This is a genomic window from Burkholderia sp. BC1 (assembly GCF_052683555.1).
In genome coordinates, this window is the sequence record NZ_JBQYLP010000001.1 from 1 (window position 1) to 55,139 (window position 55,139).

The following is a 55,139-nucleotide window of genomic DNA, read 5'->3' on the forward strand; positions in this document are numbered from 1 at the left end:
CTCGCCGAGGCAAAGGTCATCATCGAGGCATGGAGACGCTACTACAACACCGAGCGACCGCACTCATCGCTCGGTTACAAACCGCCAGCACCGGAGGCCATCGTCTGGCCGGTGCCAACCCGTGGATCGGCACCACCATCTGCACAGGCAATAGCCCCAAGGCCGATCATGAACTAAGATTGAAACCGGACCACCCTATGGGGTCAGGCCACCCTCACCGTCGAAATTCACAGCGATGCGAGTCGCTTCGCTGCCGACATATCCACATCGCGAATCGCGCCTCGATGGATTACGCGGCAGCGCTCAGGGTTCGGATTCACGGGGGCTCGATTCTAGTCGCGATCCGGCATCGTCACATCAAAATCGGTGCCGCGATCGAATGGTCGCTCACGCTCACCGTTGAAACTCACAGGGATTCGAGTCGCCTCGTTGCCCACCTGTCCACATTGATAAGCAGCGTGGCGATGATTATTCATCGACGCTCGCCGTGCTGGCTCACGGCGAATCGGTCGTCCACACGCCACGCATTTTCGCAGCAATCTCATGCTTCGGCGGATGGGTCGCCTCACACTCACCATCGAAATTCACAGTGATTGGAGTCGCTCCGGGTCCCACCTATCCACATGGATAAACGGCACTTCGATGATGACTCGCCGACACTCACCGCTCTGGCTCCCGGTGATTGAATCCTCCACGCGATGCCCATCTCCACAACGAAATCTGCGCCTCGGCGAATCGGCTTTGTGGCGCTCACCATCGAAATTCACAGCGGTCCGAGTGGCTCCGAGGCCGACCTATCCACATGGATAGACGGTGCTTCGATGATGACTCGCCGACACTCACCGTTCAGGCTCACGGCGATTCAACGGTCCACACGACGCGTATCTCAGCAACAAAATCCGCGCCTCGGCGAATCGTCGGCCTTGCGCTCACCATCGAAATTCACAGCAATTGCAGTCGCTCCGGGACCTACCTATCCACATGGATAAACGGCACTTCGATGATGGGTCGCCGGCACTCACCGTTCAGGCTCACGGCAATTCGAAGGTCCACACGACCCGCATCTCGGCGACAAAATCCGCGCTTCGGCGAATCGAGCGTCTCGTGCTCACCATCGAAATTCACAGCAATTGGAGTCGCTCCGGGACTCACCTATCCACATGAATAAACGGCAGTTCGATGATGACTAGCGGGCACTCAGCGCTCGGGTTCCTTGCGGTTCGATCGTCCACGCGATTCCCGTCCCCACAACAAAAATCCGCGCTTCGGCGAATCGATCGTCTCACCCTCACCATCGAAATTCACAGCGATTCCAGTCTCTTCGCTGTCGACATATCCACATCGCTGAGCCCATATAGACGGATCGCTCGTCCGCACTCGCTATTCAGGTTCGCAACGCCTCGAGCCTTTCCGTAACGGACGTCTCCACAACCGAAAACCCTGCTTCGCCGGGTCGACCGCCTCGCACTCACCGTCGAAATTCACAGCGATCCGAGTGCCTGTGCCGCCGACCTATCCACATCCCGAACCGCGCTTCAATGGATCGTTAGCCGACGGCCGCCGATCAGCTTCGCAATAAAGTCGAGCCTTTTCGCAGCCGACATCTGCGCACCGTAAACCGTGCCTCGCGATGCGGTTGCTCTCGCTCACCGTCGCAACGCACAGCGATCCGAGTGTCCGTACAGCCGACATATCCGCGTCGGACGCACCGCAACCGAGAACCGACCTTTTGGCGCTCACCGATCGAACGCACAGCAAGCCGACTCTCCTCGCGGCAGCCATGCCGACGTCAAAGCCGTACACAAGCGGAAGGCCTCGTGCTCGCAATCGCGCGAAAAATCCGCGCCGCCCGCCAGTGTGCCCAAAGGCTCCCAATCTCCCGCGCGCCCGCGTCCCGCTTCGCTTCGACGCCGCCGCTCACCGACAAAAAGCACAGCGCTTCGAGTCCCTTCGACGCCGACCTATCCACACACGCGGCCGACGTCCTCGCCCACGCAAACACAATTCATCGTCGAAACGCCGACAGCCAGGCCAAATCGCGGGGAACGGATACTACCGCGAAACCCGCCTGGCGCTAGCGCGCATACGCTCCTTCGGCCCAATATGCCAACATAGTTCATATATAACTAGTTATTCAAACACGCCAACCCTCAAGCTCCGCCCCCGACATTTTTCCCCGCAGAATCGCCGCCCACCCGTACCGCTCGGTTACGCTTGAGCATCCGTCAATTTCGACACCCTGCACGGAGGCGCGATGAAGCTCTACTACTGGCCGAAAACCCGGGCGTTCCGGGCGTTGTGGATGCTGGAGGAAATCGGCGCCGTCTACGAGCTGGTGCCGATCGATCTGCGCTCGCACGAACAGGGCAGCGACGCGTTCGTGCAGGTGAACCCGATGGCGAAACTACCGGCGCTCGACGACGGCAGCGCGCCGTTCGCCGAATCGGGCGCGGTGCTGCTCTACCTCGCCGACCGCTGTCCCGACGCGGGCCTCGGCATCGCGCCGAACGACCCGGAGCGCGGCCGCTTCCTCCAATGGATGTTCTTCACGCCGACCTGTCTCGAGCCGGCGATGGCGGAAAAATTCACCGGCGCGTCGGGCAACCCGGTCGCGTTCGGCTGGGGCAACATCACGCGCGTGCAGCGCGCGCTCGCGCAGACGCTCGCGCATAGCCGATGGCTCGTCGGCGACCGCTTCACCGCCGCCGATCTGCTGCTCGCGAGCACGCTGAAGATCGCCTTCGACGCGCATCTGCTGCCGCACGAAGGCGTGCTCGGCGACTACGTCGCGCGCGCCGAGGACCGCGACGGATACCGTCGCGCGGTCGCGGTCGAGCAGCGCGAAGCGGCGCGGCTGCTGCACGCGTAATGCACGGCGACGCGCCCGCTGCCAGATTCGTCGTCGCACCGGCTCGCGCGCGTCGCGCATAAAAAAACCGGCGGCCTCGGCCGCCGGTTTCGTCTCGCGCGTTCGACGACGCGCCGCCGTTACTTCCGGTCGACGATCACGCGATCGAACGTGCCACCGTCCGCGAAGTGCGTCTTCTGCGCGTTCGCCCAGCTACCGAAAATCTGCTCGACGCTGAACGTCTTCAGCGGCTTGAACTCGGCCGCATGCTTCTTCAGCACGTTCGCGTCGCGCGGACGCAGATGATGCTGCGCGATGATCTCCTGCGCCTCGGGCGTGTACAGGTAGTCGAGATACGCCTGCGCGACCTTGCGCGTGCCCTTCTTGTCGACGACCTTGTCGACGACGGCGACCGGCGGCTCCGCGAGAATGCTCGCCGACGGATAGACGGCATCGAACTGCGCACCGGACGCGCCGGTATCCATCAGCGCGACTTCGTTCTCGAACGTAACGAGCACGTCGCCGATGCCGCGCTGCGTGAACGTCGTCGTCGCGCCGCGGCCGCCCGAGTCGAGCACCGGCACGTTGCGGAAGATCGCCTTCTCGAACTCGAGCGCCTGCTGATCGGTCGCGCCCTTCTGCTTCTGATAGCCCCATGCGGCGAGATAGGCGTAGCGGCCGTTGCCCGACGTCTTCGGGTTCGCGATGATCACCTGCACGCCCGGCTTCGCGAGATCGCTCCAGTCCTTGATCGCCTTCGGATTGCCCTTGCGCACGAGGAACACCATCGTCGTCGAGTACGGCGAGCTGTTGTCCGGAAAGCGGGCGCGCCAGTCTTTCGGCAGCAGCTGGCCGCGCTCGGCGAGCAGGTCGATGTCGTTCGGCTGGTTCATCGTGACGACGTCGGCCTGCAGCCCTTGCAGCACCGACAGCGCCTGCGCGCTCGACGCGCCGTGCGACTGCTTGATCGTCACGGTCTCGCCGGTCTTCTGCTTGTAGGCGGCCGCGAAGCTCGCGTTGATGTCCTTGTAGAGCTCGCGCGTCACGTCGTACGACACGTTCAGGATCGACGTGTCCGCGTGCGCGACCGTTGCCGCCGCGACGAGTGCCGCCGCCGCGCCCGTATGCAGCCAGCGGCCGATCCCCTTGATGCTTGCCATCGTGATATGCCCCGTTTCCTTGGTGGTGGATGCGCGACGGCGCTGCGCCGTCATCGAAACGTAAGCGGGCATTCTAGCGGCCGCGCCCCGCGCGCCTTCCAATCTGTCGTGCAAAGCAAATCACGAATCGTCATAAGCAAGCAGCGCCCCACGCCGGCGCGCCGCAATGCTAAGATCGCCGCTCAGCCCACGTCACGGTTCATCCATGTCCGCCATCCTCCGCTCGCCGTCGCTTTCCGCCGCCCTCGCGGCCGGCGCGCGCGCGGCCGGGCTGAAACTGAAAAAACGACTCCTCGACTGACGGGGATGTCGCGTCCCGTCAGGCGAATGCCGGACGGGATGCCCGCAGGTCGTTTCTTTTCCTTGCTCGCACGCCTCGCACCGGCATAGCGCCGGCGGAACGGTTGTCTCCCTCCCGTTCTCACCATGAGGCTTTGCATGCACACATCACCCCGTTTTGAAGGTATCTGGCTGCCGATCGTCACGCCGTTTCACCGCGGCGACGTCGATCATCGCGCGCTCGCGCGCCTGGCGCGGCACTATGCGGCCGCCGGCATCGCAGGCTTCGTCGCGGGCGCGACGACCGGCGAAGGCGTGCTGCTCGATGCACGCGAGCAGGACGCCGTGTTCGCGACGCTGCGCGACGCGGTGCCGGACCGGCCGATCGTCGTCGGGCTGACCGCGAGCGCAACGCACGCCGCGGCCGCACGCGCCCGCGAACTCGCGGCGCTACGGCCGGACGGCCTGCTCGTCACGCCGCCCGTCTACGTGCGGCCGACGCAGGACGGCATTCGGCGCCACGTCGAAGCGATCGTCGAGGCGGCCGACCTGCCGGTGCTCGTCTACAACATCCCGTACCGCACCGGCGTGAACGTCGAACTCGACACGCTGCAGGCGCTCGCGCGCGATGCGCGCGTGGCCGGCATCAAGGAATGCGGCGGCACGCTCGAGCGCATGAGCCGGCTCGTGCACGAGACGCCGCTCGCGGTGCTGTCCGGCGACGACAACCAGAACTTCGCCGCGCTCTGCGCGGGCGCGCACGGGACGATCGCGAGCAGCGCACACGTGCTGCCCGAATGGCATGTGCGGATGCACGCGCTGCTGCGCGACGGCCGTCTCGCCGACGCGCGGCGTATCGCGGTCGCGTTGCAGCCGCTCGTCGCCGCGCTGTTCGCGGAGCCGAATCCGGCGCCCGTGAAGGCCGTGCTGGCCGCGCAAGGCTGGTGCGACGACGGCCTGCGTCTGCCGTTCGTGCCGGCGAGCGACGCGCTGCGCGCGCGGCTGCGCACGCTGTGCGCGGAACTCGACGCGCATGCGCCGGCGAGCGCGATGGCGTAGCGCGGCGCGCATCGAATCGGCGAGGCGCCGTGCGCGCTCGCCGCTGCGCGCTACGCGGCGAGTGCGGCCGCCACTGGATGTGTCGCTTCGCGCACGGCCTGCGTGACGATCCGCGCGAGCCGATCGACGGTCGGCGTCGCCGACGACGTGCGCCGCAGCAGCACGAGCGGCACGCTCGGCAGCGCCGGCAGGCCGCATGCGGCGGCGTCGAGCACGCGCACCGACGCCGGCAGCCCGTAGTGCGAACGCACGGTCAGCCCGAGGCCGGCCGCGGCGGCCGCCCACAGCCCGGCGAGGCTCGGCGTCGTAAATGCGACGCGCCACGGCACGCCGGCTCGGTCGAGCGCATCGGTCGCCGCGCCGAAGAACCGGCACGGCCGGTCGAACATCACGAGCGGCAGCGGTTCGGGTGTCGCCGCGATCGCACGCGGGCCGGCTCGGTCCTGCGCGCCTGGCACCGCGCCGCCGTCGAACTCGGGTTGAGCCGCATGGGCGGCGCCGATCCACCGCATTGGGACGTGCGCGATCGTCTCGCTGTCGATTCCGGGCCGCGACGCACGCTCCGCCGACGCCGGATCGCCCCACACGAGCGCGAGATCGAGCTGGTTCGCCTCGAGCCGGTCGAACAGATCGGCATTGCGCGATACGCGCGCGTCGATCCGCACCTTGGGATGCGCGCGCGCAAAGCGGCCGAGCACGTCCGGCAGGATCGCCTCGCCAAAATCCTCCTGCAGACCCACGCGCACGCGGCCGTCGAGGTTCACGCCACGCACGGCCGCGGCCGCCTCGTCGTTCAGCTCGACGATCCGCCGCGCATAGCGCAGCATCGCCTCGCCCGCGTCGGTCAGCGCGAGCCCGCGGCCGACCTTCACGAACAGCGGCGTGCCCGCCTGCTCTTCGAGCTTGCGGATCTGCGCACTGACGGCCGACGTCGAGCGCGCGACGCGGTCGGCCGCCTTCGCGAAGCTGCCGAGATCGACGCCCGCGACCAGACTGCGCAAGGCCGCGATGTCGAAGTTCGGTTGCGCGAGCGTCGTGGCGCCGCGCGACTCGATGGCGTGTTCGTGTTCGGCCACGTCTATCATCCTGTTTTATCGAACGGTCCGTCAAAAACTTTCCGATTTTCAGGATGAATGTAGGCGACGACACTGTGACTGTCAATTTCCGTCCCGGTCTTTCGCCATGGAACGCTCGCTTGCCCTTTCCCGTTCGTCCGCCGAGCGCCGCTGCGCCGCCCGCTGGCTGGTGCTCGCTGCCGGCGTTGCCGCGAACATGAGTTTTTCGGCCGCCGCGGCCGGCATTCCGACCACCGCGGTCTGGATGCGCAGCGCGTATCGCCTCGACAACGGCTCGCTCGGGCTCGTGCTCGGCGCGCTCGGGTTCGGCGTCGCGCTGTCCGAGTTGCCGTGGGGTATCGCCGCCGACCGCTTCGGCGATCGCCGCGTGCTGTTGACCGGGCTGATCGCGACCGCCGCGATGCTCGCGCTGATGGCCGTCGCGATCGTGCCGACGCCCGACGCGGTGCCGCCGCTCGCGCACATCGTCGCGATGATGTGCGGCGTCGGGCTGCTCGGCGGCAGCGTGAACGGGTCGAGCGGGCGCGCGGTGATGCGCTGGTTCGGCGAGCGCGAACGCGGGCTCGCGATGAGCATCCGGCAGACGGCCGTGCCGATGGGCGGCGGCGTCGGCGCGGCACTGTTGCCGTGGCTCGCGTCGCATGCCGGTTTCGGCGCCGTGTACGGCACGCTGATGCTGTTGTGCGCGGGCTCGGCCGTGCTGACGTGGTGCTGGCTGCGCGAGCCGCCCGCCGCGGCAGACGCCGCGCAGCCGCACGCGCGGCAACCGGCCGCCCCGCGCGCGACGACGCCGCTCGCGAACCGCGCGGTCTGGCGGCTCGTGATCGGTATCGGCGTGCTCTGTGTGCCGCAATTCGCGGTGCTGACATTCGCGACGGTGTTCCTGCACGATTTCGGCCGGCTCGGCGTGGCCGGCATCAGCGCGGCGATGGTCGCGCTGCAGCTCGGCGCGATGGCGATGCGCGTATGGAGCGGCCGCCATACCGACCGCCATCGGAACCGGCGCGCATATCTGCGCGGATCGGTGCTCGTGGCGGGCGCCTCGTTCGCGCTGCTCGCGGCCGCGACGGCCGGCAGCCCGCACGTGCCGGTCGCGGCGATCGTCGCGATTCTCGTGTTCGCGGGGATCTGCGTATCGGCCTGGCACGGCGTCGCCTATACCGAACTCGCGACGCTGGCCGGCGCCGACCATGCCGGCACCGCGCTCGGCATGGCAAACACGATGGTCTATGTCGGGCTGTTCCTCACGCCGCTCGCGATTCCGCCGCTGCTCGCGGCGAGTACGTGGAGCGTCGTGTGGCTCGCGGCCGGCGCGTGCGCGTGCGCGACGCTGCCGCTGTTCCCGAAACGGCCCGCGTAGCGCGCGAACTCAGAACGTGTACACGGCCGACAGCATCGCCGCGCGCCCGTCGCCGAACTCGACGGCCGACGAGCGCGACGCGTTGCCCGGCTGCTGCCGCACGCGCTCCACGTACGCGCGATCGAACAGGTTGTCGACGTTCAGCTGAAACCGCAGCCGCCGGTTCACGTCGTAGCTCGCCATCAGGTTGTGCACCCAGTACGCGCCGAGCGTCCCGTCGCCTTCGGACGTCACGTTGCGCCGGCCGACGAAATGCGACCCATAGCCGATCGTCCAGCCGGCCGGCAGCCGATAGGTCGTCCACAGATTGAACGCGTGCCGCGGCGTGTTGCCGAGCGCCTTCCCGTTGCGACGCGGCGACGACGGCGAGTCGAGCGTCGCGCTCGCGAGATACGTGTAGTTCGCGAACAGATCCCACTTCGGCGTGATCTTGCCGGCCGCGCCGAGCTCGACGCCGCGCACGCGCTGCTTGCCGGCGAGCAGGTAGGTGCCGTCGGACATCCGTTCGCGCGCGTGGTGCTTGTACGTCTGGAACAGCGCGCCCTTCACCGCGAGACCGGCGAGCCCTTCCCACTTCGCGCCGAGTTCGACGCTCTCGTTCTTCTCGGGTGCGAGCCCGCCCGATGCCGCGGTCACGCCGCTGCCCGTCGTGACGAGGAATTCCGCCGACGGATTGAACGACGTGCCGTATGCCGCGTAGAGGCGGCCGTTGTCGGTCGGCTTGAACACGAGCCCCGCGCGCGTGCTCAGATGACGGTCAGAGGTTTCCCCGCGCTCGGTCGGCTTGCCGGCCGGCGTATTGCGCGCCCAGCCGTCGATCCAGTCGTGACGCAGCCCGACGTCGAGGTCCCAGTAGCGGCCGAACGAGATCGTATCGAACGCGTACAGCGCCTTCACGTCGAGCGCCGTATCGGTGCGCGCGGTGTTCTCGCGGCGCGCGGGGCCCGACCAGTAGCCGGGCGGCGCGGCGAGCGCATAGCCGTTCTTCGGGAAGTGACGCGCGAGCCCGTGCGAGTAGGTGCTGCGCGCGTACGTCTCGCGCGAGATCTCGAATCCCGCGACGAGCGTATGGCCGACGCCGAACGTGCTGAATTCGCCGGTCGCGTTCGTCTGGTTCATCCACATCGCGGTGGACGCGTCGCGCCCGTAACCCTGCGGCCCCGCCGGCTTGTAGCGCCCGGGCGGCATCCCGTCGAGGTTCGCATGCGACGCGGAAACCACCGTGTCGCGATTCAGATGCGCGTAGCGGCTCAGGTTCTGCAGCTTCAGCTGCGGCGACACGTCGTGCTCGGCCTTCACGGTGAACGTGTTGGACTCGATCCGTTCGCGGTCGAGGTTGCGCCAGCCGAAATAGGCATCGCGCGCGACGCCGCCGAGCACCTGGCCGTTGCGCGCGGGCAGCCCGTAGTCGGGCAGGTTGTGGTCGTACTGGTGGAAATAGCCGAGCGTCACGCGCGTCGGCGTGCCGAGCCCGAAGCCGACCGACGGTGCAACGCCCCAGCGCCGCTTGCGGATGTCGTTGCGGCCCGGCACGTCGTTCACGTGCGCCATCGCGTTCAGCCGGAACACCGAACTGCCGTCGCTGCCGGGCAGCGGGCGGTTCGCGTCGAGCGTCGCGCGCCGGTAGCCGGACGTGCCGAGCACCGTGCCGGCCTCGATGAACGCCTTGCGCTGCGGCGCCTTGCTGATCAGGTTGACCGAGCCGCCCGTCGTGCCCGCGCCGCCGAACACCGAATTCGGCCCCTTGATGACTTCGACGGCGTCGATGTTGAACAGATCGCTGCGATTGTTCTGCGCGCTGTCGCGCAACCCGTCGAGCTGCAGGTTCGCGTGCGCGCTGAAGCCGCGGATGAGCAGCATGTCGCCCGACCCGCCGCCGCCCTCGCCCGCGTTGAACGTGATGCCCGCGACGTTGGACAGCGCTTCGCGCAGGCTCGTGACCTGCTGCTCGTCGAGCACCTCGCGCGGCACGACGGTGATCGTCTGCGGCACGTCGAGCAGCGGCGTCGCGTATTTCGCGGAGCCCGAACGATCGACGCGCGAGCCGGTGTCGCGCTCGCCCTGCACGACGATCGGGCTCAGGTGCGGCGCGCGCCGCGGATCGGTGTCGTCCGCGGCGGCCGGCGCGGCCGCGCAGGTCATCATCGCGAATGCGACGGAGGCAGCCGGGCGACGCGGCGGCGTCGCGCTCGACTGGATCGGGCTCGTCATGGTCACTTCCCCTTCATCAATGAGAATGGTTCTCATTCCAAATAAAAGGGCGCGACATGGCAATCGGACGGAGACGAAATTTCCGTCGGAAGCGGCCCTGCCGCTTCGGCGCGCCGAGCTGCGTCGGGCCGTCAGGCCGCCTCGCGTGCGAGCGCGCGCCGCGCGGCCGGCCGTTCGGCTTCGCGCTGCGCATGCGCGGTCCAGGCGCGATGCCGCGTCATGTCGAAGCCGATCGCGCCGCCCCACCGGTACAGCACGAGCAGGAACGGATCGACGATCGAATGGCCGCCCGGCTCCGCGCAGGTGCGTCCGTCCGCGAGCGCGGCCTCGATCGTCGCGTTCGCCGCGTCGATCACGCTGCGTCCGTGCTCGCTGATCGCACCGTGCAGCGCCGGATCGCCGACGAAGCGGCCCGGCCGCCACAGCGCGCCGTAGCCGACGCCATGCACCCAGCCGACGAGCCAGGCGAGCCACTCGTGGCACCGCGCTTCGCGCAGCGCATCATCGAGCGGCAGCAACTGTGCATCCGGATGGCGGCGCGCGAGATACGTGAGGATGGCCGGCGTCTCGGTCAGCACGCGCGACTCGCCGGGAATCGCCAGCACGGGCACGCGCGCTTTCGGATTGATCGCGAGATAGCCGTCGGTGAGGTTCTCCTGCTGGCGGACCTGCACGATCTCGACGTCGAACGGTGCGCCCGTTTCTTCGAGCGCGATGTGGGCGGCGAGCGAACACGCGCCCGGCGAAAGATAGAGACGATAGGCGTTCATGGTGGCATTGCCCGGCGGGCCTGTGAAAGACGAGCACGAGTGTAGGAATGCCGCGCCCGCTGCCGCAAACGATGAATTGTCGTGCTCGGACATTAGTGTTACTAATGCGAAATGCGACGCATCCATCTCCCTCCGCTGCAGACGTTGCGTGCGTTCGAGGCCGCCGTCCGGCTGCAAAGCTTCACGCGCGCGGCCGACGAACTCGCGCTCACGCAAGGCGCCGTGAGCCAGCACATCCGCGCGCTCGAGGCGCAGCTCGGCTACCCGCTGTTCACGCGCGAACGCGGCGGCGCGACGCCCTCTCACGCCGCGCATGCGCTCGCGCTGCAGGTGCGCCAGGGGCTCAGCGTGCTCGAGCGCGCGTTCGAGCCGACGCATGCGGTGCGTGCCCGGCCACGCGCCTGCGACGTCACGCTCAACGTCAGCGTGCTGCCAAGCGTGGCCGAGCGCTGGCTCGCGCCGCGGCTGCCGCGCTTCGCGGCCGCGCATCCGCAGATCTCGATCGTGCTGCATCCGGACACCGCGCTCGCGCCGCTTCGCAAGCGCGACCGCATCGACGTCGCGCTGCGCTACGGGCTCGGCACGTGGCCGGGCGTCGTCGCCGAGAAGCTGATGAACGAGACGGTGTTTCCGGTCGCGAGCCCCGCGTACCGCAACCGCGACGGCATCGCGCCGCGCGCGCCGCGCGGACCTCGTGCGCGCGACGCTGCTGCGCCATCCCGCGCAGCCGTGGGAACCGTGGTTTCAGGCCGCGCGGCTCGATCTGACCGAATCGCCGCGCGCGCCGCGCTTCGCAGACGCGAACGCGCTGATCGATGCGGTGTTGAAAGGACGCGGCGTCGCGCTCGCGCGCCGCTCGCTGATCGAACGCGAACTCGCGAGCGGCGCACTCGTGCGCATATCGACGGTGCGCATCACCGACGTCTATGCGCACTACGTCGTGTGGCGCCCCGGCCATCCGCGCGAAGCGGCGATCCGCACGTGGCTCGACTGGCTGCGCAGCGAAGTGCGGCGCCGCACGCCGCGACGCTGACGCGCGCCTCAAGCGGACGCCATCACCTTGTCGAGCGTGATCGGCAGATCGCGCACACGCACGCCGGTCGCGTGATAAACCGCATTCGCGATCGCGGCCGGCACGCCCGTGATGCCGATCTCGCCGATCCCGCGAATGCCGAGCGGATTGAAATGCGGATCGCGCTCGTCGACGAACGTGACGTCCAGCTCGCCGATATCGGCATTCACCGGCACGTGATACTCGGCGAGATTCGCGTTCGTGAAGCGGCCGGCGCGCAGGTCGAGATGCGAGCCTTCCTCGAGCGCGGTGCCGAGCCCCCACACCATGCCGCCGAGCAGCTGGCTGCGCGCCGTCTTCGCGTTCAGCAGCGCGCCGACGCTGTACACGCCGACGATGCGCGGCACGCGTATCGTGCCGAGCTCCGCGTCGACGTGCACTTCCGCAAACACCGCGCCGAACGAATGGAACGCGTAGCGCTGCTTCTCGTCGCCCTGCTTCGTCGTCGCGAGCGCCTCGATCGGTTGCCCGCCCGCACGCGCGATCACCGCGGCCGCCGGGTCGCGTCGCGATCGGTCCGCGCGATGCACGAGCCAGCCGTCGTCGACCGTCACGTCGTCCGCCGCGGCGCCGTGCAGCGGTGAACCCGCATCGGCGATCGCCATCGCGATCAGCTTCGCACGCGCCTGCAGTGCCGCCTCGCGCACGGCCGGCGCGACGCTCGCGGCCGACTGCGAGCCGCCCGACACGGGCGCACCGGGCAGCCCCGAATCGCCGAGCGAGAAACGCACGTTCTGCGGCGCAAAGCCGAGCGCGTCGGCCGCAACCTGCGTCATCACCGTGTAGGTGCCGGTGCCGATGTCCTGCGTGCCCGACGCGACTTCGGCCGTGCCGTCCGGCAGGATCCGCGCGCGCGCCGATGCCTCGCTGCGGTTTCCCGGATACGTCGCGGCCGCCATCCCGAGGCCGATCAGCGTATCGCCGTCGCGCAGCGTGCGCGGCGCCTGCGTGCGGCGCGACCAGCCGAAGCGCTGCGCGCCGACGCGATAGCACTCGCGCAGCGCATTGCTCGACCACGGCTTGCCGTCCTCCGGATCGACCTGCGCATAGTTCGCGAGCCGCAGCGCGACCGGATCCATGCCGAGCCGCCACGCGAGCTCGTCCATCGCCGATTCGAGCGCGAACGAGCCGGACGCTTCGCCGGGCGCACGCATGAACGTCGGCGTGCCGACGTTCAGCGACACGATCCGGTGCGTGGTCGCCTGGTTCGGCACCGCATACATGATCCGCGACGGCATCCCGCACATCTCGGTCCAGTCCTCGAAGGTCGACGTCGTGACGACCGAATCGTGGCGCATCGCGGTCAGCGTGCCGTCGCGCCGCGCGGCCAGCACGATGCGCTGCTCGGTCAGCGGCCGTCCGCCGACCGGGCCGAACATCTGCGGCCGCGTCAGCACGAGCCGCACCGGCCGCCCGGTCTGCTTCGCGGCCATCGCGCACAGCGACACGTGCGACCACGACGAACCCTTGCAGCCGAATCCGCCGCCGAGCAACGGCGAGATCACGCGCACGTGCTCCGGCGCGATTCCGAACACGGCGGCCACGGCGTTGCGCGTGCCGGTCACGCCCTGCGTCGCGTCGTGCAGCGTGAGCGTCGGTCCGTCCCAGCGCGCCATCGTCGCGTGCGGCTCGATCGGATTGTGATGCTGCATCGGCGTCGTGTACGTCGCGTCGACGTGCACGTCGCCCGCGCGCAACCCTGCGTCGACGTCGCCGCGCTGCGTGTCCATCTCGCGCCCCTGCTGCTTCGGCGGCACACGCGCGCGACCCTTCTCGCGCGCGAAATCGAGCGCCGCCTCGCTCGCGCGGTAATGCACGCGCACCGCCTGCGCGGCGTCGGTCGCGTGTTCGAGCGTATCGGCGACGACCACCGCGACCGGCTCGTTGCTGTAGCGCACCGCGTCGTCCTGCAGCAGCGTGAGCCGGCGGCCGGCCGGCGGCGACAGCGGCGGCCGGCCCGCGTTCGGCAGGCGCAGCGCGTTTTCGTGCGTCATCACGAGCAGCACGCCGGGCATCGCGCGGGCGCGCGCCGTGTCGATCGACTCGATGCGGCCGCTCGCGATCGTGCTCGTCACGAGCACCGCGTGCGCGAGCCGCGCATCGTCGAATTCGGCTGCGTAGCGTGCGCCGCCCGTCACCTTCAGTACGCCGTCGACGCGGTCGAGCGGCTGTCCGGTCAGCGTGTTCATGCGTGTCCTCCTGTCGATCGCGCGGCCGTCTTCACCGCGCGCACGATCGCGCGCTGCGCGAGCGCGACCTTGAATGCATTGCCGTCGAGCGGCTGCGCATCGCGCAGCGCGAGCGCGGCCGCTTCGCGCAACGTCGCATCGGTCGGCTCGCGACCGGCGAGATGCTGCTCCGCGGCCGTCGCGCGCAGCGGCTTGTGCGCGACGCCGCCCAGCGCGATGCGCGCGTGTTCGATCCGCGCGCCGTCCATCCGCAGCGCGGCGGCGACCGACACCAGCGCGAACGCATAGCTCGCGCGGTCGCGCACCTTCACGTAGTGCGCATGGTCGGCGAACTGCGGCGGCGGCAGGTCGACCGCGGTGATCAGTTCGCCCGGTTCGAGCGTCGTGTCGAGATCGGGGCGGTCGCCGGGCAGCCGATGAAACGACGCGAACGGAATCTGCCGCTCGCCGCGCGGGCCGCTCGTGCGCACGACCGCGTCGAGCGCCGCGAGCGCGACGCTCATGTCCGACGGATTGACGGCCACGCAATGCGGACTCGCGCCGAGAATCGCGTGCATCCGGTTGTCGCCGCCGATCGCCGCGCAGCCGCTGCCCGGATCGCGCTTGTTGCATTGCGCGAACGCCGGATCGTAGAAGTACGGGCAGCGCGTGCGTTGCATCAGGTTGCCGCCGACGGTCGCCATGTTGCGCAGCTGCGCGGACGCGCCGGCCAGCAGCGCTTGCGACAGCAGCGGATAAGCGCTGCGCACGCGCGGATGATCGGCCGCGTCGCTGTTGCGCACGAGCGCGCCGATCCTCAGCCCGCCGTCCGGCAACGCGTCGACCGTGTCGAGGCCCGCGATATGCGTGACGTCGATCAGCGTGACGGGCCGCGCGACGCCGCCCTTCATCAGATCGAGCAGGTTGGTGCCGCCGCCGATGAACGCGGCGCCCGGCTGCTGCGCGGCGCGCACGGCGCCCGCGACGTCGGTCGCGCGTTCGTACGAAATCGCTTCCATGACGCGGCCCTCCGCTTACGCGTTGCGCCCGTGCGCGGCACGCACGGCGGCGACGATGTTCGAATAGGCGCCGCAGCGGCACAGGTTGCCGCTCATGCGTTCGCGGATCTCGTCGTCCGACAGCTTCGGCGGACGCTGCCGCACGTCGGCGGTGGCGGCGCTCGCCGCGCCCGATGCGAATTCGTCGAGCAACGCCGTCGCCGAACACAGCTGGCCCGGCGTGCAGTAGCCGCACTGGAACGCATCGTGTTCGACGAACGCGCGCTGCACCGGGCTCAGCACGCCGTCGCGCGCGAGCCCTTCGACGGTCGTGATGCGCTGCCCTTCGTGCATCACCGCGAGCGTCAGACACGCGTTGATGCGCCGTCCGTCGACGAGCACCGTGCACGCGCCGCACTGGCCGCGGTCGCAACCCTTCTTCGTGCCGGTGAGCCCTGCGTATTCGCGCAGCGCGTCGAGCAGCGTGACGCGCGGTTCGAGCTGCAGCGTATAGGCATGCCCGTTGATGTCGAGATGAACGGGGCGTGCCGGCACCGCTGCACGCGACGGCAGGGCCGACGCCGCGCTCGCATGCGGCGGCTGCGCATGCATGGCCGGCGCCGCGCCGACCGTTGCGGCAGCCGCCGCCGATTGCAGGAAGCGCCGCCGCGCGGCGCTCGACGGCGTATCGTGAACGGGCGGCGTCGCGCCGTGCTGACAAGGCGCCGCGGGCGAACATGGGCCGCGCGGCGCGGATGAGGGGGAAAGAGGTCGATCGGTGGACATGACTTCTGCTCGCTCCATGAATTGAGGGACGCAGATGTGGACGTCCGCGCGCGCAATGGCGACGCGGACGAAGCACGCGTATCGGCTGCTGTAGCAATCGCGATGCCGCGCACGGCGCGCGTGCGCCGCTCATCGTGCGGTTCGTGCATCGCAAGCGCTTGCGCGAGGCGCGCGCGGCTCGCGTCGCCGTTCCTGACGCGAACATGACGCGGCGCTGGCGCGCGACGGTCGCCGCGCGGTCGATGCGGCAAAAAATGCACATACGGCCGCTGCTTGCAGACATCTCGACCGATTGCCGCGCGCGTCGCGCGATCGCGCAACAGGCAGCGACACGTGCATGCGTTGCGCCGAACGTCGCTGCCGATGCATGCGCGATTTACCGCGCGTTGGAAATCCGGCGCGGCGAAAGCGTCCGGTCAGCCGCACGAAAGCGTTTTGCGATCACGCGGCCGTCGCAAACGATTCACCGAAACGTCGCATCGCGCCGGCATACTCGAAAACGTTCCCGATCGGCCCGCCAGGAGAGTCCTCATGCATCGCGTCGCGTTCGTCGTCGTTCTTTGTGTCGCCGCGCTGGCCGCCTGCAGCGACGACGCGCCGCACGACACGCAGGCCGCCGACGCATCGCAACAGGCCGGCGCGTCCGCCGGCAGCGCGAACGCGTTCAACGGCGGCGCCTCCGCGAACGTCGCCGCGTCGGCGGCCGCGCCGCTCGCGCCGCCGGTCGTGCACTACCCGCCCGACGACGACGATGCGCAAGCCGCGACGGATGCGCGCGCATCGGATGCCGCCGCCGCGCCGTCGCACTGATTTCCGCCGTCCCCTTCCCCGCATCGCAGAACCGAGGTGAATAACATGACGTCATCCAGCCGCCGCCGTTTCCTGCATACCGTCGCGCAATCCGCGGGCGCCGCCGTCGCGCTCAACGCGTTTCCCGAATCGATCCGTCGCGCGCTCGCGATTCCGGCCGCGCGCGGAACCGGCACGATCCGCGACGTCGAACACATCGTCGTGTTCATGCAGGAAAACCGCTCGTTCGATCATTATTTCGGACACCTGCGCGGCGTGCGCGGCTACAACGACCGCTTCCCGATCCCGCTGCCGAACGGCAAGCCGGTCTGGTATCAGCCGTCGAAGGCCGATCCGTCGCGCGCGGTGCTGCCGTTCCGGCTGAACACGCTGACGACGAGCGCACAGTGCGTCGGCGATCTCGATCACTCGTGGTACAAGACGCACGCGGCGATCGACGGCGGCCGCTACGACCAGTGGCCGGCGAACAAGACCGACATGACGATGGGCTACCACGTGCGCGAGGACATTCCGTTCCACTATGCGCTCGCCGACGCGTTCACCGTCTGCGATCACTACTTCTGCTCGCTGCCGGGACCGACGCACCCGAACCGCGCGTATCTGATGACGGGTACGGTCGATCCGACCGGCAAGTTCGGCGGCCCGCTGCTCGACAACAACGACTACGTCGACGGCGACGGTCCGCCCACCTATCAGCTGCTGTCCTGGACGACGTTCCCCGAGCGGCTCGAGGCGCGCGGCGTGTCGTGGCAGATCTACCAGCAGGGGACCACCGGCAGCGATCCGTACAACGGCAACTACGGGACGAACATCCTGCAGAACTTCGCGAACTTCATCAATGCACAGCCGGGTTCGTCGCTGTACCAGCGCGCGCAGACGGTGCGCACGCTCGACGACCTGAAGGCGGACGTGCTCGCGGGCCGGCTGCCGCAGGTATCGTGGCTGCTGCCGCCCGCCGCGTTCTCCGAGCATCCGAAGTACACGCCCGCGTACGGCGCGAACTACACGTCGCAGATCCTCGATGCGCTGACGGCAAACCCGGACGTCTGGCGCAAGACCGTGCTGTTCATCATGTACGACGAGAACGACGGCTTCTTCGATCACATCGTGCCGCCGCAGCCGCCGACGTCCGACGCGCAGGGCGCGTCGACGGTGACGACCGACGGCGAGCTGCACACGGTCGTGAACCCGGGCCGCGGCGGCAGCTACACGGCCGACGGCCTGCCGTACGGCCTCGGCCCGCGCGTGCCGATGACGATCGTGTCGCCGTGGACCAAGGGCGGCTTCGTCTGTTCGCAGGTGTTCGATCACACGTCGGTGATCCGCTTCATCGGCGCGCGCTTCGGCGTCGACGAGCCCAACATCACGCCGTGGCGCCGCACGGTGTGCGGCGATCTGACGTCGGCGTTCGACTTCCGCTCGTCCGACGCAACGTTCCCGCCGTTGCCGGACACGAGCCAGTACCGCTCCCTCGCCGATCAGCAATGCACGTCGCAGCCGGCGCCGACGGTGCCCGCGACGCCGTCGCCGATCGATCCGCAGGAGCCCGGCGTGCGTCCCGCACGCGCGCTGCCGTATGAGCTTCACGTGAACGCGACGCTGCGCGGCGCACACGCGCTGCGCATCGAGTTCGCGAATCGCGGCGATCAGGGTGCGCACTTCTACGTGTACGGGACGAACCGGACCGACGGCCCGTGGCGCTATACGGTCGGCGCGCGCCGCGTGCTGCATGCGGAATTCGACCTGACCGTGACGAACGGCGCGTATGCGTTCTCGGTGTACGGGCCGAACGGCTTCGTGCGGATCTTCGCGGGCGACGTGTCGGCGGCGGCCGCGCGGCGGCGCAACGACGCGCAGCCCGAAGTGAAGGCCGGCTACGACGTCGCCAACGGCAATCTGTATCTGAAGCTGCACAACCACGGCACGGCGCGCGTGACGCTCACGCTGACCGACAACGCATACGGCGCACCGTCACGCGAGGTCACGCTGCACGGCGGCGACGAGCGCGTCGAGCAGTGGCTGCTGGCCTCGAGCCACCAGTGGTACGACGTGACGGTCAGCGACGGCGCGAACGGCACGTTCTCGCGCCGCTACGCGGGACACGTCGAGAACGGCCGGCCGAGCTATTCGGATCCGGCGGCCGTGCGGCCGGTGGCGGCATAGCAAGCGGCGCCGCGCGCGGCATCAGAACGCGTGCGCGAGCGCGCGTTCGACGCGCGCGGCCGCCACCTCCGGCTCCGCGTCGCGAAAACGCAGCGGCGCCGCGCAGTGCACGAGCGTATCGACGAAGTATTTCGCGCGCGGCCACGGCCCGAAGCCGGCCGCCGTGTTGATGTGGCCGGCATCGCCGAGATTGACGAACGCGCTGCCGAGCTGTTGCGCGAGCGTGCGCGCATCGGCGAGCGGCATCCACGGATCGGTTTCGCTACCGATCACGATCGACGGCACCGGCAGCCGGCGTGCGTCGAACGGCCCGGCGAACGTGAATTTGCGCGGGCTCGCGGGCGCGACGAGCAGCACGCCCGCGACGTCGGCCGCGAGCGGCCACTGCGCGAGCGCATGCGCGGCCGCGAGGCAGCCGAAGCTATGCGCGGCGAGCACGAACGGCCCGCGCTCGCGTTCGAGCAAGGCGCGCACGGCCTGCGCCCAGCGCGCGAGGTCGGGCGCATCCCAGTCGTCCTGCTCGACGCGCAGCGCGCGCGGAAACTGCCGTTCGAGCCAGGTCTGCCAATGAGCGCCTTCGCTGCCGTGCAGGCCCGGAACCGTCACGAGCCGCGGCGGCCACGCCGATTTGCTGCATCCGCGCATGATTGCCCTCGCTTGCTTGTACAGGTAGGCCGATTGTCGCGTGCGGCGCGCGACAGCCGAACCAATATTTTGTGCTTTGCTTTTGCGCACGCGGCCGCGCGATAGGCGCCGACACCGTAGAATGTGGGCTTCCCGTCAGCTATGCATGGAGCCGGATCGTGCGCCGCCGCGCGCGCGTCCGATCGTCAGGAGACGCCCGATGTCCGCTACGCCTTCCCGCGCGCTGCGCCCCTTCCATCTCGCCTTTCCCGTATCGAGCCTCGCCGACGCGCGCGCGTTCTACGGCGGCCTGCTCGGCTGCCCGGAAGGCCGCAGCGCCGACCACTGGGTCGATTTCGATTTCTTCGGCCATCAGCTCGTCGCGCACCTCGCGCCCGACGAAACCGGCGCGAGCGCGGTGAACGCGGTCGACGGCGACGACGTGCCGGTGCGCCACTTCGGCGTCGTGCTGTCGATGGACGAATGGCACGCGCTCGCCGACCGGCTGCGCGCCGCGCAGATCCGCTTCGTGATCGAGCCACACGTGCGCTTCAAGGGCGAAGTCGGCGAGCAGGCGACGATGTTCTTCCTCGATCCGTGCGGCAATGCGCTCGAATTCAAGGCATTCGCCGACATCGGCCAGCTGTTCGCGAAGTGAGCGCATGAAGATCCTGTTCCATTCGCCGCACCAGGACGCCGCCGCATGGCGCGACGCGTTCGCGCGCGTGCTGCCCGAGGCGCAACTGCGCGCGTGGCAGCCGGGCGATACGGCCGCGGCCGACTACGCGCTCGTATGGCGCGCACCGCCCGCGTTCTTCGCGCCGCGCGACGGACTGCGCGCGATCTTCAATCTCGGCGCGGGCGTCGACGCGCTGCTCGCGCTCGAACGCGCCCACCCCGGCACGCTGCCGCGGCACGTGCCGCTCGTGCGGCTCGAAGATTCGGGCATGGCGCAGCAGATGATCGAATACGTGACGCACGCGGTGCTGCGCTACCTGCGCCGTTTCGACGAATACGACGCCTTGCAGCGCGAGCGTCGCTGGCAGGTGCTCGACGCGCATCCGCGCGCGAGCTTCGTCGTCGCGGTGCTCGGCCTCGGCGTGCTCGGCACGCAGGTCGCACGCGCGCTCGCGGCGCTCGGCCTGCCGGTGCGCGGCTACAGCCGCAGCCCGAAACGCATCGACGGCATCGAGACATTCGCCGGCGACGACGCGCTCGACGCCTGCCTCGACGGCGCGAAGGTGCTCGTGAACCTGCTGCCGAGCACGCCGGCCACCGACGGCCTGCTGTGCGCGCGCACGTTTGCGCGCCTCGCGCCGGGCGCGTACCTGATCAACGTCGCGCGCGGCGCGCATCTCGTCGAAGCCGATCTGCTCGACGCGCTCGCGAGCGGCCGGATCGCCGCGGCGACGCTCGACGTGTTCCAGCACGAGCCGCTGCCCGCAGATCATCCGTTCTGGCAGACGCCGCGCATCACGATCACGCCGCACAGCTCGGCCGAGACGCTGCGCGACGAAGCCGTCGACCAGATCGCCGCGAAGATCCGCGCCTTCGAGCGCGGCGAGCCGGTCGGCGGCATCGTCGACTACGCGCGCGGCTACTGACGCCCGCCATACCAAGCAACCAGGAGACAACCATGACGTTCCCCACCGCCGTCAAGATCGTCGAAGTCGGCCCGCGCGACGGGCTGCAGAACGAAAAGACCTTCGTGCCGACCGACGTGAAGATCGCGCTCGTCGACAAGCTGTCGCGCGCGGGCTTTCGCAACATCGAAGCCGCATCGTTCGTGTCGCCGAAATGGGTGCCGCAGATGGCCGACGGCGCCGACGTGATGGCCGGCATCGAGCGCCGCGCGGGCACCGTCTACTCGGTGCTCACGCCGAACCTGAAAGGCTTCGAGAACGCGCTCGCCGCGCGTGCCGACGAAGTCGTGATCTTCGGTGCGGCGAGCGAGGCGTTCTCGCAGCGGAACATCAACTGCAGCATCGCCGAGAGCATCGCGCGCTTCGAGCCCGTCGCGAAGGCCGCGAAGGACGCGGGCCTGCGGCTGCGCGGCAGCGTGTCGTGCGCGCTCGGCTGCCCGTACCAGGGCGAGGTGCCGGTCGCGTCCGTCGTCGACGTCGTCGAGCGCTTCGCGGCGCTCGGCTGCGACGAGATCGACATCGCCGATACGATCGGCGTCGGCACGCCGAAGCGCACGCGCGAAGTGCTCGACGCGGTCGCCCGCGTGTTCCCGCGCGAGCGGCTGTCGGGCCACTTCCACGATACGTACGGCCAGGCGCTCGCAAACATCTATGCGGCGCTGTTCGAAGGCATCGAGATCTTCCACGCGTCGGTCGCGGGGCTCGGCGGCTGCCCGTACGCGAAGGGCGCGACCGGCAACGTCGCGACCGAGGACGTGCTGTACCTGATGCAGGGCCTCGGCATCGACACCGGCATCGACCTCGCCCAGGTGGTCGCCGCCGGCGACTTCATCTCGAACGCGATCGGCCGCGCGAACGTGTCGCGCGCCGGGCGTGCGCTGCTCGCGAAAGCGCAGAGCGCGGCCGATGCGCCGAGCTGCGCCTGACCCCGACATTCGACGACTGGATGGATTCCTGAACATGACGACACCCGCCTCACTCGACACGCTCCCCGATTCCGCGCGCCGCGTCGCGCTGCTGCTGCGCGAGCGCGGCCACACGAAAGACATCGTGATGCTCGCCGAAACCGGCAAGACCTCCGCCGAGGCCGCGGCCGGCCTCGGCTGCTCGGTCGCGCAGATCGCGAAATCGATTCTGTTTCGCCGGCAGGCGGACGGCGCGCCGGTGCTCGTCGTCGCGAGCGGTGCGAACCGCGTCGACGAACGAAAGGTCGCCGCGCAGGTCGGCGCCGTCGGCCGCGCCGATGCGAAGTTCGTGCGCGACAACACCGGCTATGCGATCGGCGGCGTATGCCCGATCGGTCATCTGGTCGAACCGGTCACGCTGATCGATGCCGATCTGCTCGCGCTCGACAGCCTGTGGGCCGCCGCCGGCCATCCGCATGCGGTGTTCAACCTGTCGCCGCAGGAGCTCCTCGCGCTGACGGGCGCGCCGGTCGCGGACGTCGCGCTGCGGGATCCGGCATGAGCGACGTGCCGGTGCCGGTCGGCGTAGTCGGTTCGCCCTGCACGGACGTATGCCGCATCGATCCGCGCACCGACTGGTGCGCGGGCTGCCTGCGCACGCGCGACGAGATCCGCGCATGGCGCAGCGCCGACGACGACGCGCGACGCGTGGTGCTCGCGCGGCTCGATGCGCGGCGGCGCATGCTCGCGCGAAGCGGCGAATAAAAAAAAGCCGTTCAGCCTGCGGGCGAACGGCGTCGAGATCGGAATCCTGTGAACGTGATCAACGTCACAGCCGCGATGATACGAGCGACGCGCCGGCATCGCATCGGGTGTTTCCCTACAACTTCTTACAGCGCTGCCGAGCACGCGTGCGGGCAGCGCGAACGGCCGTTCGCGCGCGCTCGCGGCGCACGAAAAGCGTACGACCGTTTCAGTTGCCGACCGGCGCGCGACGGCGCGTCGGCACGATGCGCCAGCCGAGATTGACGCCGGCCGCCGCGAGCAGGATCAGCAGCGCGCCGAACACTTGCGCCCATGCGAGCGTCTGGCCGAACGCGATTCGATCGACGACGATCGCGACGATCGGATAGACGAACGACAGCGCGCCCGTCATCGCGGTCGGCAGCTTCTGGATCGCGCCGTACAACAGCACGTACATCACGCCGGTGTTGACGATCCCGAGCACGACGAGATCGGCCCACTGCGCGGGCGTCGCGGGCAGCGTGTCGAAGTGCGCGAACGGCGCGAGCAGCACGATCCCGAGCGCGACCTGCAATAGCGCGAGCAGATGCGGCGGCGTGCCCTTCAGGTGCTTCGTGATGATCGACGACACCGCGTACAGGAACGCCGCGCCGAGCGCGAGCGCGACGCCTTCGAGATATTCGCCCGGCACCGCGAGCACGGCCGGCTCGACACGCACGACGCACACGAGCCCGACGAAGGCGAGCACGAGCCAGACGAGCGTCGACGCCGTGATCCGCTCGCGGAACACGATCGCGCCGAGCGCGACGAGCATGAACGGCTGCGTGTTGTAGACGGCCGTCGCCATCGAGATCGACGCGCGCGAGTACGCGGCGAACAGCAGCAGCCAGTTGGCGACGATCGCGATGCTGCCGAGCGCCGTGAGGATGAGCATGCGCGGCGAAAACAGCGCACGGCGCAGCAGGCCGAGCGCCGCGCAGACGATCGCGAGCGTCGCCGCGCCGAACACGCAGCGAAAGAACACGACGTTGGCGAGCGGCTGCTGCGACGACATCACGAGCCAGCCAATCGAGCCGGACATCACCATCGCGACGACCATCTCGGCGGCGCCGCGGCGGATTTCATTCGAGACCATCGGGATACTCCGTTAATCGGAATCGGATGACTTCGATTCTAGGAACTTGCAATCGCGCCGGCCACGGCTAAACTGAAGCGAATCCATCGATTCACCTTAGAAAGCAAAGCGATCATGCCGAAACGCCTTTCCCCTCCGGCGGTGGCGTCGCTCGACGCGATCGACCGCGCGATCGTGGCGGCGCTCGCCGACGACGCGCGCATCGCGACGAGCGAGCTCGCGCGGCAGATCGGCCTATCGGCCCCGGCCACGGCCGACCGCGTGCGGCGCCTCGAGGCACAGGGCGTGATCGCCGGCTTCACCGTCGAGCTCGATCCGCGCGCGCTCGGCTACACGCTGCAGGCGATCGTCCGCGTGAAGCCGCTGCCCGGCCAGCTGCATCTCGTCGAGGAACTGCTGCGGCGCATTCCCGAATTCGTCGAATGCGACAAGGTGACGGGCGACGACTGCTTCATCTGCCGCCTTTATCTGCGCACGATCGAGCACCTCGACGGCATTCTGTCGAAGGTCACCGAGCGTGCGGAAACGAGCACCGCGATCGTGAAGTCGACGCCCGTGCCGCGTCGGCTGCCGCCGCTCGTCGAAGAAGAGGAGTCGCGCCGCTGACGCGCGGCGCGTGGCGCGCGGAACCGAGCCAAATTGCCGCCTTAGACGGCCGGTTCGCGCGCCTCGAAGAACGCGAGCATCTCGTCGATCAGCGCGACGGGCGCTTCTTCCGGGATGTAGTGCCCGCAGTCGAGCGCGCGGCCGCTGACGTCGCGCGCGACGCGCCGCCATTCGTCGAGCGGCTCGAAGCAGCGCGCGACGACGCCGTTCGCGCCCCACAGCACGCGCAGCGGGCACGCGATCTTGTTGCCGCGTTCGAGATCGGCACGGTCGTGCTCGAGATCGATCGTCGCCGAGGCGCGATAGTCCTCGCACATCGCATGCACGGCGCCCGGCTGTGCGAGCGCCGTGCGATACGCGTCGAGCGCATGCGGCGCGAACGGCGCGAGCCCGGCCGACCGGTTGCCCATCACACGCTCGATGTAGGCATCGGTATGGCCTTCGATCAGCGTTTCGGGCAGCGGCTCGGGCTGGATCAGGAAAAACCAGTGGAAATAGGCGGTCGCGAACGCGCGGTCGGTCTGCTCGTACATCGCGAGCGTCGGCGCAATGTCGAGCAGCATCATGCGCTCGACGGCCGACGGGTGATCGAGCGCGAGCCGATGCGCGACACGCGCGCCGCGGTCGTGCGCGCAGACGTGAAATTGCGCGAAGCCGAAATGGCGCATCACGGCCACCTGATCGGCGGCCATCGCGCGTTTCGAATACGGCGCATGCTGCGCGTCGCTCGGCGGCTTGCCGGACGCGCCGTAACCGCGCAGATCGGTGGCGATCACCGTGAAGTGATTCGCGAGCGTCGCGGCGACGCGATGCCAGATCACGTGAGTCTGCGGGTGACCGTGCAGCAGCAGAAGCGGCGGCCCCGCGCCTCCTTTGACACCGAAGATCTCGGTGTCCTGCACCGTCACGCGAAACGGTGCGAACGCGTCGAACGACATGGTCTGTTTCTCGTAGGTTCGTTATGGCGGCTATTGTAGGAGCGCCGGCCACCGCGAAGAGCGGCGCAGCAGCCAAAACACATAGAGACAGAGCACTCGTTCGAGCGCACGCGCGTCGCACGTTTCGCCAAGCTGGCGTAAAATCGCACGACCGTTCGTATTAATCGCTGCGTACGGTGCCGTTCGCGATTACACTCGGAGCGCCGGCCACCACGCCTGACGCGCACGCCGACGCGCCGCCGGGTCGATATTGGAGACTTCCTATGGCATTGCCTGCCGTCCTGCAGAACCTGACGCTGCCCGTCATTGCGTCGCCGATGTTCATCGTCAGCTATCCCGAACTCGTGCTCGCGCAATGCAAGGCGGGCATCGTCGGTTCGTTTCCCGCCCTGAACGCGCGCCCCGCCGAACTGCTCGACGAGTGGCTCACGCAGATCCAGTCGGAGCTCGCCGCGTACAAGTCGAGCCACCCCGACGCCGTCATCGGGCCGATCGCGGTCAACCAGATCGTGCATCAGTCGAACGTGCGGCTCGAGCACGACGTGCGCGTGTGCGTCGACCACAAGGTGCCGATCTTCATCACGAGCCTGCGCGCGCCGGCACGCGAGATCGTCGACGCCGTGCACAGCTACGGCGGCATCGTGCTGCACGACGTGATCAATCTGCGCCATGCGCAAAAGGCGCTCGAGGCGGGCGTCGACGGGCTGATCCTCGTCGCGGCCGGTGCGGGCGGCCACGCGGGCACGACCTCGCCGTTCGCGCTGGTCGGCGAAGTACGCAGGATCTTCGACGGCCCGATCGTGCTGTCGGGCGCGATCGCGAACGGCGGCTCGATTCTCGCCGCGCAGGCGATGGGCGCCGATCTCGCCTACATGGGCACGCGCTTCATCGCGACGCAGGAAGCGCACGCGGTCGAAGACTACAAGCGCGCGATCCTGAACGCGAAATCGTCGGACATCATCTACACGAACCTGTTTACCGGCGTGCACGGCAACTACATTCGCGAAAGCATCGAGAAGGCCGGACTCGATCCGGAGGCGCTGCCCGAATCGGACAAGTCGAAGATGAATTTCGGCGGCGACAAGGCGAAGGCGTGGAAGGACATCTGGGGCGCCGGTCAAGGCGTCGGGCTGATGGACGACCTGCCGAGCGTCGGCGCGCTCGTCGAGCGGCTCAAGAGCGAATACGACGCCGCGAAGGCGCGGCTCGGCGTGACGCGCTGACGTCGTTATCGCTGCTGAAGCAGCATCCGGCGTTGCCGACCCGCGAATCGGTCGAACAAAAAAATCGCGGACCGTCTGTTGCACGGTCCGCGATTTTTTATGTCGATGCGCAGCGGCGCGTTCAGCCCGTGCGCTTCATCCGCGACATCGGCAGCACATGCGAGCGCGATTCGATCGACGGACACAGCGACTGCCCTTCGAAGCGCGCAGCGAGAAAATCGACGAACGAGCGCACCTTCGCCGACACGTGGCGACGGCTCGCATACACCGCATAGATCGGCAGCTCGCGCGGCGGCACCGCATCGACGAGCACGGGCACGAGGCGCCCCGCCTCGATGTCGTCGCCGACCACTTCGGTGCCGAGCAGCGCAATGCCGGCGCCGGCCAGCACGGCCGCACGCAGGCCTTCGAGATGGTTGACGATCAGATTGCCGTTCAGCGCCACGCGCGACGCGGCGGCCGCGTCGTTCAGCATCGCGTCGAGCGTCGACGCGTTCGAGTCGCGCCGCAGATAGTTGTGCTGCGCGAGATCCGCGAGCGTCTCGGGCGTCCCGTGCTTTTTCAGATATTCGGGCGACGCGACGAGCAGAATGTGCGCGGTCGCGATCTGGCGCGCCACGAGCGACGACGACTTCAGTCCACTCGGCGCCGCGCGCACCGCGACGTCGTAGCCCTCGTCGATCAGTTCGACGACACGATCGGACAACGTGATCTCGACCGTCACGTCCGGAAAGCGCTCCGCATAATCGGTGACGGCCTGCATCACGTGACGCAGGCCGAATGCGGACAGCGACGTCACGCGCAGCCGCCCTTGCGGCACCACGCTCGCGGCGCCGACGGCCTGTCCCGCTTCGTCGAGTTCGGACAGCGCCTGCACGAGGCGCTCGTAATATTCGCGTCCCGCCTCGGTGGGCGCGACGCGTCGCGTCGTACGATGCAGCAGCCGTGCGCCGAGCTGCTGCTCCAGGTGCATCACGTGCTTGCTCGCCATCGCCGCCGACATTTGCATGCGCTCCGCCGCGCCGACGAAGCTGCCCACTTCGACGACGTAGCGAAACACATTCATGCTGACGAGGGTATCCATCTAACTAGCTCGCAATTCCGGGTGATGATGCTATTGCGAGATAGGGTAACAAAGGCACGCGAAGCGAAAGGTCAAGAATGGCAAAACGGCGCCGCGATATCGCGACGCCGTTTCGTTTCGGGCGCAAAGCGTGCGCGGCACGAGCGCCGCGCGCAGAGGGTCAGAACTTCGCGCGGATGCCGGCGCCGAACGTGTTGCCCGTCGACAAGCCGCTGATGTGATCGTTCATGTAGGCCGCGTAGATATCGGTGCGCTTCGACAGCGGATAGTCGTAGCCGACCGCCCAGGTCTGGCGCGTCTGGTCGAGGCCGCCGCCGTCGCGCGAATAAGCGTAGGACGCCATCGCATTGCCGACGCCGATCGGCACCGACACGCCGCCTTGCGCGGTATTCACGTGCCAGCTGCCCGCGACCTGGTCATTCTTCGTATACATGTACTGGCCGAACAGCTTGACGTACTTCAGATCGTAGGTCGCGCCGACGAGCGCGATGCCCTGGCTCTTCATGCCGGCGACGAGCGCGCCGAGATCGCGCGGGCCGTTGTTGAAGTTCACGTACTGATAGACGGCCGTCGCCGCGAACGGGCCGTTCGCGTAGTTGAACTGCGCGCTCCACTTCTTCGAGCCGTTGTCGCCGGCCTGATTGCCGAGCGCGTACATCGCGCCGAAATTCAGTCCACCGAACGACGGCGACGTGTACGACACCGCGTTGTTCCAGCCCGAATCCCCGACCGCACCCTGATCGCTCGGGTAGGTCGGGAACGTGCCGAGGCCGAGGAACACGTGGTACACCATCGGCGAGAACGTGTACGAGTCGTAGAACGGGTTGAACAGGATCGTCGACAGGAACAGGTGCGTGGTCAGGCGACCGGCCGTCACCGTGCCGTACGGCGAGCTGATGCCGACGTACGCGTTACGCGCGAAGAACGTGTCGCCCGTGAAGCGGCCGTACTGGCCGTTCTGCGCGCGGAAGAAGCTTTCGAGCGTGAAGATCGCCTTGTAGCCGCCGCCGAGATCCTCGGCGCCGTGCATCCCCCAGTACGACGTCGACATCCCGCCGCCGCTCACGTTCCATGCACGGTCGCCGCCGGGAAACTTGGTCGCGCCGATCCATTCGTCGACCTGACCGTAGAGCGACACGCTCGATTGCGCATGGACGGGCGCGGCAGCGGCCACACAGGCGGCCGCTGCAATCAGCTTGACGGACGTGCGCGACGCACGGCGGGCGAATGCTTTCATGGGATCTCCAGGTTTTGTCGATGTATCGATAAGTGGCGCGAGCGTTGTTATCGGAGCCGAGGCTTGCGTCGTGTGGGGCGCAGCCATCTTTACGGATCATTTGTCCGGTCAAAATTGCGCGCACTTATTGCGGGTATAGCGGCGTGATTAACTTCGCAAAGGCGATACGTGGCCGGCGCTCGCCGCGCGGCCCCGCGCGGGGCGCGCACACGACGGGACGGCGGCGCTTCGCGCGCGTGCCGGGCGCGAAAGATAGCGCAATGCGGCGGGAAAATCAGCGGAAATGTGTGCGCGACTGTGGCGAATTCGCATCAGCCGGCTTCGGAGGGCCGAACGCGGGCGCGTTCAGTTGCGGTAGAACGGCGAGAAAAACGGCGAGTGTGCGGGTTCTTCCTGCGACCGCGGCGGCGGCATCGGGCGGCCGCCGCGCTCCTCGTTGTAGCGCGCGACGTCGGCGCGGATCGAGCCCGCGCGCAGCGGCATGTTGCCGGCGCCCGACGGACGCGTCATCTGGCGCACCTCGGCGCTGATCGGCCGATACGGGCTTTGCGCCGCGTAATGGCCGTACGACGGCGTCGGACGCAAGCCCCAGCGCGAGCCGCCCGCCTTGACGCCGGGGCCCGGCGCACGCGCGAGCGGCGCCGCACGACGCCACACCGGCGCGCCGCCGGCCGGCTGGCCGTACGCGTGCATGTCGCCGCCGCCGAAGCCGTGGCTGCCATGCGGCGGCTGCGCGAGCGCGAGCGGCATCAGCAGCGCGCCCAGCGCGCCGGCCACCCATCGTGCGATGTTGCGTTTCACCCGTTCCGTCATCGTTCAGTGCCTGTTCACGCTCGCCGCCGTTGGTTGCGCGGCCGACGCGAGCCTTTCAGCAGTAATTTATGAGCGGGCGAAAAACGTGTCGAGCCAAAAAGTGTTAGGCCCCGGGCATCGGTGTAACACCATGTTACTGCTAGGTTTTTTCGCGCCGGAGCACATCGCCGACGATGCTTTCGGACGCCATTTCGAGGCGTCGCCGAGCGTGCTTCGTCAATGCCTTCGATTCATCAATCGATTCGCACAATGAATTTGTGTATTGAATCGACAATCGCGAGAATATCGCCAATCGCGCGCAGCGCGCGGCCGCCTTGCGCTGCCCGTTCGCCGCGCGTCCGCCGTTTCAGATCGAGATTCCGATGGCCCGTCCCCGTTTTCTTCCCGACAACTTCACGCTCGCGCTCGTCGGCACCGTCGTGCTCGCGAGCCTGCTGCCGTGCCGCGGCCCGGCCGCCCATGCGTTCAACTGGGCGACCAATATCGCAGTCGGCCTGCTGTTCTTCCTGCACGGCGCGAAACTGTCGCGCGAAGCGGTGATCGCCGGTGCGACGCACTGGCGGCTGCATGCGGTCGTGCTGCTCAGCACGTTCGCGCTGTTTCCGCTGCTCGGCCTCGCGCTGAAGCCCGTGCTGCAGCCGCTCGTCACGCCGACGCTGTATGCGGGCGTGCTGTTTCTCTGCACGCTGCCGTCGACGGTGCAATCGTCGATCGCGTTCACGTCGATCGCGAAGGGCAACGTGCCGGCGGCCGTGTGCGCGGCGTCCGCGTCGAGCCTGCTCGGCATTTTCGTGACGCCGGCGCTGGTCGGGCTGATGATCACGTCGCAGTCGGCGGCGGCCGCTTCGCCGTGGAGCACGGTCGGCAGCATCGTGATGCAGCTGCTCGTCCCCTTCATCGCCGGCCAGCTGCTGCGGCCCGTGATCGGCGGCTGGGTCGATCGCAACCGCGGCGTGCTGCGCTTCGTCGACCAGGGCTCGATCCTGCTCGTCGTCTACGTCGCGTTCAGCGAGGCCGTGAATCAGGGGCTCTGGCACCAGATTCCGGCGCACGCGCTCGCCGGCCTCGTCGCGGTGAACCTCGTGTTGCTCGCGATCGCGCTGCTGCTGACCGCGTTCGTCAGCAAGCGGCTCGGGTTCAATCGCGCCGACCAGATCACGATCATCTTCTGCGGATCGAAGAAGAGCCTCGCGGCCGGCGTGCCGATGGCAAAGGTGATCTTCTCGGCGCAGGCGGTCGGTGCGATCGTGCTGCCGCTGATGCTGTTCCATCAGATTCAGCTGATGGCGTGCGCGGCGCTCGCCCAGCGCTGGGGCGCGCGCGACATGAGCGGCGAGCGCGACGAGGGCGACGCGAGTGACGCGCCGCGGACGCTGAGCGCGGGCAAGCGCTGACGCGACTGGTGCCGCTCATGGCGTGAGCGACGCTCGCGTAGCGCCGTGAGCGCGCGACCTGAGCGGCGAGCGCGACGAGGGTGACGCGAGCGCAGTGCGCCGCATGCTGAGCGCGGGCAAGCGCTGATGCGCCTGTACGCCTTCGGGCCTTCGCGCCGGCTCGCGCGCACACCGCCCGGTTTCAACGGCCAATCCGCGCCCGCCCCTTCACCCTGGGCCCGCCGTGCTGCGTCCTGCGTCCTGCGCCCTGCGTCCTGTCGTCCCGCCGCCCGCCCTACGACCAGCGCACGGCACGATGCACCAACATCGCGCATCGCGTCACACAATCTTCATTCAACTCTGCGCGCGCGCTGCCGTTAAGTCGTGGGTCCCGTCGCTTCGGCCGCCACGCTCATGCCCGCGCCCCCTCCCGCTTCCGCTGCCGCCGGCAGCACCTCGCGCCTGATCGCGGATCGCGCGCTCGCCGCCGTGTTCCAGCCGATCGTCGACCTCGGCTCGGGCACCGTCATCGGCTACGAGGGGCTGATCCGCGGGCCGCACGGCACCGAGCTCGAGCCGCCTGCCGCGTTGTTCGCGCAGGCCGCGCGCGAGGGCGAGACCATCGCGCTCGAACAGGCGGCCGCGCTCACCTGCCTCGACGCGTTCGCGGCGCTCGGCTGCGACGGCAAGCTGTTCCTCAATTTCAGCGCGGGCACGATCCTGCAGCTCGCGCGCGAACGCGAGCGCGCCCGCATGCTGCTCGGCCGCGCGCGGGTCGGCGCCGAGCGCATCGTGATCGAGCTGACCGAGCAGAACGCGACGACCGACGTCGCGCACATCGTGCCGGCGATCGCATCGCTGCGCGATGCGGGCATCCAGTTCGCGCTCGACGACTACGGCACCGCGAACGCGAGCATGAACCTCTGGCTGCGCCTGCACCCGGACGTCGTGAAGATCGACCGCTTCTTCATCCACGACATCGCACGCGACCCGCTCAAGTTCGAAGCCGTGAAGGCGATGCAGCATTTCGCGCATGCGAGCGGCGCGAAACTGATCGCCGAAGGCATCGAGAACGAATGCGACCTGATCGTCGTACGCGACATGGGCATCTGCTGCGTGCAGGGCTTCCTGCTCGGCCGCCCGAACGCGCGGCCTTCGCGCGTCGTCGCGCCGGCCGCGCGCGACGCGATCCGCACGCCGCACATCGCCGTGTTCCCCGGCGCGACGCGCATCGCGCGGCCGGCCGGCACGATCGCCTCGAAGATGCTCGTGCCGGCGCCGGCGCTGCCGCGCGACGCGACCAGCAACGACGTGCTGGACCTGTTCAACCGGATGCCCGACCTGCACGCGGTCGCGCTCGTCGAGCGCGGGCGGCCCGTCGCACTGGTCAACCGCCGCGGCTTCATCGATCGCTTCGCGCTGCCGTACCACCGCGAGGTGTTCGGCAAGAAGCCGTGCCTGCAGTTCGCGAACGACGCGCCGCTGATGATCGAGAACTCGACCACCTTCGAGCAGCTCGCGATGCTGCTCGCGAGCCATGATCAGCGCTATCTGGCGGACGGCTTCGTGATCACCGAGCATGGCCGCTACGTCGGGCTCGGCACCGGCGAAAGCCTCGTGCGGGCGGTAACCGAGATGCGCATCGAGGCCGCACGCTACGCGAACCCGCTGACGTTCCTGCCCGGCAACATCCCGATCAGCGCGCACATCGACCGCCTGCTTGCGCGCGACGCCGGCTTTCACGCGTGCTACGTCGACCTGAACCAGTTCAAGCCCTTCAACGACCAGTACGGCTACTGGCAAGGCGACGAAGTGCTGAAGTTCGCCGCGACGGTGCTGGCCGGCGTCTGCGATCCGCAGCGCGACTTTCTTGGGCACGTCGGCGGCGACGATTTCCTCGTGCTGTTCCAGCGCGACGACTGGCGGTCGCGCGCGCTCGCCGCGATCGAGCGCTTCAATCAGGGCGCGCAGCTGTTCTATACGCAGGCCGACCGGCAGACAGGCGGCCTGCGCGGCGAGGATCGTCACGGCAACCCTGCGTTCTTCGGTTTCGTGACGATGGCGATCGGCGCGGTCAGCGTACCGGCCGGCGCACACGGCGCGAAGCGCTATGGCAGCGACGAGATCGCGTCGGTCGCCGCGCTCGCGAAACGGCGCGCGAAACAACAGCCGGGCGGGCTGGCGGTCGTCGATCTCGATGCGGGCCGCGCGGCGCTGCGGGAGCGCGGCGAGCCGCCCGGCGCGAGCGCGGGCTGAATCGCGCGGGGCGAGGGCTCGGGTACGTGTCGGCCTGGCGCCTGCTGCGTTGCCGGCTTGTCAGGCCGCTCTCCGGATTGCGCTACGCAGGCGACCTCCCGGCGGTTACATCTTCCCGTGCGCAGGCCGGGCCGCTCTGACGCGCACTGGAGCCCTTTGGCCCGAAGCGGCCCAATTTGGCCCGCTTTGGCACGCTCCGTCCGCTCCGTCCGCTCCGTCCGCTCCGTCCGCTCCGTCCGCTCCGTCCGCTTCGTCCGCTCCGTCCGCTTCGTCCGCTCCGTCCGCTTCGTCCGCTTCGTCCGCTTCGTCCGCTTCGCCCGCCTCCCCCCGCTCTGACTCGCTCCGACTCGCTCCGGCCCACTTCGCTTCGCGCACACTTGGGCCGCTTCCGACTCGCTGGCCCGCCTCCGGCGCGCCAGCTCGCCCGCGTCCTACCCTGCGTGCCCTGATGCATCCACCTTGCCTTTTTCGCGTTTTGTTTAGTATTTTTAGTAACGTCGTTTTCGCTGATTAGCACGCTAAAAGCGGCTATTTGCGGGTATTCCCCGGTTATCCGACCCGTTTTCCCGAACAAGTTTTACTATACAATCGCCGTCAACCTAAACATTCCGGAACCCGAACGATGGGCACCACCATTCGCGACGTGGCGCGGGCGGCAGAGGTCTCGATCGGCACCGTGTCGCGCGCGCTGAAAAACCAGCCGGGCCTGTCCGAAACGACGCGCGCGCGGATCGTCGAGATTGCGCAGCGGCTCGGCTACGACCACGCGCAACTGCGGCCGCGCATCCGCCGGCTCACGTTCCTGCTGCATCGGCAGCACAACCGCTTTCCGGCGAGCCCGTTCTTCTCGCACGTGCTGCACGGCGTCGAGGACGCCTGCCGCGAACGCGGCATCGTGCCGACGCTGCTGACAGTCGGCCCGAACGACGACGTGCTGCGCCAGATGCGTCCGCACGCGCCCGACGCGATTGCGGTGGCCGGCTTCATCGAACCGGAAACGATCGAGGCGCTCGCCGCGACCGGCCGCCCGCTCGTGCTGATCGACCTGTGGGCGCCCGGCCTGCGCTCGGTCAACATCGACAACGCGACGGGCGCCGCGCTCGCGATGCGCCATCTGCTGGCAACGGGCCGTTCGCGGATCGCCTTCATCGGCGGCTCGCCCGCGCACTACAGCATCGCGCAGCGCGCGATCGGCTATCGCCGCGCATTCTTCGAGGCCGGCCGGCTGTTCGATCCCGCGTACGAAGTGACGATCGACGCAGGGCTCGATCCCGACACCGGCGCCACGCGCGCGATGCAGCAGCTGCTCGACGCGCCGGGCCCGCGGCCCGACGCGGTGTTCGCGTACAACGACGCGGCCGCGCTGGCCGCGCAGCGCGTATGCCTCGCCCGCGGCCTGCGGATTCCGGACGACATCGCGATCGTCGGCTTCGACGACATTCCCGCCGCCGCGCACGCGAACCCGCCGCTGACGACGCTCGCGGTCGACAAGGAAGCGCTCGGCCGCCGCGGCGTCGAGCTGCTGCTCGCCGAGTCCCCCGAACACACCGAGATCTCGCTGCCCGTCGAGCTGATCGTGCGGGCCAGCAGCCAGTCCGCCGGCTCGCCGGCCCTCGATACCGCCACGGTCACCGAATCATGAACATGCCTCCGGTCCAGTCCTGCCCCGCCACGCCGGCCGCCCATGCGCAGCCGGCGCCGTTCGTCGCGAACTTCCGCGATCCGTCGTTCCTGCTGTCGCACGTCGAGGACACGCTGCGCTTCTACGCGCCGAACGTGCTCGATCCGACCGGCGGCTTCTACCACTACTTCCGCGACGACGGCAGCGTCTACAACCGCACGTCGCGCCACCTCGTGAGCAGCTGCCGGTTCGTGTTCAACTACGCGATGGCGTACCGGCATTTCGGCGATCCGCGCCATCTCGACTACGCGCGCCACGGGCTGCGCTTCCTGCGCGACGCGCACTGGGACGAACAGCTGCAGGGCTACGACTGGGAGCTCGAGTGGCGCGACGGCGCGAAGCGCGCGACGCTCGACGGCACGCGCCACTGCTACGGGCTCGCGTTCGTGCTGCTCGCGGCCGCGCATGCGACGATGGCCGGCATCGAAGAAGCGCGCCCGCTGATCGCCGCGACCTACGAGCTCGCCGAGCACCGCTTCTGGGATCCCGCCGCGGGCCTCTATGCCGACGACGCGACGCCGAACTGGATCGTGTCGACGTATCGCGGCCAGAACGCGAACATGCACATGACCGAAGCGCTGCTCGCCGCGTACGAAGCGACCGGCCACCTGACGTATCTCGATCGCGCGGAAAAGGTCGCGACGAACATCACGCAACGCCAGGCCGCGCTCGCCGGCGGGCTCGTGTGGGAGCACTACCATGCGGACTGGTCGGTCGACTGGGACTACAACAAGGAAGACAGCTCGAACATCTTCCGTCCGTGGGGCTTCCAGCCTGGCCACCAGACCGAATGGGCGAAGCTGCTGCTGATCCTCGAACGGCACCGTCCGCTCGACTGGCTCGTGCCGCGCGCGGCCGAACTGTTCGACGCCGCGCTCACGCACGCGTGGGACACCGACCACGGCGGCCTCTGCTACGGCTTCGGCCCCGACTTCACGATCTGCGACCACAACAAGTATTTCTGGGTGCAGGCCGAAACCTTCGCGGCCGCCGCGATGCTCGGCGCACGCACCGGCGCCGAACGCTTCTGGGACTGGTACGACGAGATCTGGCGCTACAGCTGGGCGCATTTCGTCGATCACCGCTACGGCGCGTGGTACCGGATCCTCACCTGCGACAACCGCAAGTACAGCGACGAGAAGAGCCCGGCCGGGAAAACGGACTATCACACGATGGGCGCGTGCTACGACGTGCTCGCCACCCTCGCGCGCACGGCGCGCAGCGAGCAAGCGCAATGAGCGGCGGCACCTTTCCGGCTTTCGTGTCGGCCGGCGACATCCTGACCGACATGGTGCGCGCAGGCGACGCGCAATGGACCTCGGTGCCGGGCGGCGCCGGCTGGAACGTCGCGCGCGCGGTCGCGCGGCTCGGCGTGCCGAGCGCGCTCGCGGGTGCGATCGGCGAAGACTGCTTCTCGGACGTGCTGTGGCACACGAGCGAAGCGGCCGGCCTCGACCTGCGCTTCCTGCAGCGCGTCGCGCGGCCGCCGCTGCTCGCGATCGTCCACGAGACGCGACCGCCCGCGTACTTCTTCATCGGCGAAGCGAGCGCGGATCTCGCGTTCGACCCGGCGCGGCTGCCGGCCGGCTGGGCCGAGCACGTGCAATGGGCCCATTTCGGCTGCATCAGCCTCGTGCGCGAACCGCTCGCGGGCACGCTCGTCGCACTCGCAGCCGATCTCCATGCGCGCGGCGTGAAAATCAGCTTCGATCCGAACGTGCGCAACCTGATGACGGCCGCGTACCGGCCGACGCTCGAGAAAATGGCCGGCCTCGCCGATCTGATCAAGGTGTCCGACGAGGATCTGCGGCATCTGTTCGGCAGCGATGGCGACGACGCGATCGACGCGGTGCGCGCGCTGAATCCGCGCGCGGCCGTGCTGGTCACGCGCGGCGCGCAGCCCGCGACGCTCTATGCGGAGGGCGAACGCTACGAGGCGCGGCCGCCGCGCGTCGAGGTCGCGGACACCGTCGGCGCCGGCGACGCGTCGATCGGCGGGATGCTGTTCAGCCTGATGGCGGCGCCGCAGCGCTCGTGGCGCGAACATCTGGCCTTCGCGCTCGCAGCCGGTGCGGCCGCGTGTCGGCACACGGGCGCGCACGCGCCGACGCTCGACGAAGTCGTCGCCCTGCTCGAACGCTGAGCGCGCGACGATCGATCGGTCGCCGATACGCCGCGCTGGACATGCTGCGCCGCAGTGCTACGATGAAACGTCCTTTTGCGGGAGAGGCATCATGGACACGAACACGTTCACGAAGGGCATCTACACGGCGAAAGCGCATACGCGCAAGGCGGACGGCGGCCAGTTCGAGGGCTACGTGATCCTCACGCGCGACGAAGGCGATACGCCGGACAACACGGTCTACGAGGTCGGCGCGACGAGCTCGAGCGAGGAAGAGGCGTTCGAGGAAGCGAAGGCGCTCGCCCACCGGATACTCGGCGAGATCGAGCTGTAAGGGCAAGGGCCGACCGTCGCGGCCCGTCTGACGCGGCGTGCGGCAGCACGCGCGTCCGCCATCGCGTCAGAGCAGACGCGCGAGCGTCGACACGAGCATCGTCACGACCAGCGTCGACATGAACGGAAACGGATAGCGCCGGCCGCCGAGCGTCAGCGTGACGTCGCCGGGCAGCCGGCCGATGCCGAGCTTGCCGAGCCACGGCCAGCAGCGCGTCAGGATCATCACCGCGACGAACGACGCCATCAGCCAGCGCAGCATGCGGCCTCCGTCACAGCGCGTGCGAGCGGTCGCCGCGCACGAATGCGTCGAGCGTGCCGTCGATGCCGCGCGAGAACGCGATCACCTTGAACAGCTCGCCCATCTCCGCCTCCGAAATCAGCTTCTGCACCGCGTTCGCGGCCGGCAGAAACTGCGTGACGTCGGACGGATCGATCGCGGCGAGCGCGTCGGTGATGCCGGCATTCAGCAGAAAGCGCGCCTGCGACGTGTAGCCGAGCAAGTCCGCGCCGGCGGCGATGCCGGCCTCGTAGATGCCGGTGAATTCGACGTGCGCCGTGATGTCCTGCAGCCCCGGATACAGGAACGGATCGTCGTGCGCATGGTGCCGGTAGTGGCACATCAGCGTGCCGCGGTCGCGCTGCGGATGGTAGTACTCGTGCGCCGGGAACCCGTAGTCGATCAGCAGCACCGCGCCGCGCGCGAGCATCGTGCAGACCGTGCGCGTGAACGCGAGCGCGGCCTCGTGCGTCTCGGTCACGTAGCCGTCGTCGACGTCGAGGCCCGCGAGCGCCGGCGGCACGTCGGCCGGCGCGACCGCGCGATCGTCGAACACGAAGGCCTGCTGCGCGTCGAGCGCGACGCCGCGCTCGCGCCAGGCATCGCCGGCCTTCGCGAACAGCCGCACCGGCATCGCGTCGAGCACTTCGTTGCCGATCACGACGCCCTCGAACCGCTCGGGCAGCGCATCGAGCCAGCGGACCTTCGCGGCCAGCGCCGGCGCGGCGGCCGCGATCGTGTCGCGCTGGCGCGCGCGCAGCTCGCCGGACAGGTCGACGATCAGGTATTCGTCGAGTGTCGCGCCGAGCGCATCGAGCGCCGCGAGCAGGCCGGCCGCGAGCTTGCCGGTGCCGGCGCCGAATTCCATCACGCGCCGCGTGCCGCTCGCGGCGAGCGCGTCGGCGACCGGCTGCGCGAGCGTCTGCGCGAACAGCGGCGACAGTTCGGGCGCGGTGACGAAATCGCTGCCGTCGTCGGCGCGGCGGCCGAACTTGCGCGCGCCGCCGCTGTAATAGCCGAGGCCCGGCGCGTACAGCGCGCGCTCCATGAAGCGGGAGAACGGCAGCCAGCCGCCGGCCGCCGCGATCTCGGCGCGCAGTTGCGCGGCGAGCGTTTCGGACTGCGCGAGCGCATCGGGGCCGGGAGCAGGTAAACTAGCGGGTTCGTGAGCTTTCGGGTTCATCCCGGCATTGTAAATGACCGTTTCAGCCGATACGCCGGCCGCGCGCGTGGCGCTCGTCGCCGGTGCGTTCGACCGTCGCGCCGATCCCGCGCCGCTCGGGCGCGCGCTCGCTGCGGCGTTCGCGCGGCGCGGCTGGGACGTCGCGCTGCAGTGCGGCCCCGGCGCCGCGCGCGCAGACGCCGAAGCGGCCGCCGCCGACGTCGCGGCGCTCGGCCGTCGCGCCGCCGTGCTCGACGCCGATCTGGCCCTGGAGGCCGATGCCGCGACGCTGATCGCCGCATGCGGCGCCGCGCTCGGCCAGCCCGCATGCGCGGTGTTCGTCAGCGCGTGCGCGGGTGCGGACGATGCGCAGACGATCGACGGCGCGACGCTCGCCGCCGCGCTCGCGCGCAACGTGACGGCGCCGCTCGCGCTGGCACGCGCGCTCGCCGACGCGACGCCCGACGCCGCGCGCGACGACGAAGCGCTGCGCGCATGCGCGATCCACGTGCTGGATCAGGCACTGTTTCACCCGGCGCCCGCACAGCTGTCGCATGCGCTGATGCAGGCCGCGCTGAGCCGCGCGACATCGGCACTCGCGCTCGCGCTCGCGCCGAAGGTGCGCGTCGCGGCGCTGGTGCGCGGCCGCGCGCCGCATGCGGACGACATCGCGGCGGCCGCCTGCTATCTCGCGAACGCGCCCGGCGTGACGGGCGCGACGCTGACCGTCGACGGCGGCGAGCACCTCGTGCCGCCGGCGGACGGCCCGAATGAATGAACCGCGCGGGCGTGCGGCATCGCGCCGCCGCCCGCGCCGCTTTGCGTGCGCGCACGCCAATTTGACTGGGACGACCATGTTTTCCGCTCTCCTGCACCCCCGCCTCGCGGATTGCCGCAGGCTCTACCTGCGCGACTACGAGGTGCACATCAACATCGGGGCCTTCGAACACGAGAAGCGCGGCGAGCAGCGCGTCGTCATCAACGTCGACCTGTTCGTGCCGCTCGCGCGTTCGACGCCGGTGGACGACCGGCTGCACGAAGTCGTCGACTACGACCTGATGAAGCAGAGCGTCGCGCAGTGCGTGGCGCGCGGCCACATCCATCTGCAGGAAACGCTGTGCGACGCGATCGCCGCGCACCTGCTGGCGCACGACGCCGTGCGCGCGGTACGCGTCTGTACCGAGAAACCGGACGCCTATCCGGACTGCGACGCCGTCGGCGTCGAAGTCTTTCGCATCAAGGACGAGGAGCGAGCATGAACGCCCCCCAAACGAACGACACGGCGGCCGACGTCGCCACCATCGAAGCAAGCGCCGCCGAAGTCGGCCGCCGCGCACTGACGCGCCGCGAGCAGAAGGAAGCGTACGAGAACAACAAGCTGTTCAAGCGGATCGTGCGCCAGGTCGGCCAGGCGATCGGCGACTACAACATGATCGAGGACGGCGACAAGGTGATGGTGTGCCTGTCGGGCGGCAAGGACAGCTATGCGATGCTCGACATCCTGCTGCGCCTGCGCGAGCGCGCGCCGATCGACTTCGACATCGTCGCGGTGAACCTCGACCAGAAGCAGCCGGGCTTTCCCGAGCACGTGCTGCCCGAGTACCTGACGCAGATCGGCGTGCCGTTCCATATCGAGAACCAGGATACCTACAGCATCGTCAAGCGGCTCGTGCCGGAAGGCAAGACGACCTGCTCGCTGTGCTCGCGGCTGCGCCGCGGGATCCTGTACCGCGTCGCCGGCGAGCTCGGCGCGACCAAGATCGCGCTCGGCCATCACCGCGACGACATCGTGCAGACGCTGCTGCTGAACATGTTCTACGGCGGCAAGCTGAAGGGGATGCCGCCGAAGCTGCAGTCGGACGACGGCAAGAACGTCGTGATCCGGCCGCTCGCGTACGTGAAGGAAACCGATCTCGAGAAATACGCGGAGCTGCGCGAATTCCCGATCATTCCGTGCAATCTGTGCGGCAGCCAGCCGAACCTGAAGCGCGCGGAAATGAAGGCGCTGATCCGCGAGTGGGACAAGCGCTTCCCGGGCCGCGTCGACAACATGTTCAACGCGCTCGCGAACGTCGTGCCGTCGCATCTGATGGATACGACGCTGTTCCCGTTCGCGTCGCTGCGCGCGACCGGCCAGGCCGACCCGCAAGGCGACATCGCGTTCGACGAGGAACCGTGCGCGAGCGGCGACGAGACCGCCGCGCCGGGCGGCGCGAAACCGATCTCGATCGTCCAGTTCGACGACCTGTAAGACAGGGCCGGAACGCCCGCCGGAGCAGGGTTCCGCCGCCCTGTTCCGGCCCCGTTCGAAGGTGGGGCAACGCCCGGAGCGACGGGGGCCGCATGCTAAAATGGTCGGCTTCAAACTCCTCTGACAAGCTGGCGCCATGAATATCGTGATTTTGGCGGCAGGCACCGGCAAGCGCATGCGTTCCGCGCTGCCGAAGGTGCTCCATCCCGTGGCCGGCAGGCCGCTCCTCTCCCACGTCATCGCGACCGCGCGCACGTTGCAGCCGTCCCGGCTCGTCGTCGTCGTCGGGCACGGCGCCGAGCAGGTCCGTGCGGCCGTCGCGGCGCCCGATATCCAGTTCGCGGTGCAGGCCGAGCAGCTCGGCACCGGTCACGCGGTGCGCCAGGCGCTGCCGCTGCTCGATCCCGCGCAGCCGACGCTCGTGCTCTACGGCGACGTGCCGCTCACGCGCGCATCGACGCTGCAGCGGCTCGTCGACGCCGCGCGCGACGGCCGCTACGGGATTCTGACCGTCACGCTCGACGATCCGACCGGCTACGGCCGCATCGTGCGCGATGCCTCGGGCTTCGTCACGCGCATCGTCGAGCAGAAGGACGCGACGCCCGACGAACTGAAGATCGCCGAGATCAACACCGGCATCATCGTCACGCCCACCGCGCAGCTCGCGATGTGGCTCGGCGCGCTGAAGAACGAGAACGCGCAGGGCGAGTACTACCTGACCGACGTCGTCGAACTCGCGATCGAGGCCGGTTTCGAGATCGTCACCGCGCAGCCCGACGAGGAATGGGAAACGCTCGGCGTGAACAGCAAGGCGCAGCTCGCCGAGCTCGAGCGCATCCATCAGCGCAACGTCGCCGACGCGCTGCTCGCCGACGGCGTCACGCTCGCCGATCCCGCACGCATCGACGTGCGCGGCACGCTGCGCTGCGGCCGCGACGTATCGATCGACGTGAACTGCGTGTTCGAAGGCGACGTGACGCTCGCCGACAACGTGACGATCGGCGCGAACTGCGTGATCCGCAATGCGTCGGTCGGCGCCGGCACGCGCATCGACGCGTTCACGCATATCGACGGCGCCGAGCTCGGCGCGCACACGGTCATCGGCCCGTACGCGCGGCTGCGTCCCGGCGCGCAGCTGGCGGACGAAGCGCACGTCGGCAACTTCGTCGAGGTGAAGAACGCGGTGATCGGCCACGGCTCGAAGGCGAATCACCTCACCTATATCGGCGACGCCGACATCGGCGCGCGCGTGAACATCGGCGCGGGCACGATCACCTGCAACTACGACGGCGCGAACAAGTTCCGCACCGTGATCGAGGACGACGTGTTCGTCGGCTCCGACACGCAGCTCGTCGCACCGGTGCACGTCGGCCGCGGCGTGACGATCGCGGCCGGCACGACGGTGTGGAAGGACGTCGCCGACGGCGTGCTCGCGCTGAACGAGAAGACGCAGACCGCGAAGAGCGGCTACGTGCGCCCCGTCAAGAAGAAGAGCTGAACCTTTTGCGGGCGCCGCGCGGCGCCCGCGTCGACTTACAGGATTGACCATTCATGTGCGGCATTGTCGGCGCAGTTGCGCAGCGTAATATCGTTCCGGTGCTGATCGAAGGATTGCGGCGCCTCGAATACCGTGGCTACGATTCATGCGGCGTCGCCGTGCTCGAAGCGGATGCGCCCAAGCGCGCGCGCAGCGTCGCGCGCGTCGCCGATCTCGACGCGCAGGTTCGCGACTCGCACCTCGAAGGCACGACCGGCATCGCGCATACGCGCTGGGCGACGCACGGCGCGCCCGTCACGCACAACGCGCATCCGATCTTCTCGTCCGGCGCGCTCGCGCTCGTGCACAACGGCATCATCGAAAACTTCGAGCCGCTGCGCGACGCGCTGCGCGCGAAGGGCTACGAGTTCGTGTCGCAAACGGACACCGAAGTGATCGCGCACCTCGTGCACAGCCTCTATCGCGGCAATCTGTTCGAGGCCGTGCGCGAAGCGGTGCAGCAGCTGCACGGCGCTTATGCGATCGCGGTGATCCACAAGGATCAGCCGCATACGGTCGTCGGCGCGCGTCAGGGCTCGCCGCTCGTGGTCGGCCACGGCGACGGCGAGAACTTCGTCGCGTCGGACGCGCTCGCGCTCGCCGGCAGCACCGACCGCTTCACGTTCCTCGAGGAAGGCGACGTCTGCGAGCTGTCGCTCGACGGCGTGAAGATCGTCGATCGCCACGGCGCGCTCGCGCAGCGCGAGATCCGCGTGGTCAGCGCCTACGGCGGCGCGGTCGAACTCGGCCCGTATCGCCACTTCATGCAGAAGGAAATCTTCGAGCAGCCGCGCGCGATCGGCGACACGGTGCCGCAGACGGACGCGTTCGACGCGACGCTGTTCGGCGACGCCGCGCCCGCCGCGTTCGCGCAGATCGACAGCCTGCTGATCCTCGCATGCGGCACGAGCTACTACTCGGGGCTGACGGCGAAATACTGGCTCGAGTCGATCGCGAAGATCCCGACGCAGGTCGAGATCGCGAGCGAATACCGCTATCGCGACTCGGTGCCGAACCCGCGTCAGCTCGTGCTGGTGATCTCGCAGTCGGGCGAAACGGCCGACACGCTGGCCGCGCTCAAGCACGCGCAGGCGCTCGGCCACACGCACACGCTCGCGATCTGCAACGTCGCGACGAGCGCGATGGTGCGCCTGACCGGCATGCAGTTCCTCACGCACGCGGGCACCGAGATCGGCGTCGCGTCGACGAAGGCCTTCACGACGCAGCTCGTCGCGCTGTTCGTGCTTGCCGCGACGCTCGGCAAGCTGCGCGGGCACGTCGACGCCGCGCAGGAAACGGAATATCTGAAGCAGCTGCGCCATCTGCCGGCCGCGCTGAACAGCGTGCTCGCGCTCGAGCCGCAGATCATCGCGTGGGCCGACGAATTCGCGCGCAAGGAAAACGCGCTGTTCCTCGGCCGCGGGCTGCACTACCCGATCGCGCTCGAAGGCGCGCTGAAGCTGAAGGAAATCTCGTACATCCACGCGGAGGCGTACCCGGCCGGCGAGCTGAAGCACGGCCCGCTCGCGCTCGTCACCGAAGCGATGCCGGTGATTACCGTTGCGCCGAACGACACGCTGCTCGAGAAGCTGAAGTCGAACATGCAGGAAGTGCGCGCGCGCGGCGGCGAGCTGTATGTATTCGCCGATGCGGACACGCAGATCGTCAACGGCGACGGCCTGCACGTAATCCGGATGCCCGAGCACTACGGGCAACTGTCGCCGATCCTGCATGTGGTACCGCTGCAGCTGCTCGCGTATCACACCGCGTGCGCGCGCGGCACCGACGTCGACAAGCCGCGGAACCTCGCGAAGTCGGTGACGGTGGAATAAGGCAGTACCGCGGTCGGGAACGCCCCACGGGGCCATCCCGGTCGCGCGCCGGTGCCGGGCCGGCTGCTGTCGGCCGTTCGGCCAGCTCGAGATTTATACCACTAAGTGGTATATAATCCTGTGCTAACTCGATCGGCCCGTCATGCCTGCTTCCGTACGACGCGTTTTCAGGACCAGGTGGTTTCACAAGGCCGCCCGAAAAGCGGGAATCGTCGACGCCGAGCTATGCCGCGCAGTGCGCGAGCTGGCGCGCGGTCAGGGCGTCGATCTCGGCGGCAACGTCTGGGAGAAGCGCCTCGACGGCAACCGTCGGCGCGCAATCGTGCTGGGCAGGATCGAGCAGGCGTGGGTGTTCGTGTTCCTGTTCGCGAAATGCGACCGGGACGACATCGACGAACGCGAACTGCGCGCCTTCAGACAGCTTGCGGTCGATTTCGGGCATCGCACCGACGGCGACCTCGCAACGCTGATCGCACTGGATGAGCTTGTGGAGATTTGCAATGGCCAAGAGTCGGTTCAAGAGCGACGCAACGGAGGCGATCCACAGCGCCGCGTCCGGTCTTTATCGCGCCAACCTGATCGACAAGAAGACGATGCGCGAATACGACGCGCTCTGCATCGAGGCCGCGCCGCAGTTCGCGCCGGAGGCGATTGCGCGCATCCGCAAATCGGTCAACGTCAGCCAGAGCGTGTTCGCGCTCTATCTGAACACGACGACGTCGACGATCCGCCAATGGGAACAGGGCGACAAGCGGCCGAGCGGCATCGCAGCGCGCATGCTGCAGATCGTCGAGAAGCACGGGCTCGAGGTGTTCTCCTGAGCACGCCTTTACGCCTCGCAGGCCGCCCTCGCGCGCCGAAAAGAACTTGACGGAGAGACCATGGTAAGACTGTTTGGATGCGGATTGCTGGCACTGACGTTCGCGTCGACGGGCTGGGCGGCCGAGCACTACGTCGAGGTCTGGAACCCGCCCGAGGCACGCTTGCCCGCGGCTCGTACGCCTTCGCGCACGCCGGGTGCACGCACGGGCGCCGACGCGCATGCGGCCAAAGGCGCGGAGAAGCACGCAAGCGCGCAATCGAAAGCCATCGCGAAGCCGCCACACAAGCGCCGTGTCGCGCAAGCGCTGAAAGCCGAGCCGCATCGCGCGCCCGCCGCGGTCGACACGCCGGTCGCGCCGCGTCCCGTCGAGCAGCCCGCGCCGGGCCGCCTCACCGTGATGCAGCCGGCCGCGCCCGATGCACCGCACGCGCTCGACTTCTCCGACATTCCGCGACAGTACACGCCCGACGGCAACGTGCTGCGCGTCGGCACGCGCCACGGCGCGGCCGAGGTGACGCGATGATGGAAGCGGAAAACTATTGCGGCTACCAGATCTGGGGGCACGCGATCCTGCAGCAGGACGAGATCCTGCAGCCGGAGCGCTTCGCGGCGAGCGGCACGATCACGCAGAACAACAAGCTCGTCGAAGCGTCGGGCGTGCTGGGCGTGTTCGATACCGAAGACGAAGCGCGCGAAGCAGGGCTCGAATGGGCGCGCGCGTGGATCGACAACCACCGCTGACCGATTCGCCGGATCGCGCCGGTCGCCGCAGCGGTACGTGCGGTTGTCGCCGTGCCAAACGAACGAAGGGGCGTCCACGACGCCCCTTCTTTCATCTGCGATCCGCAAACGCGCGCTACGCCGCCGAACGCGGCGGCTGCACCGTGCGCTGCTGACGCCCGACGACGCGCGACAGCACGACGATCGCCGCGAGCGTCGCGACGTACGCGGCGATCTGGATGCCGGCCGGGCGCGCCGTATAGCCGATCAGCGTATGCAGCGCCTTGCCGACGAGGCTCGATTCCTTCAGCAGCCAGGACGTATCCCAGATCGTGTCGCCCCACGACGGCACGAGGCCGGCCGCGAGCAGGAAGCCGACGCACTGGCTCGCCATGCCGGCCGCGAGCAGCACGATCAGCCGGTTGGTGACCGAGAACAGACGCTTCAGCGGAATCTGCAGCAGCCCCGCATACATCGCATAGCCGAGCCCCGCACCGCCGAGCACGCCGAGCAGCCCGCCCGCGATCATCTGCGGCGTCTGGCCGGGGTCGCCCGCGGCGATCCCGTACAGGAACAGCACGGCCTCCGAGCCTTCGCGCAGCACCGCGACGCCGACGACGATCGCGAGCCCCGTCAGCGGCTTGCTGCCCGCGGCGACCGCACGGCCCACCGCGTTCATCTGCATCGCCATTTCGCGGCCGTGGCGGCTCATCCAGATGCTGTGCCACGCGAGCATCAGCGTCGCGACGAACATCACACCGGCGTTGAAGACTTCCTGCCCCATCCCCGACGCCCACTGCGAAATCACGTCGGCGAATGCCGCGATCAGCCCCGCGCCGATCACGCCGCCGACCAGCCCGCCGCCGACCCACCAGCCGCGCCGCGGCACGCCGCGCGTGGCGGCCATCACGATCGAAACCACGAGCGCGGCTTCGAGCACTTCCCGGAAGACGATCAGCGCAGTGGACAGCATGGCGGCTTACTTGACGGTCAGATGCGTCTTCGACTGCGCTTCGTGGTACTCGTCGTGAAACTCGTACGTGCCGGCCTTCAGCGGCCCGACGAGAATCTCGACCGACTTGCCGGCCGGAACGACCTTCTCGGCCTTGAAGTCGTCGCTTTCGAATTCGGCCGGCGTCGCGTCGAGGTTCTTCACGACGAATTTCACCTTCTTGCCGGCCGGGATCGTCACGCCGTCCGGCGAGAACTTGTGATCCTTCAGCGTCAGGTTGACGACGTCGTCCGCCGCGAACGCGGGCGTGAAGCAGGCGCCGATCAGCGCCAGCGCGAAACCGAAAGCGATACGATTCATGATCGAAGACCGAACAGAGCTTGAGGGGCCTCGATACTAAGAGCGATTCGCATTTTCAATCCGAATGCCCTTGCGTGCGCAATGGGGATGCCGCTCCATAGCGCGGGCGGCGCGCGCGGCCCGACAAGGCTCATACGCAAATGCGCCGCCGCGCGTGCGCGGTCAATTCGGCCAAACACCGAGCGGCGCGCGTGCCGCGTCGCGCGCATTCGTCGGACGACCGCCTTACGCACGGCCAACAGCGCGCGACGCCGTGCGCACCGATGACGACGCTTGACCTTCCTACCGTGGCAAGCTTCATCATCGGATCGTTCGTCGATCGTCAATCAGCCAAGGAGAGAGCACGATGGAATTCGAAGTTCAGGACATGACCTGCGGCGGCTGCGCCAACGCGATCACGCGCGCGGTGACGGCCGCCGATCCGGCCGCGAAGCTCGATATCGACGTCGCCGCGAAGACCGTCAAGGTCGAATCCGCGCAGGGCGCCGAGCGCGTGCAGGCCGTCATCGAGGCAGCCGGGTTCCATCCGGCGCTGCGCAGCGCGTAACGCGCGCATGTGCGTCAGCGCAGCCGCACGAGCGTCGACTTCAGCTCCGTGTACTTCTCGAGCGCGTGCAGCGACTTGTCGCGGCCGTTGCCCGACTGCTTGTAGCCGCCGAACGGGAAGTTCATGTCGCCGCCTTCGTCGTAGCAGTTCACCCACACGGTGCCCGCGCGCAGCCGGCGCGACACTTCATGCGCGGTCGTCAGGTTCGACGTCCACACGGCGGCCGCGAGCCCGTATTCGGTGTCGTTCGCGATCCGCACGGCCTCGTCGACATCGTCGAACACGATCAGCGACAGCACCGGCCCGAAGATTTCCTCGCGCGCGATCTTCGCGTCGGGCTTCACCTCGAACACGGTCGGCTCGACGTAGAAGCCGCCCGTCTCTTCCTTCACGCGCGCGCCGCCCGTGACGAGCGTGCCCTCCTTGCGGCCCGCGTCGATATAGCCGAGCACGCGCTCGAGCTGGACGCGATCGACGATCGCCCCCATCGACACCGACGGATCGAGCGGATTGCCCGGCACGTACGCACGCGCGGCCGCGACAAGCTTCTCGACGAACGCGTCCTTGATGTCGCGATGCACGAGCAGGCGCGAGCCGGCCGTACACATCTCGCCCATGTTGTAGAAGATCGCACCGGCCGCCGCCTGCGCCGCGCGATCGAGATCGGGGCAATCGGGCAGCACGATGTTCGGCGACTTGCCGCCGAGTTCGAGCCACACGCGCTTCAGGTTCGACTGCGCCGCGTACTGCATGATCAGCTTGCCGACCGCCGTCGAGCCCGTGAACGCGATGCAGTCGACGTCCGGATGCAGCGCGAGCAGCTTGCCCGGTTCGCCCGCGCCCGGCACGACGTTGAACACGCCGGGCGGGATGCCGGCCTCGAACGCGAGCTGCGCGACGCGGATCGCGGTGAGCGGCGACTTCTCCGACGGTTTCAGCACGACGCTGTTGCCGGCCGCGAGCGCGGGGCCGAACTTCCATGCGGCCATCAGGATCGGGAAATTCCACGGCACGACCGCCGCGACGACGCCGACCGGCTCGCGCGTGACGAGCCCGACCAGATGATGATCGGCCGGCGCCACTTCGCCGCCGACCTTGTCGATCGCTTCCGCGAACCACTCGACGCAGTACGCGGCGCCCGGCACGTCGACCGTCGTCGTGTCGCCGATCGGCTTGCCGGCATCGAGCGTCTCGAGCAGCGCGAGCTCGTCGAGATGGGCGCGCATCAGCGCGGCCCAGCGCAGCAGCACGGCCTTGCGCGCACGCGGATTCAGGCCGGCCCAGACGCCCGCGTCGAAGGCGCGCCGCGCGGCGGCGACGGCCGCGTTCACGTCGGCTTCGCCGCAATCGGCGACCTTCGTCAGCACGCGGCCGTCGATCGGGCTCACGCAGTCGAACGTGCGGCCGCCATGCGCATCGCGCAGCGTGCCGTCGATGAATGCGCGCCCTTCGATCGCGAGCGACGCCGCCTTGTCCTGCCAGTCAGCCAAAGTCAACTTGTTCATCAGGATGCCTCAATGTGATGGCATTCGCGGCGCGACGTGCGGTGCGCGCGATGCGCGGCCGCCGCGAATGCGGTGACGCGCGGTCAGAAGGTCGCCGGCGAATTGGCCGACACGACCTCGCAGATCTGGTCCGCGCTGGGATTGCGAAAACGGTGCGGCAAACGGCTCTCGAAGTAGTAGCCGTCTCCGGGGTCGAGCAGCCAGGTCGCGCCGTCGACGGTGAGCTCGAGCCGGCCCGACACGACGACGCCGCCCTCGTGCCCCGCATGCGCGAGCATCTCGGGGCCCGTATCGGCGTGCGGCTGATAGACCTCGCGCATGATGCACATGTTGCGATCCTTCACGCCGGCGCCGACGAGATGAAACGCGAGCGACTCGTTGCCGAGGTTCGGCATCTCGTCGCGACGCGACACGACCGAACGCGACTCGACGAGCTCGAACGTGAAGAATTCCGCGAGGCTCATCGGAATGCATTCGAGCAGCTTCTTCAGCGAGCCGACGGAAGGACTGACGCGCCCCTGCTCGATCAGCGAGATCGTGCCGTTGGTGACGCCCGCGCGCTTCGCGAGTTCGCGCTGCGACAGGCCATGCTTGTTGCGCACGAAACGCAGGCGCTCGGCGACTTCGGTGGACATCGATTCGGTTTCGGACACGATAGGCGCGGTGAAAAAGTGAAAACGACGCTGGAGCAGCCGTTGAATATTCTAATCACTTTATGCCGCGCATCAGCGGGGAAAACCCTGAAAGCCGATCGAAATAATGAACACGTCCGCGCTTATTCGAATGTCGAATATTTTGTTCGGAGTGCATCGGGAAAGCCCTGATACGGCACCTTCAAAAAACATTTGACGCCGTTTTTGGCTCGTATATGCTGGCTCTCAGGTTAGCGTCATTGGCTCGCATCAACGCCAAAACGGGTTATCGCAGTGCAAAAATCGATACCCGTCGATGTAAATGACGCGAAACCGGCGCCTCGATTATTTTAAACGCCCCGCGCGTCGAAACGATCAGGTGTTCAATACTTTCAACGAACCAGTCGAGTGTAATCGTGAGAGTCCGTGGCCCTCTGGTGAGGTGGGATCGAGGCGATGTGCGAAGTCTGCGCAGCGCCGCTCCCGCTTCCGACGGCAGTTGCGGCTGGCATAGTCCTCGCCTGCTGCATCTGTCCATCTACACCATCCTGTCTCGTCGTTCCGTTCGGCGTCACAACGCCGTGTCCGCACGCGCATTCGTCGCCGTCGATACCGACGAAGTGGCATCGCTGCTGCCGTAGCGCCTCTCCTTTCTGCACGTCGTTCGTTTCGTTAGCCGATTCGTCAGCCGCCGCTTGCGCGCGGCGACGGAATGCGTTCGCACGCTCATTGCCGCGGCGCATGCCGCAATGAAACGAACGACGGCCTGACCGTCATGCGCAGCGCGGATCGCGCTGTCGTCCCGCTGCGCGCCCTTAGCGGCGGCCTCGCGCGTTTCGCGAGGCTGCGGGGCCGTTGCACGCCTGCGTTTTGCCCGATGCGGCGATGCGCGCACAACGATCCTATGGACCACTGATCGACGTCATGGAAAGGAAACCTCTCGTCGGCATCACCGCCGACTACACGCAGATCGGCGCACACGCGTCGCATACGGTCGGCGACAAGTACGTCGCCGCCATCGTCGACGGCGCGCAGGCGCTCGCGATGCTGCTGCCCGCGCTCGGCGAACGCCAATCGATCGACGACGTCCTCGACGCCGTCGACGGCCTGTTGTTTACCGGCAGCTATTCGAACATCGAGCCGCATCGATACGGCGGCGAACCGAGCGCACCGGGCACGAAGCACGACCCGGCCCGCGATGCGACGACGCTGCCGCTGATGCGCGCCGCGATCGCGGCCGGCGTGCCCGTGCTCGCGGTATGCCGCGGCTTTCAGGAGCTGAACGTCGTCTGCGGCGGCACGCTGCATCAGCGCGTGCACGAAGTGCCGGGCCTCGCCGATCACCGCGAGGACGACGACGCGCCGCTGAACGTGCAGTACGGCCCCGCGCATACGGTGCGGGTGACGCCCGGCGGCATCCTGCACAAGCTCGCCGGCGGCCGCGACGAAGTGCACGTCAATTCGCTGCACAAGCAGGGCATCGCGCAGCTCGGTTCGAGCCTCGCGATCGAGGCCGTCGCGCCGGACGGGCTGATCGAAGCCGTCAGCGTCGTCGACGCGCGCGCCTTCGCGCTCGCCGTGCAATGGCATCCGGAATGGCGGCACGCGCACGACGCGCTGTCGAGCGCGATCTTCCGCGCGTTCGGCGATGCGTGCCGCGCGCGCCGCGACGCGCGTTCGCATGCCCGGCCCGCCGCTGCGCTCGCCTGAGCGCGCCGACCCACTTACGAGAACGAACATGCAAGACATCGAAGACTTTCTGAAGAAGCACCGGATTACCGAGATCGAAGCCATCATTCCCGACATGGCCGGCATCGCGCGCGGCAAGATCACGCCGCGCAACAAGTTCACGTCCGGCGAATCGATGCGGCTGCCGCAGGCCGTGATGGTGCAGACCGTCACCGGCGACTATCCGGAAGACGGGTCGCTCTCCGGCGTCACCGATCCCGACATGGTCTGCGTACCCGACACGTCGACGATCCGGCTGATCCCGTGGGCCGTCGATCCGACCGCGCAGGTGATCCACGACTGCGTGCACTTCGACGGCTCGCCGGTCGAGATCTCGCCGCGCTACGTGCTGCGCCGCGTGCTCGACCTGTACAAGAAGAAAGGCTGGAAGCCGGTCGTCGCGCCCGAGCTCGAGTTCTATCTGGTCGACATGAACAAGGATCCCGACCTGCCGCTGCGTCCGCCGGTCGGGCGCACGGGCCGCCCGGAAACGGGCCGACAGTCGTATTCGATCGAGGCCGTCAACGAGTTCGATCCGCTGTTCGAAGACATCTACGAATACTGCGAGACGCAGGACCTCGACATCGACACGCTGATCCACGAAGTCGGCGCCGCGCAGATGGAGATCAACTTCATGCACGGCGATGCGCTGTCGCTCGCCGATCAGGTGTTCCTGTTCAAGCGCACGGTGCGCGAAGCGGCGTTGCGTCACAACATGTACGCGACCTTCATGGCGAAGCCGATGGAAGGCGAGCCGGGCTCGGCGATGCATGTGCACCAGAGCATCGTCGACGAGGAAAGCGGCCAGAACCTGTTCACGTCGCCGGAAACGGGCGGCGCGACGTCGATGTTCTACAACTTCCTCGCCGGGCTGCAGAAGTACACGCCCGCGCTGATGCCGATCTTCGCGCCGTACATCAACTCGTATCGCCGGCTGTCGCGCTTCATGGCCGCGCCGATCAACGTGCAGTGGGGCTACGACAACCGCACGGTCGGCTTTCGCATTCCGCATTCGAGCCCGGCCGCGCGGCGCATCGAGAACCGGATTCCGGGCGTCGACTGCAATCCGTATCTCGCGCTCGCGGCGACGCTCGCGGCCGGCTATCTCGGCATCACGCAGCGGCTCGAGCCGACCGAGCCGCTCGTCAGCGACGGCTATTCGCTGCCGTATCAGTTGCCGCGCAATCTCGAGGACGGGCTCACGCTGATGTCGGCATGCGAGCCGCTCGGCGAGATCCTCGGCCACAAGTTCCTGAAAGCGTATTTCGCGCTGAAGGAGACCGAATACGAAGCGTTCTTCCGCGTGATCAGCTCGTGGGAACGCCGTCATCTGCTGCTGCACGTGTAAGCGCGCACAACCGCAATCCGGAGGAAACATGACCTATCGCAACGAATCCGCGTGGATCCAGCCCGCCGCACCGGCGGCCCGCGCGACGCAGGCGCGCTCGACCGCCGAATACCGCGCGCTCGACGCCGCGCACCACATCCATCCGTTCTCCGACATGGGCGCGCTGAACCGCGCGGGCAGCCGCGTGATCGTGAAGGCCGACGGCGTCTATCTGTGGGACTCCGACGGCAACAAGATCATCGACGGCATGGCCGGGCTCTGGTGCGTGAACGTCGGCTACGGCCGCAAGGAGCTGGCCGACGCCGCCTATCGGCAACTGCAGGAGCTGCCGTTCTACAACACGTTCTTCAAGACCACGCATCCGCCGGTGATCGAACTCTCGGCAATGCTGGCCGAAGTCACGCCGCCCGGCTTCAACCACTTCTTCTATTGCAACAGCGGCTCGGAAGGCAACGACACCGTGCTGCGCGTCGTGCATCAGTACTGGCGCGTGCAGGGCAAGCCGCAGAAGAAGTACGTGATCTCGCGCAAGAACGGCTATCACGGCTCGACGATCGCGGGCGGCACGCTCGGTGGCATGGGCTACATGCACGAGCAGATGCCGTCGAAGGTCGAGCACATCGTCCATATCGATCAGCCGTATTTCTTCGGCGAAGCGCAGCCGGGCGAGACGCCCGAAGCGTTCGGCCTCGCGCGTGCGCAGCAACTGGAAGCGAAGATTCTCGAGCTCGGCGCGGAGAACGTCGCGGCATTCATCGGCGAGCCGTTCCAGGGCGCGGGCGGCGTGATCTTTCCGCCGTCGACGTACTGGCCGGAAATCCAGCGGATCTGCCGCAAGTACGACATTCTGCTCGTCGCCGACGAAGTGATCGGCGGCTTCGGCCGCACCGGCGAATGGTTCGCGCATCAGCACTTTGGCTTCGAACCCGATTTGATCACGATGGCCAAGGGGCTCACGTCGGGCTACGTGCCGATGGGCGCGGTCGGCATTCACGAACGCGTCGCGCGGCCGATCATCGACAACGGCGAATTCAATCACGGGCTCACGTATTCGGGGCATCCCGTGGCCGCGGCGGTGGCGGTCGCGAACCTCAAGCTACTGCGTGACGAGGGCATCGTGGAGCGCGTGAAGCGCGACACGGGCCCGTACTTCCAGGCACTGATGCGCGAGACGTTCGGACGTCATCCGATCGTCGGCGAAGTGCACGGCCACGGGCTCGTCGCGAGCCTGCAGCTCGCCGAGGCGCCGGCCGAACGCCGCCGCTTCGCGAACGGCGGCGACGTCGGCACGATCTGCCGCGACTTCTGCTTCAACGGCAACCTGATCATGCGCGCGACCGGCGACCGGATGCTGCTGTCGCCGCCGCTCGTGATCTCGCGGCAGGAAATCGATGAACTCGTGTCGAAGGCGAAGCGGGCCGTCGATGCGACCGCCCAGCAGCTGGGCCTTTCGTAACGGCTTTGCCTACAGGTGTGCGGCGGGCGCCGCACGCCGCCACAACCAGGGGAACTCCACCATGCGTGCTCGCTTTCTTCGTCAAGCCTGCTCCGCCGCTGCCCTTGCCGCAGCAGCCGCGTTCACGTCCGTCGCCAGCCCATCGGCGCATGCCGACGAGCTGAACGTCTACAACTGGTCCGACTACATCGCGCCGGACACGATTCCGAACTTCCAGAAGCAGACCGGCATCCACGTGAAGTACGACAACTACGACAGCGACGACACGCTGCAGGCCAAGCTGCTCGCGGGCAGCTCGGGCTACGACATCGTCGTGCCGACGTCGAACTACATGGCCAAGCAGATTCAGGCCGGCGTGTACCAGAAGCTCGACAAATCGAAGCTGCCCAATCTCGCGAACCTCGATCCGGTGCTGATGAAGATGATCGCGGACGCCGATCCGGGCAACCAGTACGGCGTGCCGTGGGCATACGGCACCGACGGGATCGGCTACAACGTGCAGGCGGTGAAGAAGGCGCTCGGCGACAAG

The 55,139-nt window shown here is 68.3% G+C and carries 54 protein-coding genes and 2 pseudogenes (1 of these 56 running past the window's edge); 37 read left to right on the forward strand and 19 right to left on the reverse strand.

The features are described 5' to 3' along the window. On the forward strand, nt 1-177 hold a 177-nt coding region (locus ACSHSS_RS00005), incomplete at its 5' end, for an integrase core domain-containing protein (RefSeq protein WP_445544475.1). A gap of 2,077 nt (nt 178-2,254) precedes the next feature. Then, the gene (locus tag ACSHSS_RS00010) at nt 2,255-2,869 is read left to right on the forward strand and encodes a glutathione S-transferase family protein (protein ID WP_006414323.1); all 615 of its coding nucleotides are present in this window, start codon (nt 2,255-2,257) and stop codon (nt 2,867-2,869) included. 119 nt (nt 2,870-2,988) lie between these two features. On the opposite strand, the gene ACSHSS_RS00015 is transcribed toward ACSHSS_RS00010, so the two are convergent. Continuing rightward, nucleotides 2,989-4,008, reverse strand: coding sequence for a sulfate ABC transporter substrate-binding protein (locus tag ACSHSS_RS00015; RefSeq protein ID WP_012467442.1), 1,020 nt, complete (start codon nt 4,006-4,008; stop codon nt 2,989-2,991). Between the two features lie 205 nt (nt 4,009-4,213). Between ACSHSS_RS00015 and ACSHSS_RS00020 the strand changes: the two genes are divergently transcribed. Together ACSHSS_RS00020 and dapA are read left to right on the forward strand one after the other, a co-directional pair. Continuing rightward, on the forward strand, nt 4,214-4,309 hold the full coding sequence (locus tag ACSHSS_RS00020) for a histidine kinase (protein WP_369717755.1): 96 nt from the start codon (nt 4,214-4,216) through the stop codon (nt 4,307-4,309). A gap of 137 nt (nt 4,310-4,446) precedes the next feature. After that, entirely contained in the window at nt 4,447-5,346 is a 900-nt protein-coding gene (gene dapA / locus ACSHSS_RS00025; RefSeq protein ID WP_060042262.1) for a 4-hydroxy-tetrahydrodipicolinate synthase, read from the forward strand. Nucleotides 5,347-5,396: 50 nt separating this feature from the next. Here dapA and ACSHSS_RS00030 read toward each other — a convergent pair whose 3' ends face one another. Further along, a complete protein-coding gene (locus ACSHSS_RS00030) occupies nt 5,397-6,431 on the reverse strand; it encodes a LysR substrate-binding domain-containing protein (RefSeq protein WP_212160180.1) in 1,035 nt (344 codons plus the stop codon). A gap of 97 nt (nt 6,432-6,528) precedes the next feature. On the opposite strand from ACSHSS_RS00030, the gene ACSHSS_RS00035 reads away from it, so the two are divergent. Then, nucleotides 6,529-7,782 (forward strand): MFS transporter, encoded by a 1,254-nt coding sequence (locus ACSHSS_RS00035; protein ID WP_212160181.1) that lies wholly within the window; start codon nt 6,529-6,531, stop codon nt 7,780-7,782. A 9-nt stretch (nt 7,783-7,791) separates the two neighbouring features. On the opposite strand, the gene ACSHSS_RS00040 is transcribed toward ACSHSS_RS00035, so the two are convergent. Continuing rightward, nucleotides 7,792-9,993, reverse strand: a complete 2,202-nt coding sequence (locus ACSHSS_RS00040; protein ID WP_212160183.1) for a TonB-dependent receptor — start codon at nt 9,991-9,993, stop codon at nt 7,792-7,794. 131 nt (nt 9,994-10,124) lie between these two features. After that, nucleotides 10,125-10,763, reverse strand: coding sequence for a glutathione S-transferase family protein (locus ACSHSS_RS00045; RefSeq protein WP_212160188.1), 639 nt, complete (start codon nt 10,761-10,763; stop codon nt 10,125-10,127). 111 nt (nt 10,764-10,874) lie between these two features. Here ACSHSS_RS00045 and ACSHSS_RS00050 point away from each other — a divergent pair. Further along, nucleotides 10,875-11,796: pseudogene (locus ACSHSS_RS00050) on the forward strand (LysR substrate-binding domain-containing protein). A gap of 8 nt (nt 11,797-11,804) precedes the next feature. Here the strand turns inward: ACSHSS_RS00050 and ACSHSS_RS00055 are convergent. From ACSHSS_RS00055 to ACSHSS_RS00065, 3 genes are read right to left on the reverse strand one after another with little or no spacing between them, the layout of a single operon-like run. Next, nucleotides 11,805-14,024, reverse strand: coding sequence for a xanthine dehydrogenase family protein molybdopterin-binding subunit (locus tag ACSHSS_RS00055; protein WP_445544473.1), 2,220 nt, complete (start codon nt 14,022-14,024; stop codon nt 11,805-11,807). After that, nucleotides 14,021-15,022, reverse strand: a complete 1,002-nt coding sequence (locus ACSHSS_RS00060) for an FAD binding domain-containing protein (RefSeq protein WP_006398082.1) — start codon at nt 15,020-15,022, stop codon at nt 14,021-14,023. Before ACSHSS_RS00060 ends, ACSHSS_RS00055 begins: the two co-directional genes overlap by 4 nt. A gap of 15 nt (nt 15,023-15,037) precedes the next feature. Then, nucleotides 15,038-15,787, reverse strand: coding sequence for a (2Fe-2S)-binding protein (locus tag ACSHSS_RS00065; protein WP_035948547.1), 750 nt, complete (start codon nt 15,785-15,787; stop codon nt 15,038-15,040). Between the two features lie 531 nt (nt 15,788-16,318). Between ACSHSS_RS00065 and ACSHSS_RS00070 the strand changes: the two genes are divergently transcribed. Both ACSHSS_RS00070 and ACSHSS_RS00075 read left to right on the forward strand, forming a co-directional pair. Continuing rightward, the gene (locus tag ACSHSS_RS00070) at nt 16,319-16,597 is read left to right on the forward strand and encodes a hypothetical protein (RefSeq protein ID WP_006398079.1); all 279 of its coding nucleotides are present in this window, start codon (nt 16,319-16,321) and stop codon (nt 16,595-16,597) included. Nucleotides 16,598-16,642: 45 nt separating this feature from the next. After that, nucleotides 16,643-18,760: a phosphocholine-specific phospholipase C gene (locus ACSHSS_RS00075; RefSeq protein ID WP_212160216.1), complete on the forward strand. Its 2,118-nt coding sequence runs from the start codon at nt 16,643-16,645 to the stop codon at nt 18,758-18,760. Between the two features lie 21 nt (nt 18,761-18,781). On the opposite strand, the gene ACSHSS_RS00080 is transcribed toward ACSHSS_RS00075, so the two are convergent. Then, on the reverse strand, nt 18,782-19,405 hold the full coding sequence (locus ACSHSS_RS00080) for an RBBP9/YdeN family alpha/beta hydrolase (RefSeq protein ID WP_059782346.1): 624 nt from the start codon (nt 19,403-19,405) through the stop codon (nt 18,782-18,784). Between the two features lie 199 nt (nt 19,406-19,604). On the opposite strand from ACSHSS_RS00080, the gene ACSHSS_RS00085 reads away from it, so the two are divergent. From ACSHSS_RS00085 to ACSHSS_RS00105, 5 genes are read left to right on the forward strand one after another with little or no spacing between them, the layout of a single operon-like run. Beyond that, nucleotides 19,605-20,042, forward strand: coding sequence for a VOC family protein (locus ACSHSS_RS00085; RefSeq protein ID WP_006407139.1), 438 nt, complete (start codon nt 19,605-19,607; stop codon nt 20,040-20,042). Nucleotides 20,043-20,046: 4 nt separating this feature from the next. Beyond that, a complete protein-coding gene (locus tag ACSHSS_RS00090; protein ID WP_212160217.1) occupies nt 20,047-20,988 on the forward strand; it encodes a 2-hydroxyacid dehydrogenase in 942 nt (313 codons plus the stop codon). Nucleotides 20,989-21,020: 32 nt separating this feature from the next. Further along, entirely contained in the window at nt 21,021-21,953 is a 933-nt protein-coding gene (locus tag ACSHSS_RS00095) for a hydroxymethylglutaryl-CoA lyase (protein ID WP_006410433.1), read from the forward strand. A 34-nt stretch (nt 21,954-21,987) separates the two neighbouring features. Beyond that, nucleotides 21,988-22,494 carry a YbaK/EbsC family protein gene (locus ACSHSS_RS00100; protein ID WP_212160219.1) on the forward strand — a complete coding sequence of 169 codons (507 nt, stop codon included), beginning with the start codon at nt 21,988-21,990 and terminating at the stop codon, nt 22,492-22,494. Beyond that, complete coding sequence (locus tag ACSHSS_RS00105; RefSeq protein ID WP_212160223.1) at nt 22,491-22,697, forward strand: DUF1289 domain-containing protein; 207 nt, start codon at nt 22,491-22,493, stop codon at nt 22,695-22,697. Before ACSHSS_RS00100 ends, ACSHSS_RS00105 begins: the two co-directional genes overlap by 4 nt. A gap of 208 nt (nt 22,698-22,905) precedes the next feature. Here the strand turns inward: ACSHSS_RS00105 and ACSHSS_RS00110 are convergent, their stop codons facing one another. After that, nucleotides 22,906-23,811, reverse strand: coding sequence for a DMT family transporter (locus tag ACSHSS_RS00110; RefSeq protein ID WP_212160227.1), 906 nt, complete (start codon nt 23,809-23,811; stop codon nt 22,906-22,908). Between the two features lie 114 nt (nt 23,812-23,925). On the opposite strand from ACSHSS_RS00110, the gene ACSHSS_RS00115 reads away from it, so the two are divergent. Continuing rightward, nucleotides 23,926-24,417, forward strand: a complete 492-nt coding sequence (locus ACSHSS_RS00115) for an Lrp/AsnC family transcriptional regulator (protein ID WP_039220343.1) — start codon at nt 23,926-23,928, stop codon at nt 24,415-24,417. A gap of 41 nt (nt 24,418-24,458) precedes the next feature. Here ACSHSS_RS00115 and ACSHSS_RS00120 read toward each other — a convergent pair whose 3' ends face one another. Continuing rightward, a complete protein-coding gene (locus ACSHSS_RS00120) occupies nt 24,459-25,355 on the reverse strand; it encodes an alpha/beta fold hydrolase (protein ID WP_006398065.1) in 897 nt (298 codons plus the stop codon). 263 nt (nt 25,356-25,618) lie between these two features. Between ACSHSS_RS00120 and ACSHSS_RS00125 the strand changes: the two genes are divergently transcribed. After that, nucleotides 25,619-26,578: an NAD(P)H-dependent flavin oxidoreductase gene (locus ACSHSS_RS00125; RefSeq protein WP_006412831.1), complete on the forward strand. Its 960-nt coding sequence runs from the start codon at nt 25,619-25,621 to the stop codon at nt 26,576-26,578. Nucleotides 26,579-26,699: 121 nt separating this feature from the next. Here ACSHSS_RS00125 and ACSHSS_RS00130 read toward each other — a convergent pair whose 3' ends face one another. The 3 genes from ACSHSS_RS00130 to ACSHSS_RS00140 form a co-directional block, all read right to left on the reverse strand. Then, on the reverse strand, nt 26,700-27,662 hold the full coding sequence (locus ACSHSS_RS00130; protein WP_006412842.1) for a LysR family transcriptional regulator: 963 nt from the start codon (nt 27,660-27,662) through the stop codon (nt 26,700-26,702). A gap of 160 nt (nt 27,663-27,822) precedes the next feature. Beyond that, the gene (locus ACSHSS_RS00135) at nt 27,823-28,899 is read right to left on the reverse strand and encodes a porin (RefSeq protein ID WP_105840253.1); all 1,077 of its coding nucleotides are present in this window, start codon (nt 28,897-28,899) and stop codon (nt 27,823-27,825) included. 345 nt (nt 28,900-29,244) lie between these two features. After that, complete coding sequence (locus ACSHSS_RS00140; RefSeq protein WP_039220353.1) at nt 29,245-29,712, reverse strand: hypothetical protein; 468 nt, start codon at nt 29,710-29,712, stop codon at nt 29,245-29,247. Between ACSHSS_RS00140 and ACSHSS_RS00145 the strand changes: the two genes are divergently transcribed. The 7 genes from ACSHSS_RS00145 (at nt 29,687) to ACSHSS_RS00175 (ending at nt 37,478) form a co-directional block, all read left to right on the forward strand. After that, complete coding sequence (locus ACSHSS_RS00145; protein ID WP_140402263.1) at nt 29,687-29,965, forward strand: hypothetical protein; 279 nt, start codon at nt 29,687-29,689, stop codon at nt 29,963-29,965. The two genes, ACSHSS_RS00140 and ACSHSS_RS00145, sit on opposite strands and share 26 nt — an antisense overlap. Before the next feature lie 109 nt (nt 29,966-30,074). Next, a complete protein-coding gene (locus ACSHSS_RS00150) occupies nt 30,075-31,106 on the forward strand; it encodes a bile acid:sodium symporter family protein (protein ID WP_212160230.1) in 1,032 nt (343 codons plus the stop codon). Nucleotides 31,107-31,499: 393 nt separating this feature from the next. Next, complete coding sequence (locus ACSHSS_RS00155) at nt 31,500-33,341, forward strand: EAL domain-containing protein (protein WP_212160234.1); 1,842 nt, start codon at nt 31,500-31,502, stop codon at nt 33,339-33,341. A gap of 622 nt (nt 33,342-33,963) precedes the next feature. Continuing rightward, the gene (locus tag ACSHSS_RS00160) at nt 33,964-34,983 is read left to right on the forward strand and encodes a LacI family DNA-binding transcriptional regulator (protein WP_006398052.1); all 1,020 of its coding nucleotides are present in this window, start codon (nt 33,964-33,966) and stop codon (nt 34,981-34,983) included. After that, a complete protein-coding gene (locus tag ACSHSS_RS00165) occupies nt 34,980-36,260 on the forward strand; it encodes an AGE family epimerase/isomerase (RefSeq protein ID WP_012214275.1) in 1,281 nt (426 codons plus the stop codon). Before ACSHSS_RS00160 ends, ACSHSS_RS00165 begins: the two co-directional genes overlap by 4 nt. Further along, complete coding sequence (locus tag ACSHSS_RS00170) at nt 36,257-37,165, forward strand: carbohydrate kinase family protein (RefSeq protein WP_212160240.1); 909 nt, start codon at nt 36,257-36,259, stop codon at nt 37,163-37,165. The genes ACSHSS_RS00165 and ACSHSS_RS00170 overlap by 4 nt, the downstream gene beginning before the upstream one ends. Before the next feature lie 91 nt (nt 37,166-37,256). Then, entirely contained in the window at nt 37,257-37,478 is a 222-nt protein-coding gene (locus tag ACSHSS_RS00175; protein ID WP_006398049.1) for a hypothetical protein, read from the forward strand. 66 nt (nt 37,479-37,544) lie between these two features. Here the strand turns inward: ACSHSS_RS00175 and ACSHSS_RS00180 are convergent, their stop codons facing one another. Continuing rightward, nucleotides 37,545-37,739, reverse strand: coding sequence for a DUF2905 domain-containing protein (locus ACSHSS_RS00180; protein ID WP_006398048.1), 195 nt, complete (start codon nt 37,737-37,739; stop codon nt 37,545-37,547). Between the two features lie 10 nt (nt 37,740-37,749). Next, on the reverse strand, nt 37,750-38,940 hold the full coding sequence (locus ACSHSS_RS00185) for a class I SAM-dependent methyltransferase (RefSeq protein ID WP_105809739.1): 1,191 nt from the start codon (nt 38,938-38,940) through the stop codon (nt 37,750-37,752). A gap of 13 nt (nt 38,941-38,953) precedes the next feature. Between ACSHSS_RS00185 and ACSHSS_RS00190 the strand changes: the two genes are divergently transcribed. The 9 genes and pseudogenes from ACSHSS_RS00190 to ACSHSS_RS00230 all read left to right on the forward strand — a co-directional run bounded on the left by ACSHSS_RS00190 (nt 38,954) and on the right by ACSHSS_RS00230 (nt 46,103). Further along, nucleotides 38,954-39,697, forward strand: coding sequence for a Rossmann fold domain-containing protein (locus tag ACSHSS_RS00190; RefSeq protein WP_212160244.1), 744 nt, complete (start codon nt 38,954-38,956; stop codon nt 39,695-39,697). A 76-nt stretch (nt 39,698-39,773) separates the two neighbouring features. Next, entirely contained in the window at nt 39,774-40,178 is a 405-nt protein-coding gene (locus tag ACSHSS_RS00195) for a dihydroneopterin aldolase (RefSeq protein WP_006407992.1), read from the forward strand. Beyond that, nucleotides 40,175-41,170 carry a tRNA 2-thiocytidine(32) synthetase TtcA gene (ttcA, locus tag ACSHSS_RS00200; protein WP_006407993.1) on the forward strand — a complete coding sequence of 332 codons (996 nt, stop codon included), beginning with the start codon at nt 40,175-40,177 and terminating at the stop codon, nt 41,168-41,170. Before ACSHSS_RS00195 ends, ttcA begins: the two co-directional genes overlap by 4 nt. Nucleotides 41,171-41,306: 136 nt before the next feature. After that, on the forward strand, nt 41,307-42,668 hold the full coding sequence (gene glmU / locus ACSHSS_RS00205; protein WP_006416255.1) for a bifunctional UDP-N-acetylglucosamine diphosphorylase/glucosamine-1-phosphate N-acetyltransferase GlmU: 1,362 nt from the start codon (nt 41,307-41,309) through the stop codon (nt 42,666-42,668). 53 nt (nt 42,669-42,721) lie between these two features. Next, nucleotides 42,722-44,539: a glutamine--fructose-6-phosphate transaminase (isomerizing) gene (glmS, locus tag ACSHSS_RS00210; protein ID WP_105768044.1), complete on the forward strand. Its 1,818-nt coding sequence runs from the start codon at nt 42,722-42,724 to the stop codon at nt 44,537-44,539. 142 nt (nt 44,540-44,681) lie between these two features. After that, nucleotides 44,682-45,044: pseudogene (locus ACSHSS_RS00215) on the forward strand (type II toxin-antitoxin system RelE/ParE family toxin); the annotation flags it as partial. Next, nucleotides 45,040-45,360, forward strand: coding sequence for a helix-turn-helix domain-containing protein (locus ACSHSS_RS00220; RefSeq protein ID WP_006402798.1), 321 nt, complete (start codon nt 45,040-45,042; stop codon nt 45,358-45,360). The pseudogene ACSHSS_RS00215 and the gene ACSHSS_RS00220, both read left to right, overlap by 5 nt. Before the next feature lie 60 nt (nt 45,361-45,420). Then, nucleotides 45,421-45,885, forward strand: coding sequence for a hypothetical protein (locus ACSHSS_RS00225; RefSeq protein WP_006402797.1), 465 nt, complete (start codon nt 45,421-45,423; stop codon nt 45,883-45,885). Next, nucleotides 45,885-46,103, forward strand: coding sequence for a hypothetical protein (locus ACSHSS_RS00230; RefSeq protein ID WP_012467437.1), 219 nt, complete (start codon nt 45,885-45,887; stop codon nt 46,101-46,103). Before ACSHSS_RS00225 ends, ACSHSS_RS00230 begins: the two co-directional genes overlap by 1 nt. A gap of 115 nt (nt 46,104-46,218) precedes the next feature. Here ACSHSS_RS00230 and ACSHSS_RS00235 read toward each other — a convergent pair whose 3' ends face one another. Both ACSHSS_RS00235 and ACSHSS_RS00240 read right to left on the reverse strand, forming a co-directional pair. Next, a complete protein-coding gene (locus ACSHSS_RS00235) occupies nt 46,219-47,055 on the reverse strand; it encodes an FTR1 family iron permease (protein WP_212160249.1) in 837 nt (278 codons plus the stop codon). A 6-nt stretch (nt 47,056-47,061) separates the two neighbouring features. Further along, nucleotides 47,062-47,394, reverse strand: coding sequence for a cupredoxin domain-containing protein (locus ACSHSS_RS00240; protein ID WP_212160254.1), 333 nt, complete (start codon nt 47,392-47,394; stop codon nt 47,062-47,064). 346 nt (nt 47,395-47,740) lie between these two features. Here ACSHSS_RS00240 and ACSHSS_RS00245 point away from each other — a divergent pair, with 346 nt between their 5' ends. Continuing rightward, entirely contained in the window at nt 47,741-47,941 is a 201-nt protein-coding gene (locus ACSHSS_RS00245; RefSeq protein ID WP_006402793.1) for a heavy-metal-associated domain-containing protein, read from the forward strand. A 14-nt stretch (nt 47,942-47,955) separates the two neighbouring features. On the opposite strand, the gene ACSHSS_RS00250 is transcribed toward ACSHSS_RS00245, so the two are convergent. Continuing rightward, on the reverse strand, nt 47,956-49,446 hold the full coding sequence (locus ACSHSS_RS00250; RefSeq protein WP_105824372.1) for an aldehyde dehydrogenase: 1,491 nt from the start codon (nt 49,444-49,446) through the stop codon (nt 47,956-47,958). An 83-nt stretch (nt 49,447-49,529) separates the two neighbouring features. Then, entirely contained in the window at nt 49,530-50,081 is a 552-nt protein-coding gene (locus tag ACSHSS_RS00255; RefSeq protein WP_012214285.1) for a cupin domain-containing protein, read from the reverse strand. A gap of 455 nt (nt 50,082-50,536) precedes the next feature. Between ACSHSS_RS00255 and ACSHSS_RS00260 the strand changes: the two genes are divergently transcribed. The 5 genes from ACSHSS_RS00260 to ACSHSS_RS00280 all read left to right on the forward strand — a co-directional run. Further along, nucleotides 50,537-50,719 (forward strand): hypothetical protein, encoded by a 183-nt coding sequence (locus ACSHSS_RS00260; RefSeq protein ID WP_006402789.1) that lies wholly within the window; start codon nt 50,537-50,539, stop codon nt 50,717-50,719. 283 nt (nt 50,720-51,002) lie between these two features. Continuing rightward, on the forward strand, nt 51,003-51,788 hold the full coding sequence (locus tag ACSHSS_RS00265) for a gamma-glutamyl-gamma-aminobutyrate hydrolase family protein (RefSeq protein ID WP_043280023.1): 786 nt from the start codon (nt 51,003-51,005) through the stop codon (nt 51,786-51,788). 28 nt (nt 51,789-51,816) lie between these two features. Further along, on the forward strand, nt 51,817-53,154 hold the full coding sequence (locus ACSHSS_RS00270; RefSeq protein WP_054317678.1) for a glutamine synthetase family protein: 1,338 nt from the start codon (nt 51,817-51,819) through the stop codon (nt 53,152-53,154). 28 nt (nt 53,155-53,182) lie between these two features. Next, a complete protein-coding gene (locus ACSHSS_RS00275) occupies nt 53,183-54,610 on the forward strand; it encodes an aspartate aminotransferase family protein (RefSeq protein ID WP_105778782.1) in 1,428 nt (475 codons plus the stop codon). Between the two features lie 61 nt (nt 54,611-54,671). Further along, nucleotides 54,672-55,139 carry the 5' end (the start) of a polyamine ABC transporter substrate-binding protein gene (locus ACSHSS_RS00280; protein WP_006402785.1) on the forward strand. It continues 648 nt past the right edge of the window, so 468 of the gene's 1,116 nt are visible here — the first part of the coding sequence; its start codon is at nt 54,672-54,674; its stop codon lies beyond the right edge, outside the window.

Coding starts and splice junctions, on each gene's coding strand:
- ACSHSS_RS00010 (WP_006414323.1), top strand. CDS start 2,255: ATGAAGCTCTACTACTGGCCGAAAACCCGGGCGTTCCGGGCGTTGTGG.
- ACSHSS_RS00015 (WP_012467442.1), bottom strand. CDS start 4,008: ATGGCAAGCATCAAGGGGATCGGCCGCTGGCTGCATACGGGCGCGGCG.
- ACSHSS_RS00020 (WP_369717755.1), top strand. CDS start 4,214: ATGTCCGCCATCCTCCGCTCGCCGTCGCTTTCCGCCGCCCTCGCGGCC.
- dapA (WP_060042262.1), top strand. CDS start 4,447: ATGCACACATCACCCCGTTTTGAAGGTATCTGGCTGCCGATCGTCACG.
- ACSHSS_RS00030 (WP_212160180.1), bottom strand. CDS start 6,431: ATGATAGACGTGGCCGAACACGAACACGCCATCGAGTCGCGCGGCGCC.
- ACSHSS_RS00035 (WP_212160181.1), top strand. CDS start 6,529: ATGGAACGCTCGCTTGCCCTTTCCCGTTCGTCCGCCGAGCGCCGCTGC.
- ACSHSS_RS00040 (WP_212160183.1), bottom strand. CDS start 9,993: ATGACGAGCCCGATCCAGTCGAGCGCGACGCCGCCGCGTCGCCCGGCT.
- ACSHSS_RS00045 (WP_212160188.1), bottom strand. CDS start 10,763: ATGAACGCCTATCGTCTCTATCTTTCGCCGGGCGCGTGTTCGCTCGCC.
- ACSHSS_RS00055 (WP_445544473.1), bottom strand. CDS start 14,024: ATGAACACGCTGACCGGACAGCCGCTCGACCGCGTCGACGGCGTACTG.
- ACSHSS_RS00060 (WP_006398082.1), bottom strand. CDS start 15,022: ATGGAAGCGATTTCGTACGAACGCGCGACCGACGTCGCGGGCGCCGTG.
- ACSHSS_RS00065 (WP_035948547.1), bottom strand. CDS start 15,787: ATGTCCACCGATCGACCTCTTTCCCCCTCATCCGCGCCGCGCGGCCCA.
- ACSHSS_RS00070 (WP_006398079.1), top strand. CDS start 16,319: ATGCATCGCGTCGCGTTCGTCGTCGTTCTTTGTGTCGCCGCGCTGGCC.
- ACSHSS_RS00075 (WP_212160216.1), top strand. CDS start 16,643: ATGACGTCATCCAGCCGCCGCCGTTTCCTGCATACCGTCGCGCAATCC.
- ACSHSS_RS00080 (WP_059782346.1), bottom strand. CDS start 19,405: ATGCGCGGATGCAGCAAATCGGCGTGGCCGCCGCGGCTCGTGACGGTT.
- ACSHSS_RS00085 (WP_006407139.1), top strand. CDS start 19,605: ATGTCCGCTACGCCTTCCCGCGCGCTGCGCCCCTTCCATCTCGCCTTT.
- ACSHSS_RS00090 (WP_212160217.1), top strand. CDS start 20,047: ATGAAGATCCTGTTCCATTCGCCGCACCAGGACGCCGCCGCATGGCGC.
- ACSHSS_RS00095 (WP_006410433.1), top strand. CDS start 21,021: ATGACGTTCCCCACCGCCGTCAAGATCGTCGAAGTCGGCCCGCGCGAC.
- ACSHSS_RS00100 (WP_212160219.1), top strand. CDS start 21,988: ATGACGACACCCGCCTCACTCGACACGCTCCCCGATTCCGCGCGCCGC.
- ACSHSS_RS00105 (WP_212160223.1), top strand. CDS start 22,491: ATGAGCGACGTGCCGGTGCCGGTCGGCGTAGTCGGTTCGCCCTGCACG.
- ACSHSS_RS00110 (WP_212160227.1), bottom strand. CDS start 23,811: ATGGTCTCGAATGAAATCCGCCGCGGCGCCGCCGAGATGGTCGTCGCG.
- ACSHSS_RS00115 (WP_039220343.1), top strand. CDS start 23,926: ATGCCGAAACGCCTTTCCCCTCCGGCGGTGGCGTCGCTCGACGCGATC.
- ACSHSS_RS00120 (WP_006398065.1), bottom strand. CDS start 25,355: ATGTCGTTCGACGCGTTCGCACCGTTTCGCGTGACGGTGCAGGACACC.
- ACSHSS_RS00125 (WP_006412831.1), top strand. CDS start 25,619: ATGGCATTGCCTGCCGTCCTGCAGAACCTGACGCTGCCCGTCATTGCG.
- ACSHSS_RS00130 (WP_006412842.1), bottom strand. CDS start 27,662: ATGGATACCCTCGTCAGCATGAATGTGTTTCGCTACGTCGTCGAAGTG.
- ACSHSS_RS00135 (WP_105840253.1), bottom strand. CDS start 28,899: ATGAAAGCATTCGCCCGCCGTGCGTCGCGCACGTCCGTCAAGCTGATT.
- ACSHSS_RS00145 (WP_140402263.1), top strand. CDS start 29,687: ATGTTGCGTTTCACCCGTTCCGTCATCGTTCAGTGCCTGTTCACGCTC.
- ACSHSS_RS00140 (WP_039220353.1), bottom strand. CDS start 29,712: ATGACGGAACGGGTGAAACGCAACATCGCACGATGGGTGGCCGGCGCG.
- ACSHSS_RS00150 (WP_212160230.1), top strand. CDS start 30,075: ATGGCCCGTCCCCGTTTTCTTCCCGACAACTTCACGCTCGCGCTCGTC.
- ACSHSS_RS00155 (WP_212160234.1), top strand. CDS start 31,500: ATGCCCGCGCCCCCTCCCGCTTCCGCTGCCGCCGGCAGCACCTCGCGC.
- ACSHSS_RS00160 (WP_006398052.1), top strand. CDS start 33,964: ATGGGCACCACCATTCGCGACGTGGCGCGGGCGGCAGAGGTCTCGATC.
- ACSHSS_RS00165 (WP_012214275.1), top strand. CDS start 34,980: ATGAACATGCCTCCGGTCCAGTCCTGCCCCGCCACGCCGGCCGCCCAT.
- ACSHSS_RS00170 (WP_212160240.1), top strand. CDS start 36,257: ATGAGCGGCGGCACCTTTCCGGCTTTCGTGTCGGCCGGCGACATCCTG.
- ACSHSS_RS00175 (WP_006398049.1), top strand. CDS start 37,257: ATGGACACGAACACGTTCACGAAGGGCATCTACACGGCGAAAGCGCAT.
- ACSHSS_RS00180 (WP_006398048.1), bottom strand. CDS start 37,739: ATGCTGCGCTGGCTGATGGCGTCGTTCGTCGCGGTGATGATCCTGACG.
- ACSHSS_RS00185 (WP_105809739.1), bottom strand. CDS start 38,940: ATGAACCCGAAAGCTCACGAACCCGCTAGTTTACCTGCTCCCGGCCCC.
- ACSHSS_RS00190 (WP_212160244.1), top strand. CDS start 38,954: ATGACCGTTTCAGCCGATACGCCGGCCGCGCGCGTGGCGCTCGTCGCC.
- ACSHSS_RS00195 (WP_006407992.1), top strand. CDS start 39,774: ATGTTTTCCGCTCTCCTGCACCCCCGCCTCGCGGATTGCCGCAGGCTC.
- ttcA (WP_006407993.1), top strand. CDS start 40,175: ATGAACGCCCCCCAAACGAACGACACGGCGGCCGACGTCGCCACCATC.
- glmU (WP_006416255.1), top strand. CDS start 41,307: ATGAATATCGTGATTTTGGCGGCAGGCACCGGCAAGCGCATGCGTTCC.
- glmS (WP_105768044.1), top strand. CDS start 42,722: ATGTGCGGCATTGTCGGCGCAGTTGCGCAGCGTAATATCGTTCCGGTG.
- ACSHSS_RS00220 (WP_006402798.1), top strand. CDS start 45,040: ATGGCCAAGAGTCGGTTCAAGAGCGACGCAACGGAGGCGATCCACAGC.
- ACSHSS_RS00225 (WP_006402797.1), top strand. CDS start 45,421: ATGGTAAGACTGTTTGGATGCGGATTGCTGGCACTGACGTTCGCGTCG.
- ACSHSS_RS00230 (WP_012467437.1), top strand. CDS start 45,885: ATGGAAGCGGAAAACTATTGCGGCTACCAGATCTGGGGGCACGCGATC.
- ACSHSS_RS00235 (WP_212160249.1), bottom strand. CDS start 47,055: ATGCTGTCCACTGCGCTGATCGTCTTCCGGGAAGTGCTCGAAGCCGCG.
- ACSHSS_RS00240 (WP_212160254.1), bottom strand. CDS start 47,394: ATGAATCGTATCGCTTTCGGTTTCGCGCTGGCGCTGATCGGCGCCTGC.
- ACSHSS_RS00245 (WP_006402793.1), top strand. CDS start 47,741: ATGGAATTCGAAGTTCAGGACATGACCTGCGGCGGCTGCGCCAACGCG.
- ACSHSS_RS00250 (WP_105824372.1), bottom strand. CDS start 49,446: ATGAACAAGTTGACTTTGGCTGACTGGCAGGACAAGGCGGCGTCGCTC.
- ACSHSS_RS00255 (WP_012214285.1), bottom strand. CDS start 50,081: ATGTCCACCGAAGTCGCCGAGCGCCTGCGTTTCGTGCGCAACAAGCAT.
- ACSHSS_RS00265 (WP_043280023.1), top strand. CDS start 51,003: ATGGAAAGGAAACCTCTCGTCGGCATCACCGCCGACTACACGCAGATC.
- ACSHSS_RS00270 (WP_054317678.1), top strand. CDS start 51,817: ATGCAAGACATCGAAGACTTTCTGAAGAAGCACCGGATTACCGAGATC.
- ACSHSS_RS00275 (WP_105778782.1), top strand. CDS start 53,183: ATGACCTATCGCAACGAATCCGCGTGGATCCAGCCCGCCGCACCGGCG.